The sequence below is a fragment of the Phytoactinopolyspora halophila genome (assembly GCF_003287285.1).
Classification (GTDB): domain Bacteria; phylum Actinomycetota; class Actinomycetes; order Jiangellales; family Jiangellaceae; genus Phytoactinopolyspora_A; species Phytoactinopolyspora_A halophila.
Genome location: NZ_QMIG01000001.1, coordinates 57,672 through 114,838, shown reverse-complemented (window position 1 = coordinate 114,838; position 57,167 = coordinate 57,672). Strand labels below are relative to the sequence as shown.

Annotated in this window: 49 protein-coding genes, 2 tRNA genes, 2 pseudogenes and 2 CRISPR repeat arrays (2 of these 55 cut by a window edge); of the genes and pseudogenes, 32 read left to right on the top strand and 21 right to left on the bottom strand. The window is 67.5% G+C overall.

The features are described 5' to 3' along the window. Positions 1–63, top strand: the 3' end of a protein-coding gene (locus DPM12_RS00490) for a molybdopterin-dependent oxidoreductase (protein WP_112256180.1). The gene continues 1,572 nt to the left of window position 1, outside the view; 63 of the gene's 1,635 nt are visible here — the last part of the coding sequence; the start codon falls outside the window, past its left edge; the stop codon is at positions 61–63. 75 nt (positions 64–138) lie between these two features. On the opposite strand, the gene pepN is transcribed toward DPM12_RS00490, so the two are convergent. Next, positions 139–2,691 carry an aminopeptidase N gene (gene pepN / locus DPM12_RS00485; RefSeq protein ID WP_112256178.1) on the bottom strand — a complete coding sequence of 851 codons (2,553 nt, stop codon included), beginning with the start codon at positions 2,689–2,691 and terminating at the stop codon, positions 139–141. 98 nt (positions 2,692–2,789) lie between these two features. On the opposite strand from pepN, the gene DPM12_RS00480 reads away from it, so the two are divergent. The 4 genes from DPM12_RS00480 to DPM12_RS23480 all read left to right on the top strand — a co-directional run bounded on the left by DPM12_RS00480 (position 2,790) and on the right by DPM12_RS23480 (position 6,128). Continuing rightward, entirely contained in the window at positions 2,790–3,443 is a 654-nt protein-coding gene (locus DPM12_RS00480) for a mycothiol-dependent nitroreductase Rv2466c family protein (protein WP_245951167.1), read from the top strand. Positions 3,444–3,448: 5 nt separating this feature from the next. After that, positions 3,449–3,961, top strand: coding sequence for a ribose-5-phosphate isomerase (locus DPM12_RS00475; protein ID WP_112256177.1), 513 nt, complete (start codon positions 3,449–3,451; stop codon positions 3,959–3,961). Positions 3,962–4,138: 177 nt separating this feature from the next. Further along, positions 4,139–4,966, top strand: a complete 828-nt coding sequence (locus DPM12_RS00470; protein ID WP_112256175.1) for an Fpg/Nei family DNA glycosylase — start codon at positions 4,139–4,141, stop codon at positions 4,964–4,966. Between the two features lie 58 nt (positions 4,967–5,024). After that, positions 5,025–6,128, top strand: coding sequence for a PP2C family protein-serine/threonine phosphatase (locus DPM12_RS23480; protein WP_211658137.1), 1,104 nt, complete (start codon positions 5,025–5,027; stop codon positions 6,126–6,128). Between the two features lies 1 nt (position 6,129). On the opposite strand, the gene DPM12_RS00460 is transcribed toward DPM12_RS23480, so the two are convergent. The 5 genes from DPM12_RS00460 to DPM12_RS00440 form a co-directional block, all read right to left on the bottom strand. Then, positions 6,130–6,876: an SDR family NAD(P)-dependent oxidoreductase gene (locus DPM12_RS00460; protein WP_112256173.1), complete on the bottom strand. Its 747-nt coding sequence runs from the start codon at positions 6,874–6,876 to the stop codon at positions 6,130–6,132. Between the two features lie 72 nt (positions 6,877–6,948). Next, positions 6,949–7,809: an alpha/beta hydrolase gene (locus tag DPM12_RS00455; RefSeq protein WP_112256171.1), complete on the bottom strand. Its 861-nt coding sequence runs from the start codon at positions 7,807–7,809 to the stop codon at positions 6,949–6,951. Positions 7,810–7,843: 34 nt separating this feature from the next. Then, positions 7,844–9,016 (bottom strand): cation:proton antiporter, encoded by a 1,173-nt coding sequence (locus DPM12_RS00450; protein WP_112256170.1) that lies wholly within the window; start codon positions 9,014–9,016, stop codon positions 7,844–7,846. 12 nt (positions 9,017–9,028) lie between these two features. After that, positions 9,029–9,523, bottom strand: a complete 495-nt coding sequence (locus tag DPM12_RS00445; protein ID WP_112256647.1) for a cation:proton antiporter regulatory subunit — start codon at positions 9,521–9,523, stop codon at positions 9,029–9,031. Between the two features lie 61 nt (positions 9,524–9,584). Next, a complete protein-coding gene (locus DPM12_RS00440) occupies positions 9,585–10,289 on the bottom strand; it encodes a YqeB family protein (RefSeq protein WP_170313651.1) in 705 nt (234 codons plus the stop codon). A gap of 203 nt (positions 10,290–10,492) precedes the next feature. Here DPM12_RS00440 and DPM12_RS00435 point away from each other — a divergent pair, with 203 nt between their 5' ends. After that, positions 10,493–10,975, top strand: a complete 483-nt coding sequence (locus DPM12_RS00435) for an NUDIX hydrolase (protein WP_112256645.1) — start codon at positions 10,493–10,495, stop codon at positions 10,973–10,975. Positions 10,976–11,060: 85 nt separating this feature from the next. Here the strand turns inward: DPM12_RS00435 and DPM12_RS00430 are convergent, their stop codons facing one another. Both DPM12_RS00430 and DPM12_RS00425 read right to left on the bottom strand, forming a co-directional pair. Then, positions 11,061–11,249 carry a hypothetical protein gene (locus DPM12_RS00430; RefSeq protein WP_112256168.1) on the bottom strand — a complete coding sequence of 63 codons (189 nt, stop codon included), beginning with the start codon at positions 11,247–11,249 and terminating at the stop codon, positions 11,061–11,063. 199 nt (positions 11,250–11,448) lie between these two features. Then, positions 11,449–12,483, bottom strand: a complete 1,035-nt coding sequence (locus DPM12_RS00425) for a hypothetical protein (RefSeq protein ID WP_112256166.1) — start codon at positions 12,481–12,483, stop codon at positions 11,449–11,451. A gap of 191 nt (positions 12,484–12,674) precedes the next feature. Between DPM12_RS00425 and DPM12_RS00420 the strand changes: the two genes are divergently transcribed. The 3 genes from DPM12_RS00420 to DPM12_RS00410 all read left to right on the top strand — a co-directional run bounded on the left by DPM12_RS00420 (position 12,675) and on the right by DPM12_RS00410 (position 14,774). Then, positions 12,675–13,322 (top strand): pyridoxine/pyridoxamine 5'-phosphate oxidase, encoded by a 648-nt coding sequence (locus DPM12_RS00420; protein WP_170313650.1) that lies wholly within the window; start codon positions 12,675–12,677, stop codon positions 13,320–13,322. Further along, a complete protein-coding gene (locus DPM12_RS00415) occupies positions 13,319–14,059 on the top strand; it encodes a maleylpyruvate isomerase family mycothiol-dependent enzyme (protein WP_123788382.1) in 741 nt (246 codons plus the stop codon). Before DPM12_RS00420 ends, DPM12_RS00415 begins: the two co-directional genes overlap by 4 nt. 76 nt (positions 14,060–14,135) lie before the next feature. Continuing rightward, complete coding sequence (locus tag DPM12_RS00410) at positions 14,136–14,774, top strand: LysE family translocator (RefSeq protein WP_112256163.1); 639 nt, start codon at positions 14,136–14,138, stop codon at positions 14,772–14,774. Between the two features lie 70 nt (positions 14,775–14,844). Here DPM12_RS00410 and DPM12_RS00405 read toward each other — a convergent pair whose 3' ends face one another. Further along, positions 14,845–15,231 carry a MerR family transcriptional regulator gene (locus tag DPM12_RS00405; protein ID WP_112256161.1) on the bottom strand — a complete coding sequence of 129 codons (387 nt, stop codon included), beginning with the start codon at positions 15,229–15,231 and terminating at the stop codon, positions 14,845–14,847. Positions 15,232–15,287: 56 nt separating this feature from the next. Here DPM12_RS00405 and DPM12_RS00400 point away from each other — a divergent pair, with 56 nt between their 5' ends. Beyond that, positions 15,288–16,847 carry an MFS transporter gene (locus DPM12_RS00400; RefSeq protein ID WP_112256159.1) on the top strand — a complete coding sequence of 520 codons (1,560 nt, stop codon included), beginning with the start codon at positions 15,288–15,290 and terminating at the stop codon, positions 16,845–16,847. Between the two features lie 117 nt (positions 16,848–16,964). Here the strand turns inward: DPM12_RS00400 and DPM12_RS00395 are convergent, their stop codons facing one another. Then, positions 16,965–18,890, bottom strand: a complete 1,926-nt coding sequence (locus DPM12_RS00395; protein WP_112256157.1) for a glycoside hydrolase family 18 chitinase — start codon at positions 18,888–18,890, stop codon at positions 16,965–16,967. Positions 18,891–19,201: 311 nt separating this feature from the next. Between DPM12_RS00395 and DPM12_RS00390 the strand changes: the two genes are divergently transcribed. Both DPM12_RS00390 and DPM12_RS00385 read left to right on the top strand, forming a co-directional pair. Next, positions 19,202–19,576 (top strand): hypothetical protein, encoded by a 375-nt coding sequence (locus DPM12_RS00390; RefSeq protein WP_112256156.1) that lies wholly within the window; start codon positions 19,202–19,204, stop codon positions 19,574–19,576. 230 nt (positions 19,577–19,806) lie between these two features. Further along, positions 19,807–20,631: an ArsR/SmtB family transcription factor gene (locus tag DPM12_RS00385; RefSeq protein WP_112256154.1), complete on the top strand. Its 825-nt coding sequence runs from the start codon at positions 19,807–19,809 to the stop codon at positions 20,629–20,631. A gap of 231 nt (positions 20,632–20,862) precedes the next feature. Next, positions 20,863–21,815: direct repeats of the CRISPR family, unit length 28 nt; unit sequence ATGCTCCCCGCGCACGCGGGGGTGATCC. 92 nt (positions 21,816–21,907) lie between these two features. Continuing rightward, positions 21,908–22,180: direct repeats of the CRISPR family, unit length 28 nt; unit sequence ATGCTCCCCGCGCACGCGGGGGTGATCC. A gap of 604 nt (positions 22,181–22,784) precedes the next feature. Here DPM12_RS00385 and DPM12_RS00380 read toward each other — a convergent pair. The 3 genes from DPM12_RS00380 to DPM12_RS00375 all read right to left on the bottom strand — a co-directional run bounded on the left by DPM12_RS00380 (position 22,785) and on the right by DPM12_RS00375 (position 24,658). Then, positions 22,785–23,378, bottom strand: coding sequence for a dihydrofolate reductase family protein (locus tag DPM12_RS00380; protein WP_112256153.1), 594 nt, complete (start codon positions 23,376–23,378; stop codon positions 22,785–22,787). Between the two features lie 355 nt (positions 23,379–23,733). After that, on the bottom strand, positions 23,734–23,892 hold the full coding sequence (locus DPM12_RS22995) for a hypothetical protein (protein WP_158542636.1): 159 nt from the start codon (positions 23,890–23,892) through the stop codon (positions 23,734–23,736). A 226-nt stretch (positions 23,893–24,118) separates the two neighbouring features. Further along, entirely contained in the window at positions 24,119–24,658 is a 540-nt protein-coding gene (locus DPM12_RS00375) for a dihydrofolate reductase family protein (RefSeq protein WP_112256151.1), read from the bottom strand. A gap of 246 nt (positions 24,659–24,904) precedes the next feature. On the opposite strand from DPM12_RS00375, the gene DPM12_RS00370 reads away from it, so the two are divergent. Next, on the top strand, positions 24,905–26,191 hold the full coding sequence (locus DPM12_RS00370; protein ID WP_158542634.1) for a glycoside hydrolase family 15: 1,287 nt from the start codon (positions 24,905–24,907) through the stop codon (positions 26,189–26,191). 142 nt (positions 26,192–26,333) lie between these two features. Here DPM12_RS00370 and DPM12_RS00365 read toward each other — a convergent pair whose 3' ends face one another. Genes DPM12_RS00365 through DPM12_RS00355 form a run of 3 tightly spaced genes read right to left on the bottom strand, consistent with a single transcriptional unit; the run spans position 26,334 to position 29,535 of the window. Next, a complete protein-coding gene (locus DPM12_RS00365; protein ID WP_211658135.1) occupies positions 26,334–27,149 on the bottom strand; it encodes an ABC transporter permease in 816 nt (271 codons plus the stop codon). Continuing rightward, a complete protein-coding gene (locus DPM12_RS00360) occupies positions 27,146–28,156 on the bottom strand; it encodes an ATP-binding cassette domain-containing protein (protein ID WP_112256147.1) in 1,011 nt (336 codons plus the stop codon). The genes DPM12_RS00365 and DPM12_RS00360 overlap by 4 nt, the downstream gene beginning before the upstream one ends. Next, on the bottom strand, positions 28,153–29,535 hold the full coding sequence (locus DPM12_RS00355) for an FAD-binding oxidoreductase (RefSeq protein WP_112256145.1): 1,383 nt from the start codon (positions 29,533–29,535) through the stop codon (positions 28,153–28,155). Before DPM12_RS00355 ends, DPM12_RS00360 begins: the two co-directional genes overlap by 4 nt. Positions 29,536–29,800: 265 nt before the next feature. On the opposite strand from DPM12_RS00355, the pseudogene DPM12_RS00350 reads away from it, so the two are divergent. Together DPM12_RS00350 and DPM12_RS00345 are read left to right on the top strand one after the other, a co-directional pair. Beyond that, positions 29,801–30,550, top strand: a pseudogene (locus DPM12_RS00350) (sensor histidine kinase); the annotation flags it as partial. After that, positions 30,547–31,230 (top strand): response regulator, encoded by a 684-nt coding sequence (locus DPM12_RS00345; protein WP_112256141.1) that lies wholly within the window; start codon positions 30,547–30,549, stop codon positions 31,228–31,230. The pseudogene DPM12_RS00350 and the gene DPM12_RS00345, both read left to right, overlap by 4 nt. A gap of 108 nt (positions 31,231–31,338) precedes the next feature. Here DPM12_RS00345 and DPM12_RS00340 read toward each other — a convergent pair whose 3' ends face one another. The 4 genes from DPM12_RS00340 to DPM12_RS00325 all read right to left on the bottom strand — a co-directional run bounded on the left by DPM12_RS00340 (position 31,339) and on the right by DPM12_RS00325 (position 33,578). Further along, a complete protein-coding gene (locus tag DPM12_RS00340) occupies positions 31,339–31,755 on the bottom strand; it encodes a VOC family protein (RefSeq protein ID WP_112256140.1) in 417 nt (138 codons plus the stop codon). Positions 31,756–31,944: 189 nt separating this feature from the next. After that, on the bottom strand, positions 31,945–32,481 hold the full coding sequence (locus tag DPM12_RS00335; protein WP_112256138.1) for a dihydrofolate reductase family protein: 537 nt from the start codon (positions 32,479–32,481) through the stop codon (positions 31,945–31,947). A 130-nt stretch (positions 32,482–32,611) separates the two neighbouring features. Beyond that, complete coding sequence (locus tag DPM12_RS00330; protein WP_112256136.1) at positions 32,612–33,316, bottom strand: AraC family transcriptional regulator; 705 nt, start codon at positions 33,314–33,316, stop codon at positions 32,612–32,614. A gap of 188 nt (positions 33,317–33,504) precedes the next feature. Beyond that, a tRNA-Gly gene (locus DPM12_RS00325) sits at positions 33,505–33,578 on the bottom strand. Positions 33,579–33,642: 64 nt separating this feature from the next. On the opposite strand from DPM12_RS00325, the gene DPM12_RS00320 reads away from it, so the two are divergent. The 6 genes from DPM12_RS00320 to DPM12_RS00295 all read left to right on the top strand — a co-directional run bounded on the left by DPM12_RS00320 (position 33,643) and on the right by DPM12_RS00295 (position 39,395). Further along, positions 33,643–33,718: transfer RNA gene (locus DPM12_RS00320), tRNA-Pro, on the top strand. A gap of 93 nt (positions 33,719–33,811) precedes the next feature. Then, positions 33,812–35,377, top strand: coding sequence for a trigger factor (gene tig / locus DPM12_RS00315; protein WP_112256135.1), 1,566 nt, complete (start codon positions 33,812–33,814; stop codon positions 35,375–35,377). Between the two features lie 272 nt (positions 35,378–35,649). Then, positions 35,650–36,216 carry an ATP-dependent Clp protease proteolytic subunit gene (locus tag DPM12_RS00310; protein ID WP_112256133.1) on the top strand — a complete coding sequence of 189 codons (567 nt, stop codon included), beginning with the start codon at positions 35,650–35,652 and terminating at the stop codon, positions 36,214–36,216. A gap of 40 nt (positions 36,217–36,256) precedes the next feature. Beyond that, on the top strand, positions 36,257–36,865 hold the full coding sequence (locus DPM12_RS00305) for an ATP-dependent Clp protease proteolytic subunit (protein WP_112256131.1): 609 nt from the start codon (positions 36,257–36,259) through the stop codon (positions 36,863–36,865). A gap of 130 nt (positions 36,866–36,995) precedes the next feature. After that, the gene (clpX, locus tag DPM12_RS00300) at positions 36,996–38,297 is read left to right on the top strand and encodes an ATP-dependent Clp protease ATP-binding subunit ClpX (RefSeq protein ID WP_112256129.1); all 1,302 of its coding nucleotides are present in this window, start codon (positions 36,996–36,998) and stop codon (positions 38,295–38,297) included. Between the two features lie 39 nt (positions 38,298–38,336). After that, complete coding sequence (locus tag DPM12_RS00295) at positions 38,337–39,395, top strand: dipeptidase (RefSeq protein ID WP_112256127.1); 1,059 nt, start codon at positions 38,337–38,339, stop codon at positions 39,393–39,395. A gap of 63 nt (positions 39,396–39,458) precedes the next feature. Here DPM12_RS00295 and DPM12_RS00290 read toward each other — a convergent pair whose 3' ends face one another. Continuing rightward, positions 39,459–40,853, bottom strand: a complete 1,395-nt coding sequence (locus tag DPM12_RS00290; RefSeq protein ID WP_112256125.1) for a sodium:solute symporter family protein — start codon at positions 40,851–40,853, stop codon at positions 39,459–39,461. A gap of 237 nt (positions 40,854–41,090) precedes the next feature. On the opposite strand from DPM12_RS00290, the gene DPM12_RS00285 reads away from it, so the two are divergent. The 11 genes and pseudogenes from DPM12_RS00285 to DPM12_RS00235 all read left to right on the top strand — a co-directional run. Continuing rightward, entirely contained in the window at positions 41,091–42,482 is a 1,392-nt protein-coding gene (locus tag DPM12_RS00285) for a serine hydrolase domain-containing protein (RefSeq protein WP_112256123.1), read from the top strand. Between the two features lies 1 nt (position 42,483). After that, the gene (locus DPM12_RS00280) at positions 42,484–43,419 is read left to right on the top strand and encodes a serine hydrolase (RefSeq protein WP_112256121.1); all 936 of its coding nucleotides are present in this window, start codon (positions 42,484–42,486) and stop codon (positions 43,417–43,419) included. 15 nt (positions 43,420–43,434) lie between these two features. Beyond that, complete coding sequence (locus DPM12_RS00275; RefSeq protein WP_112256119.1) at positions 43,435–45,027, top strand: ABC transporter substrate-binding protein; 1,593 nt, start codon at positions 43,435–43,437, stop codon at positions 45,025–45,027. Then, positions 45,027–46,076, top strand: coding sequence for an ABC transporter permease (locus DPM12_RS00270; RefSeq protein ID WP_112256118.1), 1,050 nt, complete (start codon positions 45,027–45,029; stop codon positions 46,074–46,076). The genes DPM12_RS00275 and DPM12_RS00270 overlap by 1 nt, the downstream gene beginning before the upstream one ends. Before the next feature lies 1 nt (position 46,077). Further along, on the top strand, positions 46,078–48,048 hold the full coding sequence (locus DPM12_RS00265) for a dipeptide/oligopeptide/nickel ABC transporter permease/ATP-binding protein (RefSeq protein WP_112256116.1): 1,971 nt from the start codon (positions 46,078–46,080) through the stop codon (positions 48,046–48,048). Between the two features lie 8 nt (positions 48,049–48,056). After that, positions 48,057–48,779 (top strand): annotated as a pseudogene (locus tag DPM12_RS00260) (ABC transporter ATP-binding protein); the annotation flags it as partial. 50 nt (positions 48,780–48,829) lie between these two features. Then, positions 48,830–52,171, top strand: coding sequence for a serine hydrolase (locus tag DPM12_RS00255; RefSeq protein ID WP_112256114.1), 3,342 nt, complete (start codon positions 48,830–48,832; stop codon positions 52,169–52,171). Positions 52,172–52,179: 8 nt separating this feature from the next. Further along, a complete protein-coding gene (locus DPM12_RS00250) occupies positions 52,180–53,310 on the top strand; it encodes a M20 family metallopeptidase (RefSeq protein WP_112256641.1) in 1,131 nt (376 codons plus the stop codon). Then, positions 53,307–54,329, top strand: a complete 1,023-nt coding sequence (locus tag DPM12_RS00245) for a GNAT family N-acetyltransferase (RefSeq protein ID WP_112256112.1) — start codon at positions 53,307–53,309, stop codon at positions 54,327–54,329. Before DPM12_RS00250 ends, DPM12_RS00245 begins: the two co-directional genes overlap by 4 nt. Then, on the top strand, positions 54,329–55,432 hold the full coding sequence (gene menC / locus DPM12_RS00240; protein WP_112256111.1) for an o-succinylbenzoate synthase: 1,104 nt from the start codon (positions 54,329–54,331) through the stop codon (positions 55,430–55,432). Before DPM12_RS00245 ends, menC begins: the two co-directional genes overlap by 1 nt. Positions 55,433–55,587: 155 nt before the next feature. Beyond that, positions 55,588–57,167: the 5' portion of a PucR family transcriptional regulator gene (locus tag DPM12_RS00235; RefSeq protein WP_112256109.1), read on the top strand. 37 nt of this gene lie beyond the right edge of the window; 1,580 of the gene's 1,617 nt are visible here — the first part of the coding sequence; its start codon is at positions 55,588–55,590; its stop codon lies off the right edge, out of view.

The following is a 57,167-nucleotide window of genomic DNA, read 5'->3' as shown; positions in this document are numbered from 1 at the left end:
GAGGCGCCGCCCGCACCGGACGGGGCGACGGGCTGGCACCGGATCGCCGTCACGGTCGAGTGAGCCGCACCCCGCATTCGCATTCTCACAGCTGATCATCGGCAGTTTTCGACCCCAGGGGTCGAAAACTGCCGATGATCAGCTGTGAGACGCGGAGCGATCGCATGCCTGCGCTTGCAGCGCCCGATCAAGATCGGCGAGCCCTTCGGCCACCAGCCGACGCGCAGCGTCGGGGATGTCGGCCCCTTCCAGCCACTCCCGGACGGCCGACGCGGTTTCGGCGTCGGCGAGGACTCGGGGGAAGAGCCCTTGGACGATCTTCTGCGCCGTGTCGATGGTGCGCTCGGCCCATACCCGGGGCACCGCCTCGAGGTACTGGCTGACATACGGCCGGAGCAGGGCGCGCTGCTCCGGCTGGGCGAAGCCCTGGATGGTGGCGGTGAGCAACGCGTTGGGCAGCTCGTCGGATTCCACCGCTTTCCGCCACGCGTCGGCCTTGGCCTCCTCCGTCGGCTGTGCCGCGCGGGCGTACGCCGCGTGTCGTTCCCCGGTGGAGGTGTTGTCCCGCGCCAGCTCGCTATCGATCTCCTTGTCGTCGGCTGCGCCGAGCACGGCGAGGCGCTGCAGGAGATGCCAGCGCAGATCGGTGTCGACGATCAGGCCGGGAAGGACGTCGGAGCCATCGAGCAGTGCACGGATCTCGGCGACGTGCTGCTCGCTGCCAGCCGAGGAGACCCAGGCGCGGGTAAACGCGAGCTGGGCATCGCTGCCGGGTTCGGCGGCGCCCGCCAGTTCCCGCAGGCCGGTGGCCCAGCGTGCGGCAAGCCGCAGCGGCTCGCTCGGGTCGGCATACAGGTGGATGGCCATCCGTGCGGTGTGCAGCACGTGCTGGACGACGGAAATCGACGTTTCCCGCTCGATTCCGCCCAGGACGAGCTCGACGAATTCCCGCGTCGGCAGTTCGGCGTCGCGCAGCATGTCGGTGGCGGCGGTCCAGCACAGCGCCCGGGGAAGCGACGGCAGCGTGGAGATCGACGTCAGCACGGTACGGCGAGAACGGTCATCGAGCCGGATCTTGGCGAACGTGAGGTCGTCGTCGTTGACGAGCAGCAAGTCGGGCTGGCGTTCGCCAACGAGGTCGGCCACCTCCGTTCGCGCGCCCGTGACATCCAGCTCGACCCGCCGGCGCCGGGTGAGCTGGCCGTCGTCGAGGTCGTAGAGCCCGATGGCCGCGCGGTGCGAGCGCACGGTGGGATGCTCGGGGGCCGCGGACTGCTCGATGACGACGGACATGTAGGTGCCGTCGGCGCCGACCTCGGTGATCGGCCGCAGCGTGTTCACCCCGGCCGTCTGCAGCCACTGCCGTTCCCAGGTGGCGAGGTCGCGGCCGCTGGTCTCCTCCAGGTGCGAGAACAGGTCGGCGAGCGTGGTGTTCGCCCAGGCATGGTAGGTGAAGTACGAGTGCACGCCGTCGAGGAACGCTTCTCGTCCCACCCAGGCGACGAGTTGTTTCAGCACGCTGGCGCCCTTGGCGTAGGTGATCCCGTCGAAATTGACTTCGACGTCTTCGAGATCACGGATGTCCGCGGCGATGGGGTGGGTCGACGGCAACTGGTCCTGGCGCAGTGCCCACAGTTTCTCGGTCACCGCGAACGTCGTCCACGCTTCGTCCCAGCGGGTTGCCTCGCTCTGTGCGAGCGCGCTGGCCCAGGTGGCGAAGGACTCGTTGAGCCAGAGATCGTCCCACCATCGCATGGTGACCAGATCGCCGAACCACATGTGCGCCATCTCGTGCAGCAGGATCTCGGCGCGTCGCTCGTAGGAGGCGTCGGTGACGCGGCTGCGGAAGACGTAATCGTCCCGGTAGGTGACCGCACCGGCGTTCTCCATGGCTCCGGCGTTGAATTCGGGGACGAACAGCTGGTCGTACTTGGCGAACGGGTACGGCAGGCCGAACACGTCCTCGTAGAAGGCGAAGCCCCGCTTGGTGAGGTCGAACAGCTCGCCGGCGTCGAGGTGCTCGGCGAGCGACCTCCGGCAGAACAGCCGCAACGGCACGGTGGCGTCGTGCCTCGCGTACTCGTCACGTTCCTCGTGGTAGGGGCCGGCGACGACCGCGGTGACATAGGGGGAGAGCGCCGGGGTGGTCTCGAAGCTCCAGCGCCGCACGCCCTCGCGCACGTCGGAGATGCTGGCCGGCGAGTTGGCGACGACGATCCAGTGCGCGGGCGCGTCGATGACGAATGTGAACGTACCCTTGAGATCCGGTTGATCGAAGCACGCGAAGACGCGGCGCGCGTCGGCGACCTCGAATTGCGAGTACAGGTACGTCTCGCCGTCCACGGGGTCGACGAAACGGTGCAAGCCCTCACCGGTCCGCATGTAGGCCGCGTCGGCGACCACCCGGACCTCGTTGGTCGTGGCCAGCGGCGGCAGCTGGATCCGGGATTCGCCGAACACCTCGGCCGGATCCAGGTCGGTACCGTTGTGACTCACCTCGCGCACGGCAGGCGCGATGAGATCCAGCCAGGTTCGCGAGCCCTTCTCCGCCTGGAAGCGAAGCGTGGTCGTCGATCGGAACGTCGCGTCGTCGCCGGTGAGGTCCAGCTCGACGGTGTACTCCATCGACGATGTCGTGATCTGTTCCGCGCGCGTGCGCGCCTCGTCTCGGGTGAGATTGGTACCAGGCATGCATGTGATCCTGACAGATGACGAGACAGGAATCGATTGCCTTTCGCCGGAGTTGGTCTTGATGACAGCGTCGCAACGATGAAGATGAGGTGAGCTCAGTGACGGCGACCGAGAACATCGAGGCACAGACCGATTCGGCCCGGCAGGCGGTCGATTTCTGGTTCGATCCGAGGTGTCCCTGGGCGTGGTTGACGTCCCGGTGGCTGCTCGAGGTGGAAAAGGTCCGGCCAATCACCATCAGCTGGCACGTCATGTCCCTGGCTTACCTCAACTCCGAGCGCGACGTATCCGCCGAGTACGCGGCGCTGCTCGCCGAGAGCTGGGGGCCGGTCCGGGTGGTCGCGGCGGCGCGGGAGCTTCACGGCGAGAAGTACGTCAAGCCCCTGTACGACGCCATGGGCACGCGCATCCACGTGCGCGGGCAGAAGGACGACATTCCCGGTGTCATCGCGGACTCGCTGCGCGAGGTCGGGCTGCCGCAGTCGCTGGCCGACTACGCGAGCAGCGACGAGTACGACGACGCGGTCAAGGCCAGTCACCATGCCGGCATGGACCAGGTGGGCATGGATGTCGGCACCCCGGTGATCGCCGTCGCCGGCTACGCGTTCTTCGGCCCGGTGCTCTCCCCGGCGCCGAAGGGTGAACAGGCCGGCCGGATCTGGGATGGCGTCCAGGCGCTGGCGTCGTATGACGGATTCTTCGAGTTGAAGCGGACCCGTACCCGCGAGCCGATCTTTGACCCCGTAGGCTGAGCGCCATGCGAGTGCACGTGGGAGCCGATCACGCGGCGTTCGATACGAAGAACCAGGTGGTGGAGGCGCTGCGGCAGGCCGGGCACGAGGTGGTCGATCACGGTGCCTTCGTCTATGACGCCGAGGACGACTATCCGGTCTTCTGCCTGCGTGCCGCCGAGGCCGTCGCGGCGGATCCGGACAGCCGTGGCGTGGTCCTGGGGGGTTCGGGCAACGGCGAGCTGATCGCGGCGAACAAGGTGCGCGGCGTGCGCGCGGCGCTGGCGTGGTCCGACGAGACGGCCCGGCTGGCGCGCGAGCATAACGACGCCACGGTCGTGGCCGTCGGCGCCCGCATGCACGCCATCGAGGACGTCACCGCGTTCATCGAGGCGTTCTTGAACACGCCGTACTCCGGTGAAGAGCGCCACACCGGCCGGATCGGCATGCTCACTCGTTACGAGGAGTCGGGGGAGCTTCCTCCGCTGCCTTCGGCTTCTGCGAGCGCTCCGTCGTTCCAGACGTCTCCGTCGGCTTGAACCGCTGCACCCCGAGCGTGTCCAGCTTGGCGAGCGCTTCGTCGATCTGTTCGGCACTGGGCCGGGAGACGTCCCGTGCGCGCATGGCCCGGGATACGGTGACCTGGGAGCGGCGGTCCACCTGGTCCAGCCGGGGGTCTTCGCGCCCTTCACGGTTGTTCATATAGAGGACGGTACGTGCCCGAGGGTCACACGATCCACCGGCTCGCCGGTGAGCTGCAGGAGTGCTTCGGCGGGACGACGGTCTCGGTTACCAGCCCGCAGGGACGCTTCGCCGAGGGAGCTGCCCTGGTGGACGGGTCACAGATGGCGTCGGCGCAGGCGCACGGCAAGCACCTGTTCCTGGAGTTCGTGCGGGGATCGCCCCCGGAGTCCTGCCACCGCCGCTGGGTACATGTCCACCTCGGCCTGTATGGCAAGCTCGCCATCCATGCACACGCAGCGGGCCCGCCGGTGGGAGCGGTCCGGATGCGGTTGCAGACACCCACGGCCCATGCCGACCTGCGCGGGCCGACGTCGTGCCGCGTACTCGACGAGGCGGAGAAAGCGGCCGTGCACGACCGGCTGGGCGCCGATCCGGTGCGCGGGGACGACCCCACCGCGGCGCTGGCACGCATTCACCGCAGCAGATCACCGATCGGAGTGCTGCTGATGGATCAGAGCGTGATCGCCGGTGTGGGCAACGTCTACCGGGCGGAGGTGCTGTTCCGGGCGGGGATCGACCCGGCCAGGCCGGGATGCGAGATCCACCCGGACGTGCTCCAGGACATCTGGGCCGATCTGACGGTTCTGATGAAGGCCGGCGTCGAGACCGGGCGCATCGATACTGTCCGGGCGGAGCACGAGCCCGACGCGATGGGGCGCCCGCCCCGTGTCGATGATCACGGAGGCGAGGTGTACGTCTACCGGCGGCGCGGCCAGCCGTGCCACGCCTGCGGGACCGACGTTCGCAGGCGTGAAGCAGCCGGCCGCAACGTGTTCTGGTGCCCGCGTTGCCAGGGCTGACCTTCTGATGTCCCGAAGTCGCTGATGGATCCGGCGGTGTGCGGTTAGTGTCACGAGTGTGGACTCCGCGCGTGTCCGCCAGGCGAATTCGCTCGGCGTTGCCGTGACGTGGGTGACCCGTACCGTGAAGCGCGTGCGGGCACATCGCCATGCCCGTTTCGTGGTTCTGCTCGGGCTCACCGTAGTGCTGGGCGCGGCCACGCTGGCCGGGCGCGAGGTCGTCCCGGTGAGCCTTCTCGTGCTCCCGGTCTTGCTCGGCGGCATCGTTCTCGCTTTCTCCTGGCTGCGCTGGATCGTGGGGCTGACCATCGGATTTCTGGCCGTGGCGGGAGCACTGGGTGGATTCGATGCGGCATACCTGGCCACGGCGGCCGTCGTCCTGGTCACCGCGGCGGTGTCGCTGGGACTGGCACGTTCGCGAGCGCGCCTGGGAGTCACCGGCACGACGGGAGAGTCCATGCTGGTCGATCTGCGTGACCGGCTCACCGCCCACGGGTCCCTGCCGCCGCTGCCCGCGGGGTGGGAGGTCGAGATGGTGCACCGCTCGGCGGGAGCCTCCCAGTTCTCCGGCGATTTCCTCGTGGCAGCCCGTTCCGCCGGCGGCCTCATGCTTGAGGTCGCCCTCGTCGACGTCTCCGGCAAGGGTCACAGCGCCGGAACCCGAGCATTGCTGCTGTCGGGTGCCTTCGGTGGCCTTCTCGGTTCGCTTCCGCCGGCGGAATTCTTGCCGGCGGCCAACGCGTACTTGCTGCGGCAAAGCTGGCAGGAGGGATTCGCGACGGCAGTACACGCCGTGGTCGACCTCAGCGTCGGCACCTTCGAGGTGCGCTCGGCCGGCCACCCGCCGGCTATTCACTACCAGTCCGGATCCGGAAGGTGGACGAGCCTGCAAGCAAGCGGCGGGTTGCTCGGTGTCTTCGAGAAGGACGTCTACGAGCCGGCGACGGGCCGGCTGCGGCCGGGAGACGCGCTCATGCTCTACACCGACGGCCTGGTCGAGGCGCCCCGCCGCGATCTTGCTGACGGTATCGACAAGTTGCAGGGTGAGGCCGAGCGACTGGTGACGAAGGGGTTCCGGGACGGCGCGCCCAAGCTGATCGACTCGGTGGCGTCGTCGGAGGAGGACGATCGTGCCTTGCTCCTGCTCTGGCGCACCCCGTGACCTAGCGCCGTACCCGCAGGCCGTGCATGCCGCCGTCGACGGGCAGGGTGGTGCCGGTGGTCGATCCGGCGGCCGGGCTGGCGAGGTAGGCGATGGCCTCGGCGACTTCGTCGGCGCTGACCAGCCGGCCCATCGGCTGGCGCGCTTGCAGGGCGGCGCGCTCGGCGGCCGGGTCGTCGGCCCGGTCGAGCAGCCTTCCCACCCACGGGGTGTCGACCGTTCCCGGCGTGACACAGTTCACCCGGATCCCATCATCGACGTGGTCGGCGGCCATCGCGCGGGTCAGCGCCAGCACCGCCCCCTTGGACGCCGAGTACAGCGCGCGCTGGGGCAGCCCGGCGGTGGCCGCGATGGAACAGACGTTGACGATGGTCGGGTGTGTGGAGCGGCGCAGGTGCGTCAGCGCGGCGGCGCTGACGCGGGCCATGCCGGTGACGTTGATGTCGAGCACGCGCGCCCATTCCGCGTCGTCGTTGTCCTCGACGCTGCCGGCCGCGCCGATGCCGGCGTTGTTGACGACGATGTCGATGCCGCCCAGCGTCTCGGCCGCTGTAGCCACGGCGACCTGCACAGATTCCCGGTTGGCCACGTCGCACTTGATGCCGTGCAGCGGTGCGGTGACGCCGTCCGGATCCACATCGAGGACGGCGACGCCAGCGCCCGCGGTGGCCAGCCGCCGCGCCGTGGCCAGCCCGATACCCGACGCCCCACCCGTCACGATCGCCGCCATGCCCGTCATGGTGTTCATAGCCTGCTCCCCAGAATCATCCGATGTTTGGTGCGATCCTAACCGGTCACCGGAACGGACGGGGCACACCGGTCACCGGCGGGGAACGGCCCGCTCGGCGAGATCGAGCACGGCATCGACCAGCTCGCGGCCGTGGAACATGGCCGGGTCGTTGTGCTCTGCATCCTGCAGGGCGACCTCCTCCACCGGCCCGGCAGCGGCCATCGCGACCTCGATGCTGCTCTCGGGCGCGATGATCGAATCCGATGTGCCGTAGAACACCGTTGTGGGAACGTCGACCGTTGTCAGGCGCTCCGTGACGGGGTAACGATCGCGAAGCATCCACCGGGCCGGAACGAACGGGTAGTGCCGCTGCGCGACCGTGGCGAGGTCGGGAAAGGGCGAGCGCAGGAAGAGCCCGGCCGGAGGATGCTCGGTTGCCAGCTCGCTCACCACGCCGGCGCCGAGACTCTCGCCGAAATAGAGCAGGTTTTCGGGCGCGACGCCGAGTTCCTCGACGAGGTACCGGTAGGCGGCCCGGACATCGAGCGCGAGGCCGTCCTCGGTGGGGTTTCCCGGGTTGCCGCCGTAGCCCCGGTAGTCGAAGAGTAGCGTCGCGAGACCCGCGTCGGCGAGCGCCTCGGCGAGACTCGCACGGCTCTGCCGGTTTCCGCCGTTTCCGTTGGCGACCAGGACGGTAACGGTGCCACGCGTGTCGGTGTCCTCGTCCTGGCTGCGGGCGGGTACGTACCAGGCACCGAGCTCCAGGCCGTCCTCGGTGGTCAGCGTGACGTCTCGCGCGCCCGATACGGCGTCGGCGGCAGGCGGGACGGACGAGGTGTCCGGCAGATAGATCAGCCGGCGCTGGCCGAGCCAGAGCACGCCGAGCAGGATCACGACGATCCCGGCGGCGACCACGATGCCCTTGAGTACCGATCCACCGCTGACAGCCATGCGTCCAGTGTGCCGCCCGGCTCCCACGTGCCGGTCATCTCGTGGGCGGGCGGGCCACGGCCGACTTGAACCGGCGCGTCTCGGTGAGCCTGGCCAGCAGCGGCCCGAGAACCACGGTCATCAGGACGTAGGCAGTCGCGAGCGGGGCGAGACGGGGTTCCACGCCCGCACCGACGGCAAGGCTCGCGACGACGATGGAGAATTCCCCGCGCGGAACCAGACCGAACCCGGCTCGCCAGCGCCCCGGTACGCCGATACCGGCTCGTGCCGCGGCGATGTAGCCGGTCACCACCTTGGTCACCGCCGTGACGGCGACGAGTGCCAGCGCGGGAAGCAATACGGGCACGATCTCGCGCGGGTCGGTGACCAGGCCGAAGAAGATGAAGAACACCGCCGCGAAGACGTCACGCAACGGGGTGAGCAGCTCGGTGGCCTGGTGCGCGATCCGCCCGGAGATGGCGATGCCGACCAGGAAGGCGCCCACGGCGGCGGAGACGTTGACCTGCTCGGCCATGCCAGCGACGAGCATGGTCAGCCCGAGCACGCCGAGCAGGAGCGCCTCCGCATCCTTGGTGGTGAGCAGGCGTGAGATGAGCTCTCCACGGCGCAGCGCGAGGTAGAGGATGATCAACACGGCGGTCACGGCCACCGCGAGCGTGGTGGCACCGTGCAGGAGACCCGCGCCGATCACCAGCGCGGAGAGCACGGGCAGGTAGAACGCCATCGCCAGATCCTCGATGACGAGAATCGAGATGATCACCGGTGTCTCCCGGTTCCCCAGCCTGCGAAGATCGCGAAGTAGTTTGGCGATGACACCGGAGGAGGACACCCAGGTCACCCCGGCCAGTGCGACGGCCGCTGCCGGACCCCAGCCGAGCAGGAGTGCGAAGGCGGCACCCGGCAGCGCGTTGAGCAGCGCGTCGAGGACACCAGCGCGCGCCGACGTGCGAATGCTGCGGATGAGCTCGGGAGCGGAATACTCCAGCCCGAGCATCACCAGCAGGAGGATTACGCCGACCTCCGCGCCCACTTCGAATACGCCCTCGCTCGCGGAGAGCGGAACGAGCCCGCCGTGACCGAACGCGAGCCCGGCGAGCAGGTAGAGGGGAATCGGTGAGAGGCCGATCCGGCTCGCCAGGCGGGCGAGCACGCTCATGCCGAAGAGCAGGCCACCGACCTGGATCAGGAGCAGCGTGCCGTCGTCCACGGAACGTTCGCGTTACTCCGACGTCCCTGCGAAGAGGCTGGCGAGCTGATCAAGATTGTGCCGCGTGCCGACGGCGACGATGATATCCGACTGGCGCAGTGTCACGTCGATCCCCGGAGAGGTGATCACGTCCTGATCCCGGAGGATCGCGACCACCGAGGCGCCGGTGCGCACCCGGGCTCGGGTCTCGCCAAGCGGGCGGTCGACATACGGAGAGTCGGCGGGAATGGTGAGCTGCTCGGTGAGTAGCCCGTGGGCGTGGCTGCCGACCTCGGAGAGCTGGCTCAGCATGATCGACGTGCCGAGGATGTCCGCCAGCGCGGCGGCCTCGTCGTCGGCCAGCTGGATGGAGTACAGACACGCATCCGGGTCTTCCTTGTCGAACACCACGACGTCGCGGCGGCCGTCGTGGTGCGCGACGATCCCCACGCGCTCTCCCGAGGAGGTGACGAGCTCGTGGCGGACGCCGATGCCCGGAAGGTCGGTTCGTTCGAGGCGTACACCCACGGTATGCGACATTACCAGGACAGGTGCCGTCGGCGCTGGTGAAAGGGACGCTGGGAGAAGGTCAGCCGGACGTGTCCCGGACCAGGCGCCAGTACTGGCGCTTGTTCACGTCCCGTACCACGATGCCCAGCTTGGCCAGTTCGGCCCGCAGCTCCTCGGCGTCGTCGCCGTCGCCCGAATCGAGAGCGCGCTGTCGCGCCTTGAACAGGGCATCGGCGCCGATGGGAAGGTCGGGAAGGTCTTCGACCCAGCGCTCGTAGTCGTCGCGATGCGGATCGTCGGCCGCCCACGAGTAGCCGTGCGCCCGGAACGCAGGCTCCAGGTCGCCGGCTTTGAGGTCGGTTTTCGCGCGGGCGAGTTCGCGGGTCGCGCTGTCCAGCAGGACGAGGTGCTTTCCGGTCAGGAAGGCGACGGCCACGTGGCTGCCGTCGATTCGTTGCACGTCGCCGCCGCGGGTGAGCACTACCCTCCCGGAGGAGATGTCGATGGTGAGTGCCTCGTGGAGCCCCACCGCGCCGAGGACGGCACCGGCGATGATCCCGACGACGATCGCGCCGATGGTGACCTGCGGTTGTGGCAGGGACTCGAGCAGCTCCGCCGGACCCTGCAACGGCGCCCACGGCAGGGTGACCAGCCAGGAGGCCAGCGGCGTCAGCAGCCAGCCGATCAGGGCTCCGGCGATGGGAAAGCCGCCGAAGAGCAATGCGAGTGCGGCTGCCGAACGCTCGGTGACCCGGCTGCTGTGGTCGGGCGAGCTGTCGACCACTGTGGCTCCTCTCGTCGTGATGGCCCTGAAGATTGCAGGTCGAGGGTACCCGCACGGAGTCACCGTTCCCTGGGCTCGCGGTATGGTTGCTGGTCTCCTGCGTACGGACGAATCGCCGACACGCCGTGCCTCCTGGGGAGGAGAGCGACGCGCACGGTGCGCACGTGGCGGGTTCGCCGGCATCTGGCAGTAGGGTCGGCAGCGTGGTTGATCGGTTTCGCCTGGTCCCCGCCGCGTATGTCGTGATGCGTCGCGACGACGGCGCAGGGCGGGTGTTGTTGCAGCTGCGTAAGGACACGGGATTCATGGACGGCTACTGGGCTGTCGCTGCCGCCGGGCACGTCGAGGATGGCGAGTCGGTCTTCGATGCGGCGTGCCGGGAAGTGGCCGAAGAGGTTGGTGTCACTGTCGAGGTGCACGAGCTCACGTCGTTGTGCGTGATGCACCGGACGCGTACCGGTGGCGCACCGATCGATCAACGTGTCGACTTCTTCTTCGAATGCCGGCGATGGCGCGGTGAGCCCTACCTCGTCGAACCGGATAAGGCAGCTGACCTGCAGTGGTTTGCCCTTGATGCGTTGCCGCACCCCGTCGTTCCACACGAGCTGCTCGTGCTGGAGCACGTGCGCGCGGGTCACGTTCCTCCGGTCCTCGCCTACGGGTTCGATACGTCCGATCCGGGATAGGCCCGAGCGGTGAGCCGTCGCCGGCCGGGGTCGGTACGTCAGAGGGTGCTGAACGAACCCCGGCCGGCACGTCGCCCGGCGAGTCCTACTTGTTGCCGCGCCGGCCCTGGTCCCGGCGCTGGGCGAGAACCTGACTCCGCTTCGTCTGATCCTTCTTGGGCATGACGGCCCGTTGCGCGGACGTGCGCTTTCCCTTCTTCTCCGCGCGCCGGGCAGCGCGATTGAGCGGCGCTGGATCGTGTGGCGGGAGTGAACGGTCCGACGGGACTGTCATGATGACCTCCTGAGATGCTTGTGAGCACGGGCAGCCGGGCCACATCGTGGCGCGTGCCATGAGCGCGGCTGCAGGGCCGATGCTCGATGGACGGGGCGGCTGTGAAGGCGCTCGGCGTCGACGAGACGCTGCAGCGCTCAGGAACGATCACATGATGTATACGATACTCCGAGGGGGAACGATATACACGTCCTTTTTGTCAGCAGTCGCCGCGCTGCTCTGTCATGTCGCACAGCCCAGGCCCGTTCGACCAGGTCAATCCCCCTCGGGCGTTCGATCCGAAGGGCCTTCTGGCCTCGACGTCGGTGTTCGCGCCGGAATCTCCGGACAGCCAGTAGCGCAGCTCCGTCGTCGGCGACGTGTCGAGGCGGATGACGTAGAAGGGGGCGGCGAGTGGCGAGCGGCCGCCGCTGGGGGAAGCCCACCAATCCGCGCCTCGCGCGTTCGCCGGGTCGACGAATACGCAATCGTGCGCGGCACCCTGATACCAGCATCGACGCATATCCGCCCCGCCGTACCGGCCGACACCTTCCACCGGTGTGACGCCGGAGAGGGCGCGCTGGTACGTGTCCTCGCATGCTCCGTCGTTGCAGGCGACCCAGTCGGTCCAGGCGTGCGAGCGCGCGGCGGCGGCGCTGGCGCCGGAGTTGATGCGATCGCAGTACTTGCCGACGATGAACGGTGCCATCCGTTCCGCTGCGAGCTTGGAGTCGATCGCTTCGCCTGCTGTGACGTTCGTTCCGAGCCCGGCTGAATCGAGCTGCCACATGCCTATGCCTGGATGGAACCAGAGGCCGGATGCCCGGTTCTGGGGATCCCCCAGGCTGGATTGGGTGTCGTAGCGAGACAGCGTCATCGGTGACGGCGGCTCACCGCTCGGTGCGACCTCCGGCCACGTCATGGCGATCACCAGTGCCGTGGCGGCGTTGTCGCTGACGCTGCAGCTGGCCTCGCTCGCGGCCCGGGCCGCCGCGTCCTCAACGTAGCTCAACGGCTCTGCGCCAAACTGGAGCTGCTGGCTCTGCGGAACCCAGGCGTTCGCGCGTTTCAACTCGTCGGCGGTGGCCTCATCGTCCATGATCATGGGGCCGGCGGCGTCCTTGTCTGCCGGGTTATCCGGGATTGGCGCCGGGGCTTCGGCAGTGGCAGGTTGGACGGACAGCATCAGGCCGGTGAGGCTCGTGACGGTGACGGTGGCGGCGAGCCTGCGTATCCGCGTAGAAGCCACGGTCATCACGCTCCTGACGTCGAGTCGTGCACAGTATGTGGAGGATGTCATACTCCTCGTCATGGCGAAAGTGCTGAGCTCCGTCCGAATGATTCTGGAATGTTCACCTACGGGTGGGTACGTTCTCGTCGGGCCAGGCCCGTACGCCCCCGTGCTGGCGCCTTTGCGGGCCGAGCCGGCCGGTATAGTGCGGTTCCGTGCAACCCTCTGAACTGCGCGCGCTGCCCGTGTTCCCGGACGTTCTCCCCGCCTTCGATCCGGAGGAGACGCCTGAGGAACCGGCGTTGCTGTTTCGCGCCTGGTTGGACGACGCCGTCGCGGCGGGGGTTCCTGCGCCCCATGCGGTAACCCTCTGCACCGTCGACCCAGGTGGTCAGCCGTCGGCGCGCGTGCTCATCCTGAAGGAATACGACGAGTCCGGTTGGTATGTCGCCAGCCGGGCGGACAGCCCGAAAGGGCGTCACATCGCGGCGAATCCACGTGTGGCGCTGTCCGTGTTCTGGGCGCAGCGAGGCCGGCAGGTGCGTGTCGAGGGTGTGGCGTCCGCGATGGATGCGGATGCCAGCGCCCGTGACTTTCTGGCCCGTTCGGCGGGCTCTCGTGCCGCGGCGCTGGTCGGTGGGCAGAGCGAGCGGCTGGCTAATCCCGGCGACGTCACCGAGGCGCTGGCTGCGGCGCGGGAACGAATCGAGGAGGAGCCGGGGCACGTCGAGTCGTCGTGGACCCTTTACCGGATACGAGCGTCCGCCGTGGAGTTCTGGCAGGCGTCACACGACCGCGCACACGTTCGGTTGCGTTATGACCGGGACGGCGAGGGTTGGCAGAAGGTGAGGCTGTGGCCATGAGACCTGGACTTGACAAAATCATCGACGATTGCCGTGCAGCAGGATCGACCCTGGGTGACGTCGTCGGCACCATGAGCGAGACGCAGCTGCGCGAACCGTCCGCCCTGCCTGCCTGGAGCAGAGCGCACGTGCTGGCGCACCTGACGAATGTCGGTGACGCCGCTGCCCGGCAGGTCGAGTACGCGGCCCGTGGTGAACTCGTCGAGTTCTACGATGGGGGCCGCGCGGCGCGAGACTCCGCCATCGAAGCCGACTCCGCCCTGGGTTTGGCGGATCACCAGCAGCGCGTCGTGCGCATGCTCGAACGCCTGGCCGCCGCCTGGCCGGAAAGCGGTTCACCGATGTGGGAACAACCGGTGACGTTCCGCGAGGGCACGGTCACCGACGTCGCCCTGATGTGGTGGCGCGAGATCCGTATCCACCTGCTCGACGTCGACCTCGGAGTCGATGTCGAGAGCTGGAGCGAGGACTTCTGCCGGCACCTGTTCGACTTCCTGACGCCTCGCCTGCCCGCTGGCGGATACGTCGAGCTGCGCCCGGACGATTCCGCGCCGTGGCGGTTCCCGCCCGCGAGCGTCGCCGATGACGAGACGGGCTGGCTCGTGGTACGGGGCCCGATTCGAGACGTGGCGTTGTGGCTGGCGGGCCGGCAGCCGCGACAGATGCCGAAGGCCGCGCGCGACGGGCAGCCGGTGGATCTGCCGGAGCTGCGGCCCTGGCCGGCTGCGCGTGGATGACCAGCTGTGCATGGGTGACCAGTGGCGCGCGGATAATCCGGGTGCCGGGCTCCGGCGGGTCGTCTAACATGAGGGAATGCCCGGCACCAGCTCGCTGCTCACCTTCGCGACGGCCGCCGTCGTCCTGATCGCCATTCCTGGCCCCACGGTGCTCTTCGTCGTCAGCCGGGCACTGGCGTATGGCCGGCGGGCCGCACTGCTCACTGTCGTCGGAGGAGCGGTGGGGAGTTTCGCGCTGGCCGTCGCCGTAGCCGTCGGCATCGGCGCGATCGTGCGAACGTCCGCGCTGGCCTTCACCATCGTCAAGATGGCTGGGGCGGCATACCTCGTGTACCTGGGAGTTCGGGCCTTCCGGCAGCGGCACGCGCTGCATTCGGCGTTCAACGCAGACACCAGCGTGGTCAGCGACCGGCGGACGTGGTGGGAGGGCTTCGTCGTCAGCGTGACCAACCCCAAGTCGGCCGTCTTCTTCGCTGCCGTCTTGCCCCAGTTCGTCGAGCCGCAAGCAGGCAGCCCCGCCTTGCAGATGCTGACGTTCGGGGCGATCTTCACATTGATCGCGCTGGCCTGCGATTCCGTCTGGGGCGTGACAGCCGGCGCGGTTCGCGCCTGGTTCGCGCGTTCGGCGCGGCGCCTGGAGCTGGTGGGCGGCGCGGCCGGGCTCACGATGGTCGGGCTCGGAGTCGGGCTGGCCCTGACCGGCAGAAAAGACTAGGCCAGCGGCCGGGAAGGTGCCGCAGGGCTGGCGCCGTCGCCACTCGGTGAGCCGTCGTGGCCGATGGTGATCAGGGCGTGGTGTCGGCGGTTGTGGGCGCGTGCTCTCGTGCAGCGCCGGTGATGATCGCATCCAGCATGCGGCGCGCGGTCTGGAGCTCGGCGATGCACTCGTCGATCTGCGTCCGGTGGCGGTGCAGGTGCTCTGCCGTCTCGGAACAGATCGGTGCGAGATGCTTCTCGTCTTCACCCAGGCAAGGAAGTACCTCGGCGATGATGGCGGTGGTGAGGCCGGCAGCTAGGAGGGTGCGGATACGGCTCACCGTCGCGATGTCGCTTTCGTCGTACTCGCGGTAGCCAGACGGGCGCCGATAGGGGTGCAGCAGGCCCTGCTCCTCGTAATACCGCAGTAGCCGCTCGCTGACGCCGGTGCGCCGGGAGAGCTCGCCGATTCGCATGCGCGCTCCAGATTGAGGTTGACTCTGACATTGATGTGAGAGTCTACCGTTTCCGCATGCCTTCCGAAGGACTCTCAACATCGACGACGTGGCGCACCTGGTTCAGCTTGCCCGTGCTGCTCCTGCCAACACTCGTCGTGACCATGGACATCAGCGTGCTGTTCCTGGCCGTGCCGCACATGAGCGCCGACCTTCAACCCGGCGCCACCCAGCTCCTCTGGATCACCGACGTGTACGGATTCCTGATCGCCGGCTTCCTCGTCACGATGGGAACCCTCGGCGATCGGCTCGGCCGTCGACGGTTTCTCGTGATCGGGGCGGCCGCCTTCGCCGTTGCCTCGCTCGTGGCGGCTTACTCCACGACGGCGGAAATGCTCATCGTGGCCCGCGCCCTGCTCGGTCTCGCCGGCGCGACCCTGATGCCGTCCACACTTGCCCTGATAACCGTCATCTTCCCTGATGCGCGCCGCCGCGCCCGGGCCATCGGCCTGTGGGTCACGACCATGTCCGTCGGCGTTTCCATCGGCCCGCTGGCCGGCGGCGCGCTGTTGAGCACGTTCTGGTGGGGCGCGGTCTTCCTCCCCGGTGCCGCCGTTATGGCGATCGTGGTGGTGACAGCGCCGAGATCGCTGCCCGAGCACCGCAATCCCGGTCCGGCGCGGCTGGACCTGTTCAGCGTTCTGCTCTCGATGGCGACGATCATGCCGATCGTCTACGGCTTCAAGGAAATACCCGGGCAAGGATGGACGGCAGATGTTCTGCTGATGATCTGCGCTGGCCTCGTGGCCGGTGCGCTGTTCGTGTGGCGGCAGCGAACGTTGACCTTCCCGCTGGTGGACGTGCAGTTGTTCCGGTCACGTGCCTTCAGCGCGGCGCTTGCGCTCTTGCTGTTCGGCATGGTCGCGATCAACGGCATGGAGTACCTGTATCCCCAATACCTGCAGATGGTATCCGGACTCTCGCCGCTTGCGGCCGGTTTGTGGACCGTGCCCGGTGCTTTGGCGGTGACCGCGGGCTCGATGGTTACGCCGAGGCTCACGCGGTGGATGTCCCCGGGGTACATCGTCGGTATCGGTGCGGGGGTGGCGGCGGCAGGATTCGTCCTGATGTCCCGCGTGGACGTGTCGTCCGGTTTGGCGATCCTCGTGGTGGGACTTGTCGTCGCGCAGCTCGGAATCGCGCCGATCATCGTGCTCGGTACCGACCTCGTCGTTGGTGCCGCCCCGCCGGAGCGTTCCGGATCGGCTGCCGCGGTTTCGGAGACCAGCGGCGAGCTGGGGGTGGCTCTCGGGATCGCCGTCATGGGCACCCTCGCTGCCGGCGTCTACAGCCGTGAGATGGCGGGTTCCGTGCCTGCCGAGATTCCCGACGATCTGGCTGGATCCGCGAACGACACATTGGCGGGTGCCGTGGACGCCGCTGCACAGGTCTCCGATGGCGTCGGAGAACAGCTGCTGGGCGCCGCGCACGACGCGTTCGCCAGGGGATTCGGCGTTGCTGCCGGATTGAGTGCCGTCATCTGTGCCGGTCTTGCCGTGCTTGCGGCGACTTTCCTGCGCCGGGTGCAACGGCGCGACGAAGACGAACCTGACACGGCTGACGACGGCCATGCCTAGTTCCTATCTAGTTCCTGCCTAGTTCCTAGTGCAGCCCGCTCGCGGCAACCGGGGGGCGTCGCCGCTACCCGTGTGACATGGATAGCGGCGACGCCCCGACGGTGTGCTGCGTTCTGATCAGTTGGCGAGGCCGGCGCCCAGTGTCTTGGTCAGCGTGGCGTCCGCGTCGTCGCCGTCGAGCGACCACACCATCGCGCCACCGAGGCCGTTGTCCTGGATGTATCCGGTCTTCTGGGTGAGCTGGGTGGGATCGTCATAGGACCACCATTCGGTCCCGTCGTAGAGCCACAGGGCGCCCGTGGACTCGTCGCGGAACCGTTCGCCCGATCTTTCGGTCAGGACCTTGTAATCCTCGATGCCCTCTTCCCAGGTACCGGGCGCTGGGCCGGAGGATTCCTGGAACAGGCCGTCGTTGCCGCCGTCTGACACTCCAGTCCAGCCACGGCCGTAGTACGGAATGCCGATGACGAGTTCGTCTGCTGCCGCCCCGCCGGAGAGGTATTCCTGAATCGCCGTGTCAACGCTGAACTGCACCGGCGAGGGATCGCCCGGCGTGTCATAGAGGTTCGCGTGATGGTTGGTGGTCGACTCCCACGCACCGTGGAAGTCGTATCCCTGCACCGTTGCGAAGTCGAGGTGGTCGAAGATCTCGTTGACCTCATACCCGGCGTCGATCTTTCGCGGGTCGGCGGGCAGGAAGGCCGTCAGGTCGTATGTCCGTCCGGTCTCGGCTTCGAGGTCGTCGAGCTGCGTGCGGAACTCTTCGACCAACGCGGTGAAGTTCTCGCGGTCCTCCGGCCGGACGATGTTGCCCTCCTGGCCCTCGGAGGCCGGCCACTCCCAGTCGAGGTCGATGCCGTCGAAGACACCGAAAGCCGAACCCTCGCCACCGGCGGGATCGCCGCCCTGAACCGGAAGGTTGCCACGAAGGTAGAGGTCGATGCAGGACTCTACGAAGTCCTCCCGGTTCTCCGGAAGTGCCGCATCGGAGAAGTACGTCGACCATGTCCATCCACCGAGGGAAATGTACACCTTGAGATCCGGATACATCTCCTTGAGCTTCTTGAGCTGGTTGAAGTTGCCCTTCAGCTCCTGATCCCACTGGTCGGCCTCGCCGTCGACACTCTCGTTCGCGTTGAAGCCGCGCTGGTAGTCGGCCCACGCGTCACCGACGCCTTCCTGGTTGACGATGAAGCACTCGGAGTTCTCGGAGACGTTGCCGAACGCGTAATTGATGTGGGTCAGTTCTTCTGCCGCACCGCTGGTGTGCAGATCACGGACCAGGAAGTCGCGGCCGTAGATGCCCCACTGGGTGAAGTACCCGACGAGCCGCTCATCTCCCGGACCAGTGCCTGGCGGCAGCGTCTCGGCCGTGACAGGGGCGCTCTGATCGGAGACTCCAGCGGCGTTCTCGGCCGCGACGGTGAACTCGTAGGACGTCTCCGGTGTCAGCCCGCCAACGGTTGCCTGCGGCGATGTCGGCGACGACTGGAGGTCTCCGTCGACGTAGACGAGGTAGTTGTCCGCATCGTCGGATGCATCCCAGGTGAGCGAGACGGACGTGGCGGTGACGCCGGTGACCTCGACGTTGCCGGGTGTGGCGGGAGGCTCTGGTGGCTCTCCGCCTCCGTTGCCGTCACAGGGCGCGCCGTTGATCGTGCATCCGGTGGGGTCGGTCCACGTGCCGGAGTAGGTGCCGTTGAATCCGACGGTGACGGATGCTCCGGGTGCGATGTCGCCGTTCCAGCTCGCGTTGGTGATGACCTGGTGATCACCGTCCGATTGGTGCACGCCGTTCCACACGCTCGTGATCGACTGGGTCGAGGCGAGATCGAATTCGAGCGTCCACCCGGAGACGGCTTCGTCGCCGTCGTTGGTGATCGTGTACTCGGCGCCAAAGCCGGTACCCCAGTCCGAGTTCTTGGTGAACGTAGCGGTCAGATCGTCGCTCGCCGAGCTGTGTGCTGCGGGAAGAAACGCTGCCGGTAGCACGAGCGCGGCGCACGCGACGAGGAGTCGAGTGAGTCTTCGGCGTTGAGTCACGGTCCACCTCCCATTTATAAGAAACTTTCCTATATAAATCGCATGCTAAGAACGCTCACGAGAGCGTCAATCATTCGTTTGGCCGATGGTCTAAAGATCGTCTATGTGTTATGACGCAGCGTCGCTGCGCGTCGTGTGCCGCGCTCAGGGAAGGCTCGCCGATCTGGCGGCTCGACTGGTCAGCCGGGGGTTTGCTCCGTGACGATCTCGGAAAGGATGGTAGGCGACGCGAATGTGCGGTAGGCATGACGTAGGGGTATGTTCTCCCGAACGTCTCGTGACATGTGGGAACAGTGGAGAGAGGTTGGATCATGATTGCTCTGTCGGTGCTCCTCCTCGTACTCGCGCTCGCGGTCATCGTCGTGGTGGTGATTGAAGGTGGCGACGCGGTCACGGTCGAGGCGTTCGGTACCGAGGTGGACACCACGGTCTGGGCAGTGTTCGTCGCCGGTGTCGTCACAGGATTGATCATGCTGGCGGGCGTGGCGGTGGCGCTGGTTGGCGTCAGGCGCGCCCAAGCCCGGCGCAAGGAGATCGAATATCTGCGCCAGAAGGTTGCTGAGCAGGAAGGTTCTGGTCCTTACGCGGGATCGGAGGTATCTGGCGGCGGCCCGATGACGAGTTCGATGCTGGACGAGAAGCAGGGCAAGCGCGGCCGATTCGCCGATCTGTCCCATGGTCATTGAGGGTGGTGGCTGCGTTCCCTGTCATTCCCGGATTCGTGGCGTCCACTCCGTCATTCATGTTCCGGGACATTTCGGTAGGCGGGTATCGAACGTGGCCCGTCCGCCGTAAGGGCCGGAAAGGCTGATTTTGTTCCACGCTCAACGTGCTCGGTATGGCTGGCTTTGACATGCAGCCGTTTGGCTGCATAATTATATGCAGCTGACTGGCTGCGTATTCGAGGTGAGCCGACATGGACGACGTGTTCAAGGCGCTAGCTGACGCCAACCGCAGGCGGCTGCTGGATAGCTTGAATGCTCGAAACGGTCAGAGCCTGCGTGAGCTGTGTGCGGGGTTGGACATGGCTCGGCAGTCCGTCAGTAAGCACCTGGCGGTGCTTGAGGCAGCTGAGCTCGTCACTACTACGTGGAATGGCCGAGAGAAGCTGCACTTCCTCAACGTGGCGCCGATCAACGCCGTCGCCGACCGCTGGATCAGCCGATACCACCGCCAGCACGCCCACGCGCTGGCCGACCTGCAGAGAGCATTGGAGGAGCAGTCAATGAGCGACACCGTGTTTGTTTACACGACCTACATCAACACCACCCCCGAACGGCTGTGGCAAGCGCTGACCGACCCAGCCTTCACGCGTCGCTACTGGGGCGGTGTAGCGCTGGAATCCGATTGGACGGTTGGATCACCGGTGAAGTGGCAGAACGCTCCCGGTGAGGAATTCAAAGACCTCGGCCAAGTGGTGTTGGAATCTGACCCGTACCGCCGTCTCTCCTATAGCTGGCACACCTACCAGCCCGAGCACGCCGAACTCTTTGGCTGGAGTGATGAGGAGCTCGCGGAGCGGCTCAAGGAGAAGCGCTCAAAGGTGACATTCGACATCGAGCCCCAGGGAGCAGGCGTGCGGGCGGTGAAGCTGACCGTGACCCACGATGAATTCGAACCCGGCAGTGCAATGCTCGAAGCCGTCAGCAAGGGGTGGCCGGAACTCCTGGCAAGCATGAAGACCCTGCTCGAAACCGGTGAACCCTTGCCCATGCTCGAACACTCGGGTTCGGACAGCTGAGAGACGCTTGAAAACGTCGGGCGAGGGGGCCGTCTGTATTCGATCATGTGGGATGGCCTGCCCAGAAGGTTGCCTGCGCGGCTCTCAGGCGTTCGTAGTCGTTGATCTGCAATCCTCTAGCTGGGAACGGGGCGATGTGTGTCTTTGTGCGTTTCACCGATGGTCCGACGACCCTCGACGCAAGTGACTCAAATTCGGTATTCTCCGCTGAATCGTTGCTGGTCAAGAAGTATGCTCCCCGCGCACGCGGGGGTGATCCGTTGGTAGCTTGGATCGCTGAGGCGATGGAAGAATGCTCCCCGCGCACGCGGGGGTGATCCTCTTGCGATGGATTTTCAGGTACGGGGTTTTCCATGCTCCCCGCGCACGCGGGGGTGATCCCCGTTACGGGATGCGGAATCCGACCCGTCACGGATGCTCCCCGCGCACGCGGGGGTGATCCCCTCTACATTCTTAACAAGACTGACACTGACCCATGCTCCCCGCGCACGCGGGGGTGATCCAGCAGGGGCCGGGAGCGCTGGTTCACGATGAACATGCTCCCCGCGCACGCGGGGGTGATCCGACGTGAGCCTGGTTCCCCCGCCAGGCCCCGTAATGCTCCCCGCGCACGCGGGGGTGATCCATCGACCATGAGACAACCGGGGTAGGGTCCGCTGGTGCTCCGAATGCTCCCCGCGCACGCGGGGGTGATCCCGAACGCGCCCTAGACCACCCCGGCGATATCCAATGCTCCCCGCGCACGCGGGGGTGATCCCAGACCTCGACACAAACGCAGACGACAAATAGTATGCTCCCCGCGCACGCGGGGGTGATCCCTGTATTCTTGCTCAGTGAAAAAGAAGGACTTCATGCTCCCCGCGCACGCGGGGGTGATCCCCAGAGGGGAATTCACCATGCGTACCACATTCAATGCTCCCCGCGCACGCGGGGGTGATCCTTGCTCAAATCATCGACTTGTTGAGTGGATTACATGCTCCCCGCGCACGCGGGGGTGATCCGTCCTTATCAAAGAATCATTTTCACAGCCTTCTATGCTCCCCGCGCACGCGGGGGTGATCCCCAGGATCTGGCGCGCATCCTGCAACGCAACCCATGCTCCCCGCGCACGCGGGGGTGATCCGCGCCCCTTTCGGGGTAGACGTGTGAGATGGGAATGCTCCCCGCGCACGCGGGGGTGATCCTCCGACGATCGCCGAGATCCGGCGAGCAATGGGATGCTCCCCGCGCACGCGGGGTGATCCGTTCGACGTGGACCCCGATTACGAGTACCAGCAATGCTCCCCGCGCACGCGGGGGTGATCCGCAGCTTTTGGGGTGGAGGCTGTCGGTATCGGAGTGCTCCCCGCGCACGCGGGGGTGATCCCTCACGCGACTTCTGGGAGCTGCGGATGATAGCATGCTCCCCGCGCACGCGGGGGTGATCCTGTCGCCCGCCGATCTGGCTGGGTCGATCCCTCATGCTCCCCGCGCACGCGGGGATGATCCCGAATTGCGACCGGGGTTCGGGTACGGGTTGTGATGCTCCCCGCGCACGCGGGGATGATCCCGGCGCCACGCTCGACATCACCACCGAGAAGGGATGCTCCCCGCGCACGCGGGGATTTCGAGGTGTGGGGGCCAAGCGTGAGCGGAGCTGCGAGACCGGCGTGAGGACAGTCGATACCTGTGTCTGATCGCCGTGAGGGCTGCCCTGGGTCCTGAGGCGAGGTGACCATGATCGTGGGCGGAGAGCCTTGCACGGTGAGTCCACGTGGGAAAGCGCTTTTCGTGCTCGATCGACGTGGTTTCAGCGTGCACGGAAGGTGGTTTCAGCGTGCACGGAAGGTGGGTTCAGCGTGCAAGGGACGTGGACTCAGCGTGCATGGTCGGTGCTCCTTCGACGTGCAAGGCGCAACACCAGACGTATAGAGGTGCGCAGACAGAGCAGCCGCTCCACGGACGACGAAGCCATGGACAGGATCGACGAACGACGAGGTCACCACAGGATCGTCGGCGGAGAGGAGATGCTCGGCCGGCTCCATGGTTCGGTGGGCCAGTCGTCGTCGGAGCCGTGGTGAGGGAGCCATGGGAAGGCAGCCCGTCGCCGTGCAGGGGGCGGCTCCAGGCGGCCGTACGTGTCGAGTCGGCGATCGTCAGCGGGGTGATGCCTGTCAGGCCTGTGTGTTGAGTACTCGGAACCGCAGGTGGGTGGCTTCGGCCGTGGTGATCGTGCTGATGCTTTCCAACCCGACATGGTTGGCGACGTGGTTCTCGAAGAGCCGGATACCGCCGCCCAGCAGCACTGGCGCCATATGGATCGACAGCTCGTCGACGAGACCGGCCCGGATGAACTGTTGAATGACATCGGCTCCGCCCATGACGCACACGTCAGCGGTGTCCGCGGCGGTCCGAGCTTCTGTCAAGGCTTGGTCAATGCCAGTGTTTACGAAGGTGTAGACGCCTCCGTCCGGAACGTTCTGGGGCACACTGCGAGTGAGTACGAACACTGGAGTCCGCCTCGACCCGGAGGGCCCGTCCAGTCCCCACCACGGCACGGAGAGTTCGTAAGTGCGGCGTCCGGTGATGATCGCCCCGACTCCGCCGACCGCGTTGGCGAGTGCCTCGAAGTTGCGCTCGTCGTTGCCGTTGAAGGCCCACGCGTGTAGTCGCTGACCATCCTCGCCCATGGGCTCGTCAGGGCTCACCTGGGAAGCGCTCATGTATCCGTCGAGGGACATGCTGATGTCTACGATCACCTTGCTCATTTGTTGCCTCCATTTGGTTCTGTAGTCGGAATCGTCGCCGGCTCGGAATCTCCGGCGATGGCCTTCGCGAGCTGTTGGAGCGGGTGTCTTTGGGGAAGCCCGCACAGCGCCGGAATTCTTGCCCGTCTTGTCGCTGGTGGTTGCAGCGAACGTGGGCTCAGCCCTGCATAATCAACCATAAAGTTGATTAACTTATAGGTTGATTATGGTGGGGCGCGGGATCGCTGTCAAGGCTGCGGAGGACCGTCCGTGGGGATGTCTTGTGAGTGAGTGCAGCTGACAAAGTCCCCGGGCGACGTGCCGTGCGCGGTGAGTTCACGTAGGAAAGCGCTTTTCGTGCTGGATCGACGTGGTTTCAGCGTGCATGGAAGGTGGACTGATCGTGCACGGCATGTGGGCTGGCGGCGCGGTAGGTGGGCGCGGCGTGCACGGCAGTGGGCTGGCGGCGCGGTAGGTGGGGCCCGGCGGTGCGGCACGTGGTGTAGGAGGCGTGCTGAGATGCCAGCCGTTCCATGTCCGGAAGCTATGACGGCAGCGGCCAGCAGGAGGAGACGCGACCGCACGGCTCGCCTAGATCGCCAGGTAACGAACCGTACGGATGCTGGGAACTACAAACGAGCATTCGCCGTCAAATGTCTTCCGCGGCCGGCCGGGCGGAGTTCCTCCCGACGCTGTTGGGCGTGGCCGAGGATCATCGACGCACGCGGCGCTTGGATCCGAACGAGCTGAACGGCGTGAGCTCATCGTGCGGGACGAAGCCAGAGGTTGGTGACGTGCGACGCATGGCTTGCGCTGACGCGCTCGAGTTTGACGTTGGTTCCGCCGGGGTGTTCGAACAGTCGCACACCGTCACCGAGTAGAACTGGAGCGATGATGACGAGGATTTCGTCGAGTTCACCTGCCTCGAGACACTGCCGGGCAACATTGGCGCCCAGGACGTTGACGTACTTCTCACCGGCGGCGTCCTTGGCGGCTGCCAGCCCGCTGTGGAGGTCGCTGACGAAGGTGAACCCCGGTACGGGCGTATCCGGAGGGTGATGTGTGAGGACGAACGCTGGTCCCGACCATTCGCCGCCGAAGGCGCCTTCCTTGTCCGTCCCCCGGTTCGGATCGTCGCCGCCGAAGGTGCGGTTGCCGACGAGCAGGGAGCCGATGTCTGCGACGAGCCCATCTATGTCGGGATTGGGCTCCAAATGCTCGGCGAGCCAGGACATGTCCCCACCGGGGCCGGCGATGAAGCCGTCGAGCGACATCGTTGCCGAGTACAGAACCTTGGCCATGTTCGTCCCTTCACCGGAAATGGGCGTGGTGCTTCGATGTTCAGACCACGTACGGCGCCGGAACTCATCGCTGTACCGGCTGGTGACATGCCGACAAAAGTAACGGGAGATACTGTTTGTCCATAAGGGCGCGCGGCGTGGCGCGTCCGTTGCCCGTGGCCCCGATGCAGCGGTTCGTTCCTGGCTGCGTGGATTGGTGAGAGCGCATTGAGGTTCGGATCCGAGCAGCATACAGTTCGTCGGATCATGCGCTCGAGACGCTCGTATCCCCTGGCGGTGTTGGGGTGCATAGCGATCGTGGCAGTCGTCATGGCGTCCTTTCGGTCCGGCGAAGCCGAGACGGGCCTCTACACCGAAGCTGTGGCGATCACCTCGGCTGACGAGCGACTGATGGTGCGCGAGGGCGCATCTGCCGAATTCGTCCCGGGCACCCGGGTACTCAGCGACGCCGATTCGGCGGACGAACTGGCGGAAGAGCAGCTCAGCTGGCTGGACGGGGCCACCGTGCCAGACATCGGTTCGGGATACTCCGACATGATCGAGACGGCGCTTCTCGATCTGCACACGCTCACGCTCGATAACGGCGCGGCGCTGGCCGGATGGTCGTCGCGCTGGCGCTACGTCTGGCCGCGAGACGCCGCGTTCATCGCGGCCGCGCTCGCGAGTGTCGATCACGACGACGACGCGGCGCGGATCGTTCATTTCCTTCAGGATGTCCAGGGCGACGACGGCCTGTTCGAGGCGCGATACGTGCCGGATGGTTCGGGCGAACCACCGGACGATCGCGGTATTCAGCTCGACGGCACCGGATGGGCCCTGTGGGCGGTGGCGCAGACGGCAGAGAACATGCCGGCAGCTGAACGGCCGCAGTTCATCGACACCGTGCGTATGCTCGTCGACCGGTCTACGCGGGCCATCCTCCGGATGATTGACAACGAGCAGGCGCTGCCGCCGCCGTCGCCGGACTTCTGGGAGCTCAGCGAGGACGAGGTGACCCTGGGAACCGTCGGGCCGTTGCTGGCCGGGCTGGAGTCGGCCGCGAAGATCTACGGCTGGATCGACGACGCCGCGGCGGCCGACCGCGCTGCCCACGGCGCCGGACGGCTGCGTGCGGCGGTGCACCGCGAGTTCGGCCCCGGCGGCTATGCCCGGTATGCCGACGGTTCCGATCGGGACGCGGCGCTGTTCTACTTGGTGCCGCCGGTGGCGGAGTCGGTCCATCCGGATGTGCGCGATGCGTGGGCGCATGTCCCTGACGAGATGCGGCGGCGTGCCGGAGGTTTGGCTCCGGGCGCGGGCTGGCGCGACGACGGAGTGAGCTGGACCCCGCACACGGCGATGTATGCCCTCACAGCGGCGGCGATGGGTGAGGATGCCATCGCCCGCGAGACACTGATGTGGCTCGATGAGCACCGGACCGTCAGAGGCGCACTGCCGGAGAAGGTGCTGGGGGATGGTAGCCCTGCAGCGGTGGCACCGCTGTCATGGACGGCGGCGATCGTGGTGCTGACGGCCGTGGAACTGGCGGACTGAATCTCGCCCAGAACTGCCGGCCGCCCATCGCGTGCCGATCTGGAAGATCACCGCGGGCGGGTCGTGGTGCTCGTGAACACGCCGATCGTCGAGAGAGCTCGCGCCCGTCGAGTGCTCGCGCAAGTCGCGAGAGCCGGCGCCGTCAGGCACGGTGGCGGTAGGCACGTAACGCGAGCGTTCCGAAGACGAGAAGGAATCCGGCCGACCAGAGCAACGTCACGATCACCGACTCCGCGACGGGGCCGCCCAGCAGCAACCCGCGGGTGGCGTCGACGGCATGGGTCACCGGGTTGACCTCTACCCATGCCTGTAGCCAGCCGGGCAGGGTTTCCTTCGGCGCCACCATGTCTGTGCCGAAAGCCAACGGGAAGATGCCAAGGAAGCCCACGGTCGATACGACGTTCTCTTCGTTGACCGTCACGCCGATCAGAACGGTGAGCCAGCCCAGGCAGAAACCCAGGGTGACGCTAAGTGCGGATGCGGCCAGCACGGAGGGGAAGTCGGTCTGCACGCGAAACCCCATCGCGTAACCGACCGCGAAGACGGTCACCACGGCGACGACGTAGCGCACGGTGTCACCGAGTACCGAGCCGATGAGCGGAGCCGAACGGTCGATCGGCATGCTGCGGAACCGATCGAACACGCCCTTCTTGATGTCGATGTTGATGTTGAGCCCGGTGGACAGCAAGCCGGCAATGAGCGTGCTCATGACCAGAATGCCAGGGAAGAGGTATTGCAGATATTCGGTGGTCGACCCGGCGACCGCTCCACCGAACAGGTAGACGAATAACAGCAGGAAGATGATCGGAAGCATGAGCGCATCCCCGACGAGGCCGGGGTTTCGCCGAGTCTTGATCAGGTTGCGTCTCGCCAGTACCAGGCTGTGCCGGAATACACCCCAGCGGCGCGGCTGGGAGCTCGCGGACGTCGTCTGGCTCATGACGGCCATGTCGGTCATGCTGCGGCTCCTTGGTTTTCGTCGTTGTCCGTTTGCCGGCCGGTGAGCGTGTAGAACACCTCGTCCAAGCTGGGCAGCCGGAGAGATAGTTCCACCACCTCGATCCCCGCACTCGCCAACCGAGCGACAATGCGGGCGAAGTCGGCGTCCCCATCCACCGGCGCGGTCAGTACCTCGGTGCTTGCGGCGTCGGGCTCGTAGCCAAGGACAGCCTGGACGATGGATGCGGCCTCGCTGATCCGGGCGGTGTCCTTTGGCCGGACGACGACGATTTGCCCGCCGACGATGCGTTTGAGCTCGGGTGGTGTCCCGCGGGCGATCACCGTGCCGTGGTTGATGACAGTGATCTGGTCGGCGAGGGCATCGGCCTCCTCCATGTACTGGGTGGTCAGCAGTACGGTTCCACCACTACGGGCGATGGACCGGATCATCTGCCAGAGCTCTTCACGCTTGCCGGGGTCTAGGCCAGTGGTCGGCTCGTCGAGAAACACCACGTCGGGCCGGCCGATCAGGCTGGCGGCCAGGTCCAGCCGGCGGCGCATGCCGCCCGAATATGTGCGGACCCGGTTGTCGCCGGCTTCAGTGAGCTGGAATTCGTCGAGCAGTTCGCGAGCCCGGACCTTCGCGGCAGACTTGGGAAGGTCGAGCAGTTGCCCGAACATCGTCAGGTTCTCCGCGCCCGTCAGATCCTCGTCGACGGAGGCGAACTGGCCGGTGAGGCTGATCCGTCGGCGCACTGCGGCGGGATCCCGGATGATGTCGTGACCCATGATGGCGGCGCGCCCGGCATCGGGCCGGAGCAGCGTGGCGAGCAGGCGAACGACGGTGGTCTTGCCCGCCCCGTTGGGGCCGAGCAGACCGTGCACCGTTCCGGCCTCGATGGTGAAGTCGACACCGTCGACGGCGCGGGTCGTGCCGAACGACTTGGCCAGTCCGCTCGCCTCGATCGCGAGCGTCGTCCCGGACGTGATGGTGGATGTCCTGGTGTGGGCGTTCTCGGCTGTCATCGTGCTCCCTGGGCAGCGGGCCTGATGTGGTGATTGCTCCGGAACACGTTGTCCGGATCCCAGTCACGCTTCACCTCTGTGAGGCGGCGGTAGTCGTCGGGGGTGTAGGCGCTGGCCGTGCGGGCCGGGTCGGCGAGGAAGTTCACGAACGAGCCGCCCGTCGTGTGTGGCCGCAGCCAGGACGTGATCTGGTCGAGGGCGGCGCTGCCCGCGGAGAGCCCGTCGGGGTCGGCGGCCATGGCCACCGACGTGAGCGAGAACGGCGTGTCTCGGTGGCCGATCGGGCCGGCGTGGGCACTGGGGCGCGCCATGGCACCGCCCCAGTGGCGTAGCTCGATTGCGGTCACGGCCGTGTCGACGGAATCCACGACGGCGCTGATCACGTCATCGGGAAGATCTCGGAACAGCTCGAATCGCTGATCGACCGCCATCGGTGGATGCGGTGGCCCGCTGAGTACGGCGCTGGCCTCCGCGAAGGTGTACTCGGCGATGCCGTCGACGAGTGGTGGCCCGGCCACGTTCAGCAGCGACGTCAGGTAGGTGCGAGCGCGTACGGAGCCGGCAAGGCAGAAGGGCCGGATGGCCAGGACCGGCCGATCGCGGATTGGATCCGGCACGTGGGGCGCGTCCGGAATTCGCATCACAGTGATCGATGTGTTCAGCTCGTCGGGCTCGTCGACGGCCCAGTCGCGGTAAAAGCGGAGCACGTGTTCGGCCCGGTCGGTCGGGTAGTAGGACATCCCGGCGTACACCCGATCGACCGGGAAGAGCAGTAGTTCGAGCGACGTCGCGACACCGAAGTTGCCGCTTCCTCCGCGGATCGCCCAGAACAGGTCGGGATGTTCGTCGCCACTGACCGTTAGCAGCCGGCCGTCGCTGACGACGATCTCTGCCCGCACCAGGCTGTCGGCGGCGAAGCCGAACGTTCGTGACAGGTAGCCTGCTCCGCCGCCGAGGGTGTAGCCGGCCACGCCGATCGACAGCGTCCCGGACAGTGGTGCCAGGCCGTGCGGAGCGGCGGCGTCCACGACGTCGGACCAGAGTGCGCCCGCGCCGGCTCGCACCGTGCGGCTCTCCGGATCGACCTCGACGTGGTTGAGCCGGCCCGTCTTCAGTAGTACGCCGCCGTCGGCCGGTACGTACGTTCCGTGCCCGGTGGCCTGGACGGCGAACGGGACGCCATGCTCCCGGGCGGCGCGGACGGCGGCGTGGACGTCGTCGGCTCCGGCAGCCTCGGCCACCACTGCCGGGTGCGGGTCGATGGTGCGGTGCCACGAGCCGCGCCCGGTCTCGTAGCCGTGGTCGCCGGGAACGTGTACGGGGCCGGCGAACGTGGAGCGCAGCGTCGCGGTGACGTCGCTCGTCGCGGGAATTGTCATCGGGTCTCCTCGTGGAGGGTGCGCGCCGGAGAGGGCGCACGGATGGGTAGGAGCTGATTCGTGCCGTGAGGCGTCATGCATTCCGATGTTCGGCCGTGGCTCGCCTCCGCGTCGTCGCACGTGAGAAGGCTGTTCTCGGTACGGGATGGGGCGTAGTTCGGGGCTGAAGTACTCCCCCGGGAGTAGCGGCGACTGTCTCTGCCGAGAGGACGGACACGTGGGAGTGTGGGTCTACGATGTGTCCATGGCCATCGACCGCCGCTGGAGAACGTTCCTCGTCGCCGGATGGGCGCTCTCCGCCGTGGGGATGGCCGTCGCCTACGGTCAATGGCGCGCGTACGTCCGCGAGGTCGAGGAACGCGCTGCGGAGGCAGAACGAACCCGCGAAGAGGCCGCGTTGCGGCGCGCGGGGGAAGAACGTCTGCGGATTGCCCGGGAATTGCACGATTCGCTGACCCACAACCTCTCGATCATCAAGGTTCAGGCCGGTGTCGCCGTTCACCTCGCCCGTAAGAACGGCGAGGACGTGCCCGGGGCGCTGCTGGCCATTCAAGACGCGAGCAGTGACGCCGTCCGCGAGCTTCGAGGGACGCTCGACGTGCTGCGCAGCGATAACGGGGATTCGAGCAGCGCACTCGAACGCTTGCACGGGTTGGTCGAACGGGCTCGATCGGCCGGCCTGCCGGTCACGGTGAGCGTGGAGGGCGAGCTGGACGGGTTGCCCGCGGACGTCGACCTGGCGGCGTACCGGATCATCCAGGAAGCGCTGACGAATGTTGCCCGCCATGCCGGCCCCGCCTCGGTCTCGATCCAGGTCACGAAGGATGGCGGCGAGCTCGGCATCCAGGTGAACGATGACGGCAAGGCGACCGACGAGGCACCTCCGTCGCCCGGCGTCGGGCTGACCGGCATGCGTGAACGGGTGACGGCCCTGGGAGGGTGGCTGCGCGCCGAACCCCGCCCGGAAGGTGGCTTTCGGGTCCGTGCCGCGATTCCGGTGAAGGGGGCACCGTGAGCGAGCCGGTCACGGTGGTTCTGGTGGACGACCAGCCGCTCATCCGGGGTGGTTTCCGGGCGTTGCTGGATGCCGAAGACGATATCGAGGTGGTGGGCGAAGCGTCGAACGGTCAGGAAGGCGTGGAACTGATCCGCCGCCACCGTCCTGTCGTGGCGCTCGTGGACGTCCAGATGCCCGTGGTGAACGGCGTCGAGGCCACCCGGCAGATCGCGTCCGACCCGGAACTCGTCGACGTGCACGTGGTGATCTTGACTAACTACGGTACCGACGAGTATGTGTTTGAGGCGCTCCGGGCCGGGGCGAACGGCTTCCTCGTCAAGGACATCGAGCCGGCTGACCTGCTGCAAGCCGTGCGCTCAGCGGCACGTGGCAATGCCCTGCTCTCTCCGGCCATCACGCGCAAGTTGATCGGTGAGTTCGTGTCCCGGCCGCCGTCCGTGCGTACCGCCGCTGGTCTCGAGGAGCTCACCAACCGGGAACGTGAGGTGGTGGCGCTGGTCGGCCGGGGATTGAGCAATGAGGAGATCGCCGCACAGATGGTCATCAGTCCGTTGACCGCCAAGACGCACGTCAGCCGTGCCATGACCAAGCTCGCCGTTCGTGACCGCGCCCAGCTCGTCGTCTTCGCGTACGAATGCGGTTTGGTGACGGCATCCGGACCGGACGCCTCCCGCTGACACGGGTGCTTCCCGCTGAACGGTGACGATTGAAGGAGCGCGTCGGTACCGGCCGGTTGGCTCGGCCGACCGCGTTCGGACGGCCGTGGTCGTCGGAGGGGTGGCAGGTCAGGACTGGTCAGAAGGCCAGGTGGGGCGTCGCGAGAGCAGCTCGGGAAACTCGACATGGAGTACGCAGAACTCGTTGCCCCATGGATCGCGCAGCACCCAGAAGTCGTGGTCACGCTCGTGTTGATAGTCCCAGCGGGTGGCGCCGAGCATTTCGAGTCGCTGGACTTCGGCTTCGATGTCGTCGGTTTCGAGGTCGACGTGGATCCGTTCCTTGGAGACCTTCTGGTCGTTGGTCGCGTGCAGCAGTATCCGGATGTCGGAGTCGGGCAGGCGTAACCGCCGGTAGATGTGGCGGCTCTGTTCGGCGAGCGGCTCTTCGGTCGCATCGAGTGCTGCGGACCAGAACGTGACACCACGGTCGAGGTCATCGACGTCGATCACGATGTGGCACAGGCGGCTGCGGTGATTGGTCATGACCGCTCCCGTTCGATGAGGTCCCGAATCACTCTAGGGGTACGGTCCCCCGGATCGGGCGATCGTATCCCGCCTGCCGATGACCCTGACTTCGATGTCCAGAGATGCACTTATTCGCCGATCCGACGGCATTTCCGCACGTCTGGATATCGAAGTCAGGGCCCGGAGACCCCCGACTGCGTGTGAAGGTCAGGAGGCGGGCACGTAGGTGAGGTTGAGTACGCCGGTGGAGAGCGTGCTGCTGTGGGTGAGGGTGAGCTTGTGCGTGGGTGTGTTCTCGAACAAGTGCTGACCACTGCCGACGGCGATCGGGTGGACGAGCAGCCGGAGCTCGTCCAGCAGTCCATTGGCGAGCAGCCAGCGCACGGTTGTCGCACTGCCGGATATGCCGATGTTGCCGTCGAAGCCGTCCTTGAACCGGCGGACCGTGTCGACATCGCCTGGCAGCACCGTCGTGTTGTTCCATTCCGGGTTCGTCAGCGAGCTGGAGATCACATACTTCGGAATCTCGTTGAAGTGGGTGGCGATCGGCTCGTCGGTGCTGCTGGGCCAGTACGCCGACCACTCGTCGTAAAGCTTGCGTCCCATGAGAAGCGCACTGTTCTCGTCGATGCCCGCGGTGACGACGGCCTCCATCTCGTCGTTGAAGTAGGGGAAGTGCCATTGGTCCGGCGACTCCACCACATCATCGAGCGTGATGAAGAAATTCGAGACGATCTTGCCCATAGTTCGATGTTCTCCTTCTGGCCATGCTGTTGGCCGTTGCCTTGGTGGCTCATGATCCGCCGGCCGAGCCACCGGCGAACCAGCGCGGCGTGAAGCCGGTGCCACGCTGGACGCCAGGGTACGGACGGGCTCAGGCGTCCGTCTTGTACAGAAGCGACAGCGGCTCCGCGGCATCGCCGCGCCGCAGCTGGGTCGCCGTGCGGCCGATGAAGCGGGTGAGTGACCGGGCTAGGTGCGGCTGGTCATAGTAGCCGAGCCGGTGCGCCACATCGGTGGGCGTCATGTCCTCACCGAGCAAGATCGCCGCCTGCCGGGCGCGCTCGATCTGCCGGATGGCGCTGTGTGTGAGGCCGGTGGCCGTGACGACCCGCCGCTGCACCGAGCGCATACTGACCGTCGCCGTTCCGCCCTCGACGACCTCTTCCACGAGCGGATCGTGGACGATTACCCCCTCACGGGCGAGCCTGGCCACGAAGTCCTCGGCGTTTTCGAAGTTCGGCAGTTCCCATTCCTCGCCCCGCAGCACGAACGCCTTGGCGGTGACATGGGGGCAGTCCAGCTGCCGGTCGACCAGCTGCGACACCGGTAAGTGCGGCATCGAGGTGCCGGCCGAGAAGCTGATCCCGAAGGCTTCGAGGTCGTCAGGCACGTCAGCCATGCTGGCTGTCGTCTCCGGGCCCCGGACCGCAGCGTGGGGGAGGCCACGATGCTTCCACACGACGAGTTCCCAGATCGATGTCGCTACGGACATCATGTGCTCGGCGCCAGCATTGCGGCTATGCCATACCCGGGCGACATATGGCGAATCTGACGGCCGGTCTTCGGTTTCCAGCATCGTCCGCCTCCTCACGAGGTCGACTTGGCAATGCAAGGAACAGAGCCGTGCTTGCTGTGGCAGAAAACTATGCGATGTGCGGAGCAACGAGCCAAACGCACGTAGACCGCCCGAGCCGCTGGCAGGCCGCACCGAGGGGCGGCCCGAAGGCCCGGGTACGGACCTGGCCTCACCTGCGCCGGAGCGCGTGGAGCGGGTGACGGGAATCGAACCCGCATAACCAGCTTGGAAGGCTGGGGCTCTACCATTGAGCTACACCCGCGTGGAGGAGCGTGCCTCCGCGTACTAGAGTACATGGTCGTCTGACGTAGAATTGTACGGGCATGCGGGGCGTAGCGTAGTGGCTAGCGCGCCTGCTTTGGGAGCAGGAGATCGCAGGTTCGAGTCCTGTCGCCCCGACCAGCCAACGGGTACGGTGGTGGGTCCAGAGACCTACGGGCCTGCCACTTTGACCGTGACCAAAAAGACCACCTCATCTACAGGAGACACGTCAGCGTGAAGAGCGTCGTCGAGACCCTGAACCCGACGCGGGTCCGGCTCGCGATCGAAGTTCCCTTCTCCGAACTCGAGCCGAACATCAAGTCCGCCTACAAGCGCATCAGTGGCCAGGTCAACATCCCCGGCTTCCGCAAGGGGAAAGTGCCGCCGCTGGCGATCGACCAGTTCGTGGGGCGTCCTGTCGTCCTTCAGGAGGCGGTCAACGACGCGGTTCCCAAGCTGTACGGCGACGCTGTCCGGGAGAACGAGCTGGAGCCGCTGGGCCAGCCCGAGATCGACGTGTCCGAACTCAACGACGGCGAGGAGTTGAAGTTCACCGCCGAGGTGGCGGTGAAGCCGCAGATCGAGCTGCCGGAGTGGGAGGGCCTGGAGGTCCAGGTCGACGATCTTCAGGTCAGCGATGCCGATGTCGAGGAGCGCCTGGAGTCGCTGCGTGCCCGGTTCGGCACGCTCGTCGGTGTCGAGCGCCCGGCTGCGGACGGCGATTTCGTGCAGATCGATCTGAACGCCACGGCCGATGGGGAGCCGGTCGAGGGCGGGCAGGCTTCGGGTGTCTCCTATCAGATCGGCAAGGGTGGCATGATCGACGGGCTCGACGAGGCCGTCACCGGACTGTCGGCTGGGGAGTCGACGACGTTCCGCACCACGCTGGTCGGCACGCACGACGGACAGGAAGTCGACTGCGAGGTAACCGTCACGGCGGTCAAGGAGCAGCAGCTTCCCGAGCTTGACGATGAGTTCGCCCAGCTGGCCAGCGAGTTCGACACGCTCGACGAGCTTATGAACGATCTTCGCGAGCAGGCGACGCGTTCGGCGCGTATCGAGCAGGCCACGGAGGCGCGCAACAAGGTGCTTGAGGCGCTGCTGGAGAAGGTCGGCGACGTCCCGGTTCCGGATGAGATCGTCCAGTCTCAGCTCGAACAGCATTTCAGCGATGGTCACGGCGACGACGAACACCGCGGGGAGTTCGAGCAGCAGTTGCGCCAGAACCTCGTGCAGCAGTTCGTCCTGGACGAGCTGGTGCAGGCCGAGGAGCTCGAGGCGTCGCAGGAGGAGCTCACGTCTTATGTCGTGCAGCAGGCCATGCAGCGCGGCATCGATCCGAACCAGCTCGCGCAGCGGCTGGTCGACAACGGTGAGCTGCCATCGGTGGTGGCCGATGTCCGCCGGGGCAAGGCGCTGGCCATGGTCGTGGAGAAGGCGACGATCCGCGACGCGTCGGGCAACCCGGTCGAGCTCGACCGGTTGATGGAGGATGGTTCGCTGGCCGAGGAAGGCGCGAGTGAAGGAACCGAGGCTGCGGGCGCCGTGCCGGATGTCGAGTTCGCCGAGCTGGATGAGAGCGAGCAGAGCGACGAGAGCGATGTGAGCGCCGGGGCGGCCACGGAGGCTGGCAGCGAGGCCGACACCGCCGGGCAGTCCGCGGAAAGCGGACGGGTCGACGCTGTGGCGGATTCGGATGACTCCGATGGTGCGGCCACCGCGTCGGGCGGTGACGACGCGTCCGGCAGCGACGACGCGTCCGGTGGGGACGGGGAGCCGGAGCCCAAGGCCGACGCCTGAGGGCGGACCACCGAGACGATCTGGCCGGGCGGGAGCCGGGAACGCACGCCGTCAGCGAACAGGCCCGATCTGCGGATGGAGTCCGGGGTTCGGTTGGTTAATGTCAGTACATCGGCGGTAAGCGTTCCGTGCGACACTCGCCGTCCGAGCGACACACCGATCGACTGACGACAACCATTCGAAAGCCTGAGGAGCATGCGGTGAACCCACGTCCGGAGACACCCGGTCCCGTCCCGTCCGAGCAGGCCCAAACGACGCCACCGGGAACGTCGATGGGTCTGGACGACCAGATCTACAACCGACTGCTGCGCGAGCGCATCATCTTCCTGGGCTCCGAGGTGCGCGAGCACAACGCCAACGCCATCTGTGCGCAGCTGCTGCTGCTGTCCGCGGAGGATCCCAACCGGGATATCCAGCTGTTCATCAACTCGCCGGGTGGCTCCGTGCCGTCAGGTATGGCGATCTACGACACCATGCAGTACGTCAAGCCGGACATCGTCACGGTGGCGATGGGCTTCGCGGCGTCCATGGGGCAGTTCTTGCTGGCTGCGGGTACGCCAGGTAAGCGCTACGCCCTGCCACACGCCAAGATCCTCATGCACCAGCCCTCCGGCGGTGTCGGCGGCACAGCCAGCGACGTCCGTATCCACACCGAGTCACTGATCCGTACCAAGAAGGAGATGGCCGAGCTCATCGCCCGGCACACCGGACGTTCGACCGAGGAGATCGAGCGCGACTTCGACCGCGACCGTTACTTCACCGCCCAGGAGGCGCTGGAGTACGGCTTCATCGACCAGGTCGTTGCCAGCGCCTCGGAGATCCCGAGCACCGAAGCCTGATCAGCAGTCGCGCCCATCGAGACGAGAGAGATCTTTTGCGATGAATTACTACATTCCACAGTGGGAGGAGCGCACCTCCTACGGCTACCGTCGGATCGATCCGTACGCGAAGCTGTTCGAGGAGCGCATCATCTTCCTCGGAACGCCGATCTCCGACGACGTGTCCAACGCGGTCATGGCCCAGTTGATCTGCCTGGAGTCGATGGATCCCGACCGGGACATCGAGATCTACATCAATTCGCCCGGCGGTTCGTTCACGGCCATGACGACCATCTACGACACGATGCAGTTCATCAAGCCCGACGTCCGCACGGTGTGCATGGGCCAGGCTGCCTCGGCAGCGGCCGTCCTGCTCGCCGCGGGCGCTCCGGGTAAGCGGCTCGCCGTGCCGAACGCGCGAGTGCTCATCCATCAGCCGGCCGTCCCGGAGGGGATGTTCGGTCAGGCCAGCGACATCGAGATCCAGGCCAACGAGATCGAGCGGATGCGCCGCCTGATGGAGGAGATGATCTCCAAGCACTCCAACAAGGAAGTGGAGGAGGTCCGCAAGGACGTCGAGCGCGATATGATCTTGACCACGCAGGAAGCCATTGACTACGGCCTGGTGGACAATTTCACGTCGTCCCGCAAGGCACGGCATTCCGTCTAGCCTGGGGCGACTCGCCCGATTGGTGAGATGGGTGCCACGCGGACGGCCGAGGAGGTACTTTCGTAGGACGCGGGACGAGATGGGTCCGCGGTAGGAGCAAGACGGCACCTGAGACGGAAGGACGTACCGCGTGGCACGCATCGGTGACACCGACCATCTGCTCAAGTGCTCTTTCTGCGGTAAGAGCCAGAAGCAGGTCAAGAAGCTCATCGCCGGCCCTGGGGTGTACATCTGTGACGAGTGCATCGACCTGTGTAACGAGATCATCGAGGAAGAGCTCAACGAGAACGCAGAAGCCCCGGGGTTGGCCGAGCTGCCCAAGCCCCGCGAGATCTACGAGTTCCTCGAGCAGTACGTCATCGGTCAGGACGCCGCCAAGAAGGCCCTGTCCGTCGCGGTGTACAACCATTACAAACGGGTCCAGGCTCGCCAGGCCGGTCGCGCGAACAGCAAGGACGAGCCCGTTGAACTGGCGAAGTCCAACATCTTGATGATCGGCCCGACGGGCTGCGGCAAGACCTATCTCGCCCAGACGATGGCTCGGATGCTCAACGTCCCGTTCGCCATCGCCGACGCCACCGCGCTGACCGAGGCCGGATACGTCGGTGAAGATGTCGAGAACATCCTGCTCAAGTTGATCCAGGCCGCAGACTACGACGTCAAGAAGGCCGAGACCGGGATCATCTACATCGACGAGGTGGACAAGGTGGCTCGCAAGAGCGAGAACCCGTCCATCACGCGCGATGTCTCCGGTGAAGGCGTGCAGCAGGCCCTGCTGAAGATCCTCGAAGGCACCGTGGCGAGCGTTCCCCCGCAGGGTGGTCGCAAGCATCCGCACCAGGAATTCATCCAGATCGACACCACCAACGTGCTGTTCGTGGTCGGCGGGGCATTCGCGGGCCTGGACGAGATCATCCAGCAGCGGATCGGTCGCCGCGGTCTCGGATTCGGTGCCGAGATCAGTAGCAAGGAGGACAACGACGCGTCGGAGCTGTTCCGGCACGTCATGCCCGAGGATCTGCTCAAGTACGGGCTCATTCCCGAGTTCGTCGGGCGGCTTCCGGTGCTGACGACGGTGAACCCGCTGGATCGCGAGGCGCTGATCCGGATCCTGTCCGAGCCCCGAAATGCGCTGATCAAGCAGTACAAACGGACGTTCGAGATCGCCGACAACATCGAGCTGGAGTTCACGCCGGACGCGATCGAGGCCGTCGCCGACCAGGCGCTGGTGCGTGGCACCGGTGCCCGGGGCACGCGTGCAGTCATGGAAGAGGTCCTGCTCGACGTGATGTACGAGGTGCCCAGCCGGGACGATGTCGGCCGGGTGGTGATCGATCGCGAGGTCGTGTTGCGTAACGTGCTGCCAACTCTCGTTCCACGAGATGCCGCGCCCCAGCGCGGCCGGCGGGAACGGCGCGAGAAGAGTGCCTGAGCCGGGACCCCGGCGTCCTCGTTCCGCGCCGGATCGATGATGGCGACGACGTTGAACTGGCGGACGGTGCACGATCAGGCCGTCGTTGCCGACACCCATAACGACTTGCTCTGTTCGGTCGCGCTGCGGCCGGTGCACCGGTGGGGTGAGTTCTTCGGCGAGAGCTGGCTCCCGCAGTTGCGGGCTGGCGGCGTGAACATCCAGGTGTTGCCGGTCTACATCGACACCCTGCACCGGCCCGAGAGGGCGCTGCGGCAGACCCTCCAAATGATCGAATGCGCCCACCGGATCGTCGAGGCTCACCGCGACGATGTCGCGCTCTGTCTCGATGGCGCGGATGTCGATTCTGCTTTGGCTAGCGGGCGCATCGCCTTCGTCCTCGCGCTGGAGAGTGCCCCTGGCGTCGGCGACGACGTGGAGCTGCTGCAAACGCTGCACCGCCTCGGCGTGCGGATGGCTTCGCTGGCGCATTTCGGCCGGACGCCGCTGGCCGACGGCAGCGGCGAGGACGCGACGGGGAGCCGGCTGACCCGGGCTGGCGTGGCCGCGGTCGAGCTGATGGAGCAGCTCGGGATGATGTTCGATGTCAGCCACCTGGGAGCATCCGGGGTGGAACACGTCCTGGAGCTCGCCAGCCGGCCGCTCATCGCGACACACTCGTCCGCGCGCAAGCTGCGGGACCACCACCGCAACCTCACGGATGAACAGCTCCGGGGAATCGCGGCCACCGGCGGGGTGGTGTGCCTGAATTTCTTCGCGCCGTTCCTCGACGAGAGCGAACACACCATCGATCGCCTCGTAGATCATCTCGAGCACATGGTCGACGTGATCGGCGTCGAGCACGTCGGGCTGGGTCCGGATTTCGTCCAGGAGGTCATCCACGACATCACCCCGCCGGGGTGTGAGGATCCGGCCGGGGCGAGCTCGGGCGGCGGCATCGCCCGGCTCTCGTACATTCCCGGCTTGGAAGGCCCGGCGGGCCTTCCACTCGTCACCGACGCTCTGGCCGCGCGGGGCTGGAACGAGCCCGACATCCGGGCCGTGCTCGGCGAGAACGTGCATCGCCTGTTCCGTGCGGAGCTCGGTGTCCCGTCGTGACGCTCCGCGCGGCGAGCGCTGTCCGGGGGCTGGCGTCGGTGCCGAACCTGGTAGCTCGTTCGGCTACACGTCGAGCACCGCGAGCTGTTGCTCGGTCGGTTTGCGGGTGAACGCGCTGACGCCGAATATCAGCGCGAGCGACACGGCGAGCGCGGGCACCATTGGCGGCAGGTCGAACGGCTGGTCCAGGATGTACCAGATGAGCGCCGTGCCACCGCCGCCGACGACGGCTGAGGTTCCGGCCGCGGCGGTGGCGCCGCGCCAGAGGTAGCCGGCATAGAGCGGCACCAGCAACGCTGCCGCGTACATGGTGTAGGCGAAGACCACCGCGGTGACGATGTCCGGCATGGCGACGGCGAGCGTGAACGCCAGCACGGCGAAGACGACCACGGCCAGCTGGCCGACCTTGCGCAGCTCCACGTCCGACGTCTCGCGGTGCATCAGTTGCCGGTAGAAGTCCCGGGTGAGGTTGATACTGGCGCTGAGCAAGATCGAGTTGGTGGACGTGACGATAGCGGCCACGACCGTGGCGAGCAGCAGGCCGCCGATGGCGACCGGCATGAGATCGGTGACGACGGCGGCGAACACGTCATCGGGAACGACGTCGGGCCCGAGGATGGCGCGCCCACCCCAGCCCAGGAGCGCCACCAGGCCGTACCCGACGAGTGCCATCGGTACGAGGAGCACCATGGCCTTCTTCGCCACCCGTTCGTCGCGCGCGGAGAAGATGCGCGAGAAGATGATTGCCTGGGAGACGGCGGTCGTGCCGAGTGCCGCGATGGCCATGTTGAACGCGCCGAGGCCGTCGGTGTCGGTGAACGGCCGCAGGAAACCGTCGGGCAGGCCGTCGGCGGCGGAGCCGACCCCGCCGTTGGTCTGGAACAGCAGGATCACGCCGGTGAGCAGGCCGCCGAAGATCAGTATGGCCTGGATGCTGTCGGTAAACGCGACGCCCTTCATCCCGCCGAAGAGTGAGATCAGCGTGAATGAGACGACGCCGATGACCATGGCCGGAGTGCGGTCGAGGTCGGTGAACGTGACGAGGATCCCCGCGATCGCGAGGATCTGGACGGTGACGACGGCGATGTCGCCCACGATGATCATTGCCGCGCTGACGTATCGGGTTGTGTTGTCGTACCTCAACGCGAGGAGATCGGGCACCGTGTACTGGCGGAGTTTGCGGCTGCGTTCGGCCATGACGACGGTGGCCAGCACGATACCGAGCAGCGCCCCGAGTCCGGTGAACCACCAGTCGATCCCCAGGTCGTAGAAGCTGCCGGTCCAGCCGACCACGGTCGCGCCGCCGATGTAGGTGGCGAACAGCGTGCCGATGAGGACGGGCAGACCCAGATTGCGTCCGGCCAGGGCGAAGTCTTCGACGCCGGAGATGAACCGGCGAAACGAGATCCCGATCGCCAGGATGATGACCAGGTAGACGGAGATCATCGTGATGTACATGTGGCCCTCCCGGCCGCCGCCTGTTCGGTCAGGTGTTTCCAGTCCCAGCGCAATACCGTGTCTTGAACTGAGATCTGGGTCAACGTCCGCGCGGACGTTCCCCAGTATGTGATCTAGGCCACTGATAGCAGTCTGGACTATCGCACGAGTTCAAGGCCGCCGATTCGTTGTACACGACTAACCACCACCATGTGCGCCCTTCTAGCGTGGTGCCACTCGACGAAGAGGAGGGACGTGATGGGAGACCTGCACGAGATACAGGGCTGGCTCGATGGCCATCTCGGGGAACTCGCGAACCGGCACGGAGTCCCGGGAACGTCGGTGGCCGTGCTGGCAGGCGGCGACATCGCGGAGGCCGCTACGGGCGTGCTGAACGTGCGCACCGGTGTGGCCGCCACGACCGACTCGGTGTTCCAGATCGGGTCGATCACGAAGGTGTGGACAACGAGCCTGATCATGCAGCTCGTCGACGAGGGCCGGCTCGACCTCGACGCCCCCGTGCGTGCGTACGTCCCCGAGTTCACCGTGGCGGACGCGCGGGCGAGCGCGCAGATCACGGTCCGCCAGCTCACCTGTCACGTGGCCGGGTTCGAGGGCGACATCTTCACCGACACGGGACGCGGGCACGACGCCGTCGAGAAGTACCTGGGCGTCATCACCGAGGTGCCGCAGCTGTTCGCGCCCGGGGAACGGTTCTCCTACAACAACGCGGGATACGTCGTCCTCGGCCGGATCGTCGAGGTCTTGCGGGAGAAGCCGTTCGGTACGGCGTTGCGTGACCACCTGGCAACACCGCTGGGCCTGTCGCACCTGGCGACCGACGCGGACGAAGCGATCTTGCACCGCGCGGCGGTCGGTCACATCGAACCGGAGCCGGAAGCCGAGCAGGTCCCGGCGCCGGTCTGGTCCCTGCCCGCCTCCAACGCCCCGGCTGGCTCGCTGCTTGCCATGAGCGCCGCCGATCTCGTGCGCTTCGCGGCCATGCACCTCGCCGGGGGCACGTCCGCCGACGGAGCGCAGATCCTGTCTGACGGCTCGGTCTCGGCCATGCAGGAGCGCCAGGTCGAGCTCCCGAATCTGGGCATCCTGGGCAATGCGTGGGGCCTCGGCTGGGAGATCTTCGATTGGGCCGGGGGTGTCGTGATCGGTCACGACGGCGGAACCATCGGGCAATCGGCATTCCTGCGCATCGTTCCGGGCACCGGCGTGGCGGTCGCGGTCCTCACCAACGGCGGCAATCCGCTGGCGTTGTACTCCACGGTGATGGACCACATCCTGCAGGAGCTCGCCGGGGTCCGCGTGCCGTCCCTGCCCGCGCCGCCGGATCGGCCCGAGCCCGTCGCCGACCCCGCACGCTACGTCGGGCGTTATGCGGCCGACGTGGTCGAGTACACGGTGGAGGGCGACGCCGAGGGGCGGCTCTGGCAGACCATGACACCGCGTGGCGTGCTGGCCGAGGCGGGTCGGAAGGAGGTCCGGAGCGAGCTGGTCCGGCTCTCCGGTGACACCTTCGTCACCGCCGAGCCGGTCGATGGCATGCACATGCCTGCCGCATTCGTCGGCAGTGACCCCGATGGCCGGGCGAAGTTCCTGCACCAGGGGCGTGCCGTGCCGCGGGTGGAGCGCTGACATGAAGGCCGTCACGCACCGGATACGGGAGGTCTTCGAGGAGGCCGGGGCGAGCGGCGCCGTGCATGCTCGCCGCATCGGGACCGGCGCCATCGACACCCCCGCCGCCGACGACGTGGAAGCCGCCGGCACCGCTGGGCTAGCCGAGGTGAACGTCGATGCCGACGCCCGTGTGGTCCTCGCCTCCGTATTCAAGATCCCGTTTGCGGTGGCCTACGCCCGGGAGGCCGCGGCGGGCGGGTTGGACCCCGCCGAACGCACGACCGTGACGGCGCGCGATCGCACGGGCGGAGTCGGCACCGCCGGATGCGCGGACGACGTCGAGATGAGCTGGCGCGATCTGGCCATGTTCATGATGACGATGAGCGACAACGCGGCCACCGACGTCCTGTATCGCCGCCTCGGATACCGGCGGATTCAGGCGGTACTCGATGACGTGGGACTGCACAGCACGAACATCATCGGCTGCTGCGAGGACCTGTTCGCCACGATGGCGGCCGATCTCGGCGTCTCGCTCGACGAGCTCGGGCCGGCGTTCGTGGAGGCCGGTCCGGAGCGCATCTGGAAGCTGTCTGTGCTGGACCCGGCGCGGACGAGCGCGAGCACCCCGCGCGATCTGACCACGTTGCTGGCCGCGATCTGGACGGACGAGGCCGGACCGCCCGAGGCGTGCGACGAGGTGCGCTCGATCATGGCGCACCAGATCTGGCCCCACCGGCTCACGTCGGGATTTCCCGGCGACGTCCAGGTGGCAGGCAAGACGGGCACGCTGCCGGCCGTGCGCAACGAGGCCGGGGTCGTGACCTATCCCGATGACCAGAGCTACGCGGTGGCGGTCTTCACCCGCGCGGAATCGCTCGACCCGTGCCAGCCGCGGATCGACGCCGCCATCGGGCAGGCCGCCCGGCTCGCCGTCGAGCATCTGCGTGGCGAATGACCAAGGAGGGACCGTATGTGGTCCAGGACGATGATCGCCGCAACGGGAGCCGCCGTCCTCCTCGCCGGGTGCGGGGCGGGAGACGGCGACGACACCTCGGCAGAACAGGAACGAACCCCGATCGAGGACGGCACCTTTCGTGGTGCCATCACGGGTGATCCGGGCAACCTCGACCCGCACATGACGGTGCTCAGTATCACCCGCTGGGTCACCACGTTCATGTACGATTCGCTGATCTTCATCGACGAGGACGGCGAGGCCGTCCCCTACCTCGCGGAGTCGTGGGACGTCGAACTCGACCGCGTGACCTACACCCTGAAGGATGGCATCACCTGCACTGACGGCACCGAACTCACCGCTTCGGACGTCGCCGAGAACGTCGAATTCGTGGCCGACCCGGCCAACGAGTCGCCGCAGCTCGGCGTCTGGGTGCAACCGGGGGTGACGGCCACGGCGGACGACGACGCGCGCACCGTCACCATCACGTCGCCCGGGCCCGATCCGTTCTTGCTGCAGGGCAGCGGCCTGATGCAGATCGTGTGCCCGGCGGGTATGGCGGATCGCTCCATCCTGGAGGAAGGCTCATCCGGAACCGGGATGTTCGAGCTGGTGGACTTCGTGGCCGGCGACCATTACACGTTCGAACGCCGCGACGAGTACGCGTGGGGACCGGAGGGTGCGTCGGCGGCGGACCCGGGTACTCCGCAGACGGTCACCTTGGACGTGGTGGCGAACGAGTCGACGGCGGCGAACATGTTTCTCGCCGGAGATCTCGACGTCGTGGATCTCACCGGCGCCGACATCGACCGGGTGGAGCAGAGCGGCGCCGCGAGGCTGGAACTGCCCGCGCTGTTCGGTGAGCTCTTCTTCAACCAGACCGACGGCAGGCCCGGCGCCGATCCGGCCGTGCGCCAGGCGCTGGCGCACGCGACGGACTTCGAAGCCGTGGGGATGGCGCTCACCGACGGGCGCGGCCAGCCGGCCGAGGGTCTGGGCGTGCTGGATCCCCAGGTGTGTTCGGCGGACACCGTCAGCGAAACCATCCCCGAACACGACGTGGAGGCCGCCGAGGCCCTGCTGGACGACGCCGGATGGGAGGAAGGCTCCGACGGCGTGCGCTCGAAGAACGGCGAGCCCCTCGCGCTCTCGCTGACCTATCTGAGTGAGATGGGCCCGGGTGTCTCCGCCGGCAGCGAGCTGCTTGCCCAGCAGTGGGAGGCCGTGGGAGCTCGCGTCGAACTGGAACCCATCACGCAGACCCAGATCAACGAGGTCGTGTTCGGTTCTGGCGACTGGGACGCCGCGTTGATCAGGTTGACCGTCGCGTTTCCCTCACAGTTGATCCCCTTCTTCTCCGGCCCGGTTCCACCCGAGGGCACCAACTTCGCCCATCTCGACAACGAGGAATACCAGGAGCTCACCGCCCAGGCGGCGCAGCTGCCCGTGGAGGAAGGGTGCCCGTTGTGGGAGGACGCCGACCGAGCGCTGGTCAGCAATGCCGACGTCATCCCGTTCGTGGACGAGGTGCGCTCGCTCTTCCTTGACGGTGTTGAGGTGCGCCTGCTCGCGAACAACTACGTGCCGCCGAGCATCCGGCTGTACGAGTGATGGCGGGGGCGAGCTTGTACGGCCAGGCGGACGTGCCCGATGCGCCGGACGTACCCGGTGCGCCGGCCGGCGGCGGCCTGCCGTACGGGCTGGACAGGCTGAGCAATCCGTGGACGCGGTTCCTGACGCGCAGGCTCGCCCGGCTGCTGGTCTCGGTGTTCGTGGTGGTCACCGCGACCTTCTTGATGATCCACCTGATTCCCGGTGATCCGGTCCGGGCCGCCCTCGGGCTGACAGCTCCGGCGGATCTGGTCGAGTCGCGCCGGGAATCGCTGGGCCTGAACGAACCACTGATCACGCAATACGTCTCGTATCTGGGTGGCCTGTTCACCGGAGATCTGGGCACGTCGATGATCTCCGGCACCCCCGTGTCCGAGATCATCGCGGACCGGTTGCCGCAGACGGCGTTGCTCGGCTCGCTTGCCTTCCTGACCGCGGTGGCGATCGCGGTTCCGCTGGGCCTTGCGATGGCCCTGCTCACCCGGGATGGGCGGCGCCGGGGCGTCGAGCTCGGGTTCACCTCCACCGCGGCGGTCATGTCGGCGATCCCGGAGTTCTTGCTCGGGGTGGCATTGGTGGCGGTCTTCGCGGTCAGCCTCGGGTGGTTCCCGGTGGCTGGCATGTCCGGTGCGTCCTCGTTCGTGCTGCCCGTGCTGGCGCTGGCGCTCGGTCCGGCCATGGCGCTCGCGCGGATCTTGCGGGTCGAGGCACTCCGGGTCCTCGGCGAGGACTATGTGCGTACGGCACGAGCCAAGCGCCTGCCACGCCGGCTCGTCTACCGGCGGCACGTCTTTCCGAACGCCCTCACCTCGATGCTGACCATCGGAGGTCTGGTCCTGGGAGCGATGCTGATCGGCACCGTCCTGGTCGAGAACGTCTTCGCCTGGCCCGGACTCGGCATGACGATCGTCGAGTCGATCCTGCAGAAGGACTATCCCCTGGTGCAGGGCGTGGTGCTGGTCTACGGAACGTCGGTGTTGTTCCTGAACCTGGCCGTGGACGTGGTCCTCGGCATCGCCGATCCGCGATCAACCATCCGGGAGTCATGAGATGAGGACTGCTCGATGGCGCGCCGCGTTGCGAACGCCGCTGGGTGCGACGGCAGCCGCGGGGTCGCTCGCCCTCCTGGTGCTGGCCGTGGCGGGCCCGGTCCTCTGGGGTAGCGCGGCGGAAGAGACCGACGTGGCATCGATGAACCAGCCGCCGTCCGGCGATCACCTTTTCGGTACCGACGATCTCGGCCGCGACGTGCTCGCCCGGGTTCTCGTGGCCACCCGGACGTCGCTGGGCCTGGCGCTCGGGGCGACGGCGATCGGCATCGCCCTAGGCCTGATTCTCGGCACCCTGCCGGTGGTGCTCGGCCAGCGCCTGGGCCGCATGGTGGTGGCGCTCGTGAACTTCCTGGTGGCGTTTCCAGCGCTGCTGCTGGCGCTCTTCTTCGCGGTCATCTTCGGTCTCGATGCGCGTGGGGCCATGCTGGCCATCGGGATGGCGATCGCGCCGTCGTTCGCCCGGCTGGTACAGACGTTGAGCGCGTCGGTAGCGGGGCGGGACTACGTTTCCGCGGCCCGCATCGCCGGTGTCGGCAGGTTCCGCCTGATCCGGCGGCACGTGCTGCCCAACATCGCCGAACCACTGGTGGTCAACGCCACCATGGGTGCCGGCGGTGCGCTGCTCGCCTTCGCCGGGCTGTCGTTCCTCGGTTTGGGAGTGCAGCCGCCGACGTACGACTGGGGCAGGTTGCTGGGCGAAGGTCTGGGCCGCATCTACGTCAATCCGGCTGCCGCGCTGGCACCGGGTGTCGCGGTGGTCGTGGCAGGCCTGGTCTTCGCGTTGCTCGGCGAGACGTGCGCGGCCGTGCTCGGTGTCCGTACCGGCCGTGGACCCGTGGCTGGCCGCGCCCGGCATGCTGAACAGCCCGAGTCCGGAAAGGAAGCGGCCGGTACCGGTGGCGACACGGTGTTGCACGTGGACAACCTCACCGTGGCGTTTCCGGCGGAGCGGGGAACCAGCCGCGCCGTCGACGGCGTCACCCTCGGCGTGCGCGCGGGCGAAGCCGTCGGCATCGTCGGGGAGTCCGGCTCGGGAAAGAGCCTGACGGCGCTGTCCGCGGCGGGCCTGGCTCCCGCATCGGCAACGGTGTCGGCGGACCGGCTCGACGTTGCCGGAGTGCCCGTGCTCGCCTCGAGCGAGGCGCAGCTCCGGGACCGGCTGGGCACGTCCGTCGCCATGGTGTTCCAGGATCCGACGTCCTCGCTCAATCCCTCCATGCGGGTGGGCCGGCAGCTAGGTGAGATCGCGCAGACCCATGACGGCACGTCCCGAGCCGAAGGGCTACGCCGGGCGGTCGAGCGGTTGACGTGGGTGCACATCCCGGATCCGCAGATGCGGGCAGGTCAATTCCCGCACGAGTTCTCCGGCGGGATGCGCCAGCGTGCCATGATCGGCATGGGCCTGATGGGCCGGCCCCAGCTGATGATCGCCGACGAGCCGACCACGGCGCTCGACGTCACCGTACAGCGCGAGATCCTCCGGCTGCTGCGCGACGTGCAGCACGACTCGGGTGCGGCGATCCTGTTGATCTCGCATGACATCGCCGTGGTGTCGCAGATATGCGACCGCGTGCTGGTCATGTACGCCGGCCGGATCGTCGAGGAACTGCCGGTCGACCGGCTGGACGGCGGCGCCGTTCACCCGTACACGCGAGCGTTGCTGGCGTCGGTGCCCGACATGAGCACGCCACAGGACGTTCCCCTGGCCACGATCGCCGGCCGGCCTCCCGAGCCTTCGGAGCGGTCACCAGGTTGTGCCTTCGCCCCACGGTGTGCGTTCGCCGACGATCTCTGCCGCAGCACCGACCCCGTGCTGGAGGTCGTCGGGCCGCAGCAGCGTGCAGCCTGCTGGCATCCGCAGCGTGCGGAAAGTGTATCGGGTGGGACGGCGGGGGAGATGCCCGGTGGGACGGCGGGCCAGTCACCGGAACAGACGCCGGCCCGGGTGACGACGGGAGACGACCAGTGACGGGACCGTTGGTATTCGAGGACGTCCACATCCGGTTCGGCAGCGGCTCGCGCGCCACGTGGGCGGTGCGCGGCGTCGACCTCGAAGTCCCGCCGGGTTCGGTGGTCGGTCTGGTGGGTGAATCCGGCTCGGGCAAGTCGAGCCTGGCCAAGGCCGCGGTTGGCCTGGTGCCGGTGGCCTCCGGACGGATCGAGCTCGGCGGGGTGGATCAGAGCGGCCGGACCCTCCGGCGCCGGAGGGTCCAGATGGTCTTCCAGGATCCGTACTCGTCGCTCGATCCCCGGATGACGATCGGCGAGTCGATCTCCGAGGCGCTGCCACGCGGGATTCGCCGGGCGGAGCGCCGCACCGAAGTCGCCCGGGTACTCGAACTCGTCGACATCGATCCGTGGCGAGCCACATCCCTGCCCGGCGATCTCTCCGGTGGGCAGCGGCAGCGGATCGCCCTGGCCCGCGCGCTCGCCGCGCGGCCCGACGTCGTGATCGCGGACGAGATCACCTCCGCCCTCGACGTCTCCGTGCAGGGGTCGGTCCTCAACCTGGTCCGCGACATCCAGCGGGAACTCGATCTGGCGGTCCTGTTGATCTCGCACAATCTCGCGGTGGTCCGCTACGTCAGCGATGTGATCGCGGTGATGCGTTCGGGCCGGATCGTGGAGTTCGGCGGCGGGGACGAGGTACTCGAGCGGCCGGAACATCCCTACACCCAGCTGTTGCTGGAATCCGTTCCACGGATCGGGTCGGCGCTCGGCCCGTCCGACCACGCCACGAGGAGAGAGTGATGACAGTTCCGCTCGACCGGCTCCGGACTCCGTCGCAGCCCGCGCTGTCGCCCGACGGCACCAGCGTTGTCTACGTCGTGCGCATGGCTGACCTGGATGCTGACGAGGACCGGACGTCGCTTTGGCGAGTGCCGGTGCACGGTGGCGCCGCCCGGCAGCTGACCGGCGGCCCCGCCGACTCGTGCCCGGCGTGGTCTCCGGATGGTGGCGCGATCGCCTTCGTGCGGGCCGGAGGCGCGGTCGCCCAGATCCATACGCTGCCGGCTGACGGGGGTGAGTCGGTCCAGGTGACGGCCCTGCCCGGCGGCGCTGGTGCGCCGGTGTGGTCGCCCGACGGCACGCGGATCGCGTTCGCGGCTCCCGTGGACACCTGGGAAGCCGATGGGGGCGGCGGTGATCGGGCCGGGCGGGATGGGAATGATCATGCCGCGCGGCGCGCACGTGCCCCGATCGTGATCGACCGGCTCGGGTACAAGGCGGACGGCACGGGGCTGCTCCGGGGACACCGCAAGCACCTGTTCGTGGTCGATCTGCGCTCGTCGACGGTGCGCCAGCTCACCTCCGGTGACTGGCACGCGTCGGATCCGGTGTGGTCACCGGACGGGGGCACGCTCGCCTTCGGCGCGCCGGCCGGGCCGGATGCTGACCTCACCGGCGCGTCCGCGGTCTACGTCGTCGACGCCGATATCGACGAACCGGTGCCGCGTCTGGTCGGAGATCCGGATGGCCTTGCCACCCCGGTGGCCTGGTCTCCCGGTGGCGAGGATCTGCTGGTGGTGGGCAGCCGCAAGGTCGGCGTCGGTCATACCCGGCTGTTGCGAGTGCCGGTGGCGGGTGGCGTCCCGGTTGACCTCACCGAGCAGCTCGACCGCAACGTCATGCCCGGCGGTCCTGGCTATCCGGGCGGGTTGCCACGATTCCACGACGGCCACACCGTGCTCTTCTGCGCGCGGAACCGCGGGTGTACGCAGGTGTATGCGGTGGGGCTGGACGGCGGTGAACCGGAACTCGTGGTGGGCGGACCCGGCCGCGTGGTGTCCGGGCTGTCGGTGGCGTCCGGGCGTGCTGCCGTCGTCGTGTCCTCGCCCCGCTCGTACGGGGCGGTGGCCGTCGTCGACCTCGAGACCGGCGTCGAGACAGTCCTCAACGACGACACGCCCACCGACGTGGAGCCGTTCGTGGCCGAGGAACGCTCGTTCGCGATCTCCGACGGCACCGTCGTGCACGGGTGGCTGATCCGCGACAGGCGGGCACCGGCTCCGGCGCCGCTCCTGCTCGACGTCCACGGTGGCCCCCATAACGCGTGGAGTCCCGTCCTCGACGCCGAGCATGTCTATCACCAGATGCTGGCCGCCCGTGGATGGACGGTCCTGTTGGTGAACCCGCGCGGCAGCGACGGGTACGGCGAACAGTTCTACACGGCAGCGGTGGGCAGCTGGGGCCTGGCGGACGAGAAGGACCTCCTCGAACCGGTGGACGAGCTGGTCCGCGAGGGGCTGGCCGATCCGGAGCGGCTCGCTGTCAGCGGATACAGCTATGGTGGCTACATGGCGTGCTGGCTCACCGGCCGCACCGACCGCTTCGCGGCAGCGGTGGCCGGTGGCGTGGTCACCGACCTCGCCAGCATGGCAGGCACGTCGGACGAGGGGCGTTTGCTCACCGAGCTGGAGACCCGCGCTTCGGCCCACGGCCATCCCGAGCGGCTGGCCGCGCAATCACCCTTGACGTACGTGGCGGGGGTGGCAACCCCGATGCTCATCCTGCATGGCCTGGCCGATCACCGTTGCCCCGCGGGCCAGGCCGAGCAATGGTTCGCGGCGCTGCGCGCCCGGGGCGTCCCGGCCGAGCTCGTGCTGTATCCCGAAGCGGGACACCTGTTCATCCTCGACGGGCGCCCCTCCCACCGGGCGGACTACTGCCGGCGCATCGTCGACTGGCTCACCCACCACACCGCGAAGGAGCCACGGGTGACCGTTGCCGAGCTGGACCGGGGCCACTGGGAACGCCGGCTGGCGGAGCTCGCGAAACGATGCCGGGTGCCGGGAGCTGCCCTCGGGATCGAGCGTGGCGACGAGACGCTGGAGATCGGCTACGGCGTGGCCAACGTCGACACCGGCGTCGATGTCACCGCGGACACGCTCTTCCAGATCGGCTCGGTGACCAAGGTGTGGACGGCAAGCGTCGTGATGAGTCTGGTCGACGAGGGGCTGCTCGACCTCGACGAGCCCCTCGCGACATACCTTCCCGAGCTCGTGCTGTCCGATCGCGAGGTCACCGAGCAGGTGACGATGCGCCACCTGCTCACCCACACCAGCGGGATCGACGGCGACGTGTTCATCGACACCGGCCGTGGTGACGACTGCCTCGAACGATATGTGGCTCGGCTCGCGGACGTCCCGCTCAACCACCCCCTGGGTGCGACGTGGTCGTATTGCAACTCCGGCTACTCGATCGCCGGCCGGGTGATCGAGACGTTGACCGGGCAGGTGTGGGATCACGCGATGAAGGAACGGCTTTTCGAGCCACTCGGTCTGAGCCGCACCGTCACGCTACCCGAGGAGGCGTTGCTGCACCGCACGGCCACGGGTCATGTCCACGAGGACGACGAACCGTTCCGGCGGGCACCGGTCTGGGGATTGGAACGCTCCGGCGGCCCGGCCGGCATGATCACCTCGACCGTCGGCGACGTCCTGGCGTTCGCACGCATGCATCTGGCCGGGGGAACGGCGGCCGACGGTCGCCGCGTGCTTTCGGAGCGGTCCGTCGCGGCGATGCGGGCTCACGAGGCAGCCTTGCCCGACACGTACACCATCGCGCAGTCCTGGGGCCTGGGATGGTTCCGGCTGGCGTGGAACGGTGCCGAGCTGATCGGGCACGACGGGAACACCATCGGCCAGTCGGCGTTCTTGCGGATCGTGCCGGAGCAGGGTCTCGCCGTCACGTTGCTGACCAACGGCGGATTCTCCCGTGACCTGTACGAGTCGCTGGTCCGGGAGGTGTTCCGCGAGCTCGCTGGCATCGAGATGGCCGCCCCGTTGCAGCCACCGGACGAGTCGGCCACCGCCGATGTCACGCCGTACGCGGGTACGTACGAGCGGGCGGGCGCGCGCATCGAGGTGTGGCAGGCCGACACCGGCCCGCGGCTCCGGCTGACGATTACCCTCGAGATCGCGGGCATCGACCATCCACCCCGGGAGTTCGACCTGATTCCGGTGCGGGACCGGATCTTCGCCGTACGCGCGCCCGGCGCCCGCACGTGGACGCCGGTGACCTTCTACACGCTCGACGACGGCACGCCGTACCTGCACATGGGTGTACGCGCCACCAGAAAGGTCGGCTGACCGTGACGATGATTGACGATGTACGCACCCTCGTGACATGCGAGTCCCCGTCGTCGGATCTCGCCGCGCTGGCCCGCAGCGCCGACGTCGTGGGCGAACTGGGTGCCCGGCTCACCGGCTCCGAGCCGGAGCGGCTGCTAGACGATGGGCGGCCTCACCTGCGATGGCGCTTCGGTGACGGTGACCGGGTGCTGCTGCTGGGTCACCACGACACGGTATGGCCCGTGGGGTCGCTGGAGGCACATCCGTGCCGGGTCGTCGACGGCGCGATGTACGGCCCGGGGTGCTTCGACATGAAAGCCGGCCTGGTGCAGATGTTCCACGCTCTTGCCATGCTCCCGGATCCCGACGGGATCAGTGTCCTCGTCACGGGGGACGAGGAGCTGGGCGCGCCGACGTCGCGGGAGCTCATCGAGGAGGAGGCACGACGTGCACGCGCCGTGCTCGTCTTCGAGGGAAGCGCGGATGGTGGCGCCCTGAAGACGGCCCGCAAGGGCATCGCTCACTACGAACTGCGCATCCACGGGCGAGCGGCGCACGCCGGTCTGGAACCCTGGGCCGGTGTGAACGCCGCGGTGGAGCTGGCTCACCACGTCCTGGCCCTTGCCGAGCTCGACGCCGGACCAGACGGGGCGACCGTCACGCCCACCGTTCTCAGCGCGGGCACCACGCAGAACACGGTTCCGGACGAGGCCTCCGTGCGTGTCGACGTGCGCGTACCGGACGCGGACGAGGCGCGCCGGGTCGACGACGCCATCCGGGCGGTGACGCCCCGCGTGCCCGGCGCGCGGGTGGACGTCGTCACCGGCCCCAGCCATCCGCCGATGGAACCCAGCTCGTCGGCGGAGCTCTACGGCCTGGCCGAGGAGGTGGCCGCGAGTCTGGGTATCGACCCGCTGGGAAGCGCACGTGTGGGCGGAGCGTCGGACGGAAACGTCGCGGCGGGGGTGGGCACGCCGACGCTGGACGGGCTCGGTGCCGTCGGTGGTGGTGCCCATGCCGCCGGAGAGCACGTTCTCGTCGACCACATGCCGGTGCGTGCGGAGCTGGCGGCGGGTGTGATCCGGCATCTGCAGGAGCGGCCGGTGAGCACCGATTCCGGCGTCGACGAGCCGAAGAATCGAGGTGAGCGAGCATGACGGGCGCAGGCAGCATCCCCACGGTCGAGTCCGGGCATCGCCAGAGAGACGAGATCGCGTCGGCAGCCGCGAGCGCGGCTCGCGACGCGGCCGAGCGAGCCGGGGTAAGCGTTCGTGCGCTGCACGATCTTGCGGATCTGCACGCCGTCCTGGATCTCCTCCACCACATCTGGCGGCCGGACGGGAGCAATCCGCTGGTCACCATCGAGCAGCTGCGCGCGATGACGCATGCGGGCAACTACGTCGCCGGCGCGTTCGACGTCACCGTTCCGGCTGGCGCCGACCCGGCTGGCGCCGACCCGGCTGGCGCCGCCTCGGCCGGCGCTGACCCGGCCGGAGAGGAAGCCGGGGACGCGAGCTCGGCCGGGACGTCTGGGCTGCTGGGAGCATGTGTGGGGTTCTTCGCGGCACCCCCGGGTACGGCGCTGCATTCGCATATCGCCGGCGTGAGCGCGCCCGCGCGTGGCAGGAACGTCGGGTTCGCGCTCAAGCTGCACCAGCGAGCGTGGGCGCTGGAGCGCGGGCTCAGCGAGATCACCTGGACGTTCGATCCGCTGGTCCGCCGCAACTCGTACTTCAACCTGGTCAAGCTCGGCGCGCGGCCGCGCGAGTACCTCGTCGACTTCTACGGCGAGATCGACGACATCATCAATGCCGGGCAAGGTACCGATCGGTTACTCCTCGGCTGGGACCTCGCCGCGCCCGGCGTTGCCGACGCGTGCCGGGGGCGGCATGTCGAGCACGATGTGCACGAGCTGCAGTCGAGCGGGGCAGCCGTCGCCCTGGCGGAGTCCGACGCGGGCGGGCCGGACGCGTTTCCCCGATCCCGGTGGCGCGCCGCGTCCACGGTGCTCGTCCAGGTACCTCACGACATCGAGGCGCTGCGGCGCGCGGATTCCCGGCTCGCCCGGCAATGGCGGCTGGCCGTTCGGGACGTTCTCGGCGAGCTGCTCGCGGACGGTGCCCGAGTGGTCGGGTTCGCCCGGCCGGGCTGGTACGTCGTCGAGAGGACATCGTGATGAAGCTGACCGGGTTCGAACTGCGACGCGTGTCGATGCCGCTGGTGGCGCCGTTCCGGACGTCGTTCGGTGTGGAGACGGAGCGGGACATCCTCGTGGCGCGGGCGGTGACGCCCGAGGCGGAGGGCTGGGGCGAGTGCGTGGCGATGCGCGAGCCGCTCTACTCCCCGGAGTACGTCGACGGCGCGGTGGATGTGATCCGCCGGTTTCTCGCTCCCCCGCTGCTGGACGCAGCCGACCTTCACCCGCAGGCGGTGGCCGGCCGGCTGGAGCCGGTGAAGGGACACCAGATGGCCAAGGCGGCGCTGGAAATGGCGGTCCTCGATGCCTGGCTGCGCGCCCGCGGCGAATCGTTCGGTACCCATCTCGGCGCGGTGCACGATCGGGTTCCCGCCGGGGTGTCCGTCGGCATCATGGACACCGTGGAACAGCTGCTCGACGTCGTCGAGGGTTACCTCGACGAGGGGTATCTGCGCATCAAGTTGAAGATCCGGCCCGGGTGGGACGTGGCGCCGGTACGCGCCGTGCGCGAGCGCTTCGGTGACGTGCTGTTGCAGGTCGACGCGAACGCCGCATACACCTTGGCCGACGCCCGAACGCTGGCGCGGCTCGACGGCTTCGACCTGCTCCTGATCGAGCAGCCGCTGGGCGAGGACGACCTGCGCCAGCACGCGGAACTGGCGAGCCTGCTGCGGACCCCGGTGTGCCTGGACGAGTCGATCATCTCTGCCAAGGCGGCCGCGGACGCCATCGCTCTCGGCGCCGCCAGAGTGATCAACATCAAGCCGGGCCGGGTCGGTGGCTACCTGGAGGCACGCCGTATCCACGACCTGTGCCGGGCGCACGGCGTCTCGGTGTGGTGCGGCGGGATGCTGGAAACCGGGCTCGGCCGGGCAGCCAACGTCGCCCTCGCGGCGCTTCCCGGGTTCGTGCTGCCAGGCGACACGTCGGCGTCCGGCCGCTACTACGACGAGGACATCACGCCGCCGTTCGTCCTGGAGAACGGGTACGTGCGGGTTCCCGACGGGCCGGGTCTCGGCGTGGAACCGATCCCCGACGTGTTGCGCGAGCGCACCACGGCCACGGAGTGGCTGGGTTCGTAGCTGGATCGTCCGATCGGGCGACGGCCGGCCACCGCCCTCGTAGGATCGTCCGCACCGGTGGAGGCAGCCGTGCCCGAGAGCCCCGTTCCCGCACAGGCAAGTAGTCAAACAGCCAAGCAGTCAAAGCAGTCAAAAGCAGTCGAGGAGTGCAGCCCATGGCTCAGCGCCCGCGCGCGACCCTGGGCCGCGTCATCGACGACCTCGGATCCACGCTGATCGAGGTGATTGCCGGGGACGTGGACGCCGGCACCGAGGTCGGCGGTGTCGCCATCCACGATCCGATCGACCCGCCCGTCATGCCCGAGGGCACCCTGCTGCTGGGGGTGGGACTCGCCGGTGCCGAGGAGATCGCGGGCGTGCTTCGCGAGGCCGGAGCCGCCGGTGCGGCCGGGCTGATCGTTCGGGTGCCGATCGAAATGTCGCGCCAGGTTCGCGAAGCCGTCGAAGAAACCGGAGTCGCCTTGTTCGGCCTGACGCGTGGCGCGTCGTGGGCGCAGGTCGCGGCGATGCTGAGATCGCTTCTGGCGGTCGACGATCTTGGTGTGGACGATGGCGAGACGCTAGCCGGTGCTGCCGCCGGCGACCTGTTTGCCATGGCCAACGCGGTGTCGGCGCTGCTGGACGCGCCGGTGACCATCGAAGATCTCAACTCCCGCGTGCTCGCGTTCTCCGCGAACCAGGACGTCGCGGATGCTCCCCGCAAGGAGACGGTGCTGGGGCGGCAGGTGCCCGAGCGCTTCACCCGCGAGCTCGAACGCCGCGGCGTCTTCCGCGAGATGTACGGTTCGGACCGGCCGGTGTACGTCGCGAACCTGCCCGGCGTCGACCTTCCCCGGGTCGCGGTTCGGGTCAGCGCAGGTGACGAGATCCTTGGTTCCATCTGGGCGGCAGTGAGCAAGCCGCTGCCGGCCGAGCGGGAACAGGCGCTGCTCGACTCCGCCACCTTGGTGGCACTGCACATGCTCCGGCAGCGCGCGGGCGCCGACGTCGAACGGCGGCTCCAGGCGGAGCTCGTCGCCACGCTGGTGGAAGGCGGGCCGACGGCTCCGGAAGCGGCCGAACGGCTCGGCGTCGCCACCGGGCCGAGCTGCGTGATGGCGCTGGCCTTGCGCGAGGGGAGCGACGCCTCGGCCGTGGAAGCCGAGCTGCAACGGGTCAGCGGCGCCTTCGCCCTGCACCTCGGGGCGACACATCATCGCTCCGCGGTGGCGCTGGTGGGCGGCGTGGTCTACGGCGTGGTGCCGCTCGCGCGTCGTGATCCGGAGGCCGATCGCCGTGCCGTCGCCATCGCCCGGGAATTCCTCGACCGGATCGGAGACCACAGCGGCGTGGTGATCGGCATCGGCCGGTCCGCCGCGGACGCGACGGAGCTGCCGCGGTCGCGTGCCGACGCGGACCGTGCCCTGCGGGTGCTGCGAAACGGGCCCGGACCGTCGCGGGTGGCGCGGGCGGAGGATGTGTGGGCGGCGTCCTTGCTTCTCGAACTGGGCGACCTCATGGCGGCCGACCGGCAGGAACTTGCTGGCGCGGTGGCCCGCCTCGCCGCGTACGACGCCCGGCACCGTGGCGAGATGGTCGAGACGCTGCGGGCGTGGCTGGATGCGTTCGGGGATGTCGCCGCTGCCGCGGCGCAGCTGCATGTACACCCGAACACGTTCCGGTACCGGCTGCGGAGGATCCGCCAGATCGCAGAGATCGATCTCGATGATCCGGAGGCCCGGTTCGCCGCCATGCT

Coding starts and splice junctions, on each gene's coding strand:
- DPM12_RS00475 (WP_112256177.1), top strand. CDS start 3,449: ATGCGAGTGCACGTGGGAGCCGATCACGCGGCGTTCGATACGAAGAAC.
- DPM12_RS00360 (WP_112256147.1), bottom strand. CDS start 28,156: ATGACAGCCGAGAACGCCCACACCAGGACATCCACCATCACGTCCGGG.
- DPM12_RS00285 (WP_112256123.1), top strand. CDS start 41,091: ATGGGAGACCTGCACGAGATACAGGGCTGGCTCGATGGCCATCTCGGG.
- DPM12_RS00425 (WP_112256166.1), bottom strand. CDS start 12,483: ATGACCGTGGCTTCTACGCGGATACGCAGGCTCGCCGCCACCGTCACC.
- DPM12_RS00455 (WP_112256171.1), bottom strand. CDS start 7,809: ATGGCTGTCAGCGGTGGATCGGTACTCAAGGGCATCGTGGTCGCCGCC.
- DPM12_RS00340 (WP_112256140.1), bottom strand. CDS start 31,755: ATGACCAATCACCGCAGCCGCCTGTGCCACATCGTGATCGACGTCGAT.
- DPM12_RS00270 (WP_112256118.1), top strand. CDS start 45,027: ATGGCGGGGGCGAGCTTGTACGGCCAGGCGGACGTGCCCGATGCGCCG.
- DPM12_RS00370 (WP_158542634.1), top strand. CDS start 24,905: ATGCGCTCGAGACGCTCGTATCCCCTGGCGGTGTTGGGGTGCATAGCG.
- DPM12_RS00295 (WP_112256127.1), top strand. CDS start 38,337: ATGGCGACGACGTTGAACTGGCGGACGGTGCACGATCAGGCCGTCGTT.
- DPM12_RS00385 (WP_112256154.1), top strand. CDS start 19,807: ATGGACGACGTGTTCAAGGCGCTAGCTGACGCCAACCGCAGGCGGCTG.
- DPM12_RS00290 (WP_112256125.1), bottom strand. CDS start 40,853: ATGTACATCACGATGATCTCCGTCTACCTGGTCATCATCCTGGCGATC.
- DPM12_RS00275 (WP_112256119.1), top strand. CDS start 43,435: ATGTGGTCCAGGACGATGATCGCCGCAACGGGAGCCGCCGTCCTCCTC.
- DPM12_RS22995 (WP_158542636.1), bottom strand. CDS start 23,892: ATGGAACGGCTGGCATCTCAGCACGCCTCCTACACCACGTGCCGCACC.
- DPM12_RS00330 (WP_112256136.1), bottom strand. CDS start 33,316: ATGCTGGAAACCGAAGACCGGCCGTCAGATTCGCCATATGTCGCCCGG.
- DPM12_RS00380 (WP_112256153.1), bottom strand. CDS start 23,378: ATGAGCAAGGTGATCGTAGACATCAGCATGTCCCTCGACGGATACATG.
- DPM12_RS00355 (WP_112256145.1), bottom strand. CDS start 29,535: ATGACAATTCCCGCGACGAGCGACGTCACCGCGACGCTGCGCTCCACG.
- DPM12_RS00410 (WP_112256163.1), top strand. CDS start 14,136: ATGCCCGGCACCAGCTCGCTGCTCACCTTCGCGACGGCCGCCGTCGTC.
- DPM12_RS00255 (WP_112256114.1), top strand. CDS start 48,830: ATGACAGTTCCGCTCGACCGGCTCCGGACTCCGTCGCAGCCCGCGCTG.
- DPM12_RS00335 (WP_112256138.1), bottom strand. CDS start 32,481: ATGGGCAAGATCGTCTCGAATTTCTTCATCACGCTCGATGATGTGGTG.
- DPM12_RS00365 (WP_211658135.1), bottom strand. CDS start 27,149: ATGACCGACATGGCCGTCATGAGCCAGACGACGTCCGCGAGCTCCCAG.
- DPM12_RS00430 (WP_112256168.1), bottom strand. CDS start 11,249: ATGACAGTCCCGTCGGACCGTTCACTCCCGCCACACGATCCAGCGCCG.
- DPM12_RS00375 (WP_112256151.1), bottom strand. CDS start 24,658: ATGGCCAAGGTTCTGTACTCGGCAACGATGTCGCTCGACGGCTTCATC.
- DPM12_RS00400 (WP_112256159.1), top strand. CDS start 15,288: ATGCCTTCCGAAGGACTCTCAACATCGACGACGTGGCGCACCTGGTTC.
- pepN (WP_112256178.1), bottom strand. CDS start 2,691: ATGCCTGGTACCAATCTCACCCGAGACGAGGCGCGCACGCGCGCGGAA.
- DPM12_RS00280 (WP_112256121.1), top strand. CDS start 42,484: ATGAAGGCCGTCACGCACCGGATACGGGAGGTCTTCGAGGAGGCCGGG.
- DPM12_RS00250 (WP_112256641.1), top strand. CDS start 52,180: ATGATTGACGATGTACGCACCCTCGTGACATGCGAGTCCCCGTCGTCG.
- DPM12_RS00310 (WP_112256133.1), top strand. CDS start 35,650: ATGGGTCTGGACGACCAGATCTACAACCGACTGCTGCGCGAGCGCATC.
- DPM12_RS00415 (WP_123788382.1), top strand. CDS start 13,319: ATGAGACCTGGACTTGACAAAATCATCGACGATTGCCGTGCAGCAGGA.
- DPM12_RS00245 (WP_112256112.1), top strand. CDS start 53,307: ATGACGGGCGCAGGCAGCATCCCCACGGTCGAGTCCGGGCATCGCCAG.
- DPM12_RS00405 (WP_112256161.1), bottom strand. CDS start 15,231: ATGCGAATCGGCGAGCTCTCCCGGCGCACCGGCGTCAGCGAGCGGCTA.
- DPM12_RS00305 (WP_112256131.1), top strand. CDS start 36,257: ATGAATTACTACATTCCACAGTGGGAGGAGCGCACCTCCTACGGCTAC.
- menC (WP_112256111.1), top strand. CDS start 54,329: ATGAAGCTGACCGGGTTCGAACTGCGACGCGTGTCGATGCCGCTGGTG.
- DPM12_RS00265 (WP_112256116.1), top strand. CDS start 46,078: ATGAGGACTGCTCGATGGCGCGCCGCGTTGCGAACGCCGCTGGGTGCG.
- DPM12_RS00460 (WP_112256173.1), bottom strand. CDS start 6,876: ATGAACACCATGACGGGCATGGCGGCGATCGTGACGGGTGGGGCGTCG.
- DPM12_RS00390 (WP_112256156.1), top strand. CDS start 19,202: ATGATTGCTCTGTCGGTGCTCCTCCTCGTACTCGCGCTCGCGGTCATC.